This window comes from Vibrio sp. NC2 (assembly GCF_025195005.1).
GTDB lineage: Bacteria > Pseudomonadota > Gammaproteobacteria > Enterobacterales > Vibrionaceae > Vibrio > Vibrio splendidus.
In genome coordinates, this window is record NZ_JANVFC010000009.1 from 1 (window position 1) to 57,671 (window position 57,671).

At 44.2% G+C, this 57,671-nt stretch carries 47 protein-coding genes (1 of these 47 running past the window's edge); 25 read left to right on the plus strand and 22 right to left on the minus strand.

Annotation, left to right across the window (positions count from 1 at the left end):
- Positions 1-137: 137 nt before the first annotated feature.
- The 8 genes from NX845_RS13325 to NX845_RS13360 all read right to left on the minus strand — a co-directional run bounded on the left by NX845_RS13325 (position 138) and on the right by NX845_RS13360 (position 10,739).
- A complete protein-coding gene (locus tag NX845_RS13325; protein WP_065682296.1) occupies positions 138-749 on the minus strand; it encodes a trans-aconitate 2-methyltransferase in 612 nt (203 codons plus the stop codon).
- Positions 749-2,002, minus strand: coding sequence for a HAMP domain-containing sensor histidine kinase (locus NX845_RS13330; protein WP_065682295.1), 1,254 nt, complete (start codon positions 2,000-2,002; stop codon positions 749-751). Before NX845_RS13330 ends, NX845_RS13325 begins: the two co-directional genes overlap by 1 nt.
- On the minus strand, positions 1,999-2,709 hold the full coding sequence (locus tag NX845_RS13335) for a response regulator transcription factor (RefSeq protein WP_054542448.1): 711 nt from the start codon (positions 2,707-2,709) through the stop codon (positions 1,999-2,001). Before NX845_RS13335 ends, NX845_RS13330 begins: the two co-directional genes overlap by 4 nt.
- Before the next feature lie 141 nt (positions 2,710-2,850).
- Positions 2,851-6,057, minus strand: a complete 3,207-nt coding sequence (locus NX845_RS13340) for an efflux RND transporter permease subunit (protein ID WP_065682294.1) — start codon at positions 6,055-6,057, stop codon at positions 2,851-2,853.
- Positions 6,058-6,059: 2 nt separating this feature from the next.
- Positions 6,060-7,346 carry an efflux RND transporter periplasmic adaptor subunit gene (locus tag NX845_RS13345; RefSeq protein WP_065682293.1) on the minus strand — a complete coding sequence of 429 codons (1,287 nt, stop codon included), beginning with the start codon at positions 7,344-7,346 and terminating at the stop codon, positions 6,060-6,062.
- Positions 7,343-8,791, minus strand: a complete 1,449-nt coding sequence (locus NX845_RS13350) for a TolC family protein (protein WP_065682292.1) — start codon at positions 8,789-8,791, stop codon at positions 7,343-7,345. Before NX845_RS13350 ends, NX845_RS13345 begins: the two co-directional genes overlap by 4 nt.
- Before the next feature lie 113 nt (positions 8,792-8,904).
- A complete protein-coding gene (locus NX845_RS13355) occupies positions 8,905-9,174 on the minus strand; it encodes a hypothetical protein (RefSeq protein ID WP_017085400.1) in 270 nt (89 codons plus the stop codon).
- A 356-nt stretch (positions 9,175-9,530) separates the two neighbouring features.
- A complete protein-coding gene (locus NX845_RS13360; RefSeq protein ID WP_004729974.1) occupies positions 9,531-10,739 on the minus strand; it encodes a NupC/NupG family nucleoside CNT transporter in 1,209 nt (402 codons plus the stop codon).
- Positions 10,740-11,351: 612 nt separating this feature from the next.
- On the opposite strand from NX845_RS13360, the gene NX845_RS13365 reads away from it, so the two are divergent.
- The 4 genes from NX845_RS13365 (at position 11,352) to NX845_RS13380 (ending at position 14,096) form a co-directional block, all read left to right on the plus strand.
- Entirely contained in the window at positions 11,352-11,828 is a 477-nt protein-coding gene (locus NX845_RS13365) for a hypothetical protein (protein WP_004729970.1), read from the plus strand.
- A gap of 285 nt (positions 11,829-12,113) precedes the next feature.
- Positions 12,114-12,383, plus strand: a complete 270-nt coding sequence (locus NX845_RS13370; RefSeq protein WP_004729968.1) for a PTS sugar transporter subunit IIB — start codon at positions 12,114-12,116, stop codon at positions 12,381-12,383.
- Positions 12,384-12,393: 10 nt separating this feature from the next.
- The gene (locus NX845_RS13375; RefSeq protein WP_102457944.1) at positions 12,394-13,650 is read left to right on the plus strand and encodes a PTS ascorbate transporter subunit IIC; all 1,257 of its coding nucleotides are present in this window, start codon (positions 12,394-12,396) and stop codon (positions 13,648-13,650) included.
- Positions 13,647-14,096 (plus strand): PTS sugar transporter subunit IIA, encoded by a 450-nt coding sequence (locus NX845_RS13380; protein WP_004729965.1) that lies wholly within the window; start codon positions 13,647-13,649, stop codon positions 14,094-14,096. Before NX845_RS13375 ends, NX845_RS13380 begins: the two co-directional genes overlap by 4 nt.
- A 257-nt stretch (positions 14,097-14,353) precedes the next feature.
- Here the strand turns inward: NX845_RS13380 and NX845_RS13385 are convergent, their stop codons facing one another.
- The gene (locus tag NX845_RS13385) at positions 14,354-15,619 is read right to left on the minus strand and encodes an HD-GYP domain-containing protein (RefSeq protein ID WP_017079603.1); all 1,266 of its coding nucleotides are present in this window, start codon (positions 15,617-15,619) and stop codon (positions 14,354-14,356) included.
- A 225-nt stretch (positions 15,620-15,844) separates the two neighbouring features.
- Between NX845_RS13385 and NX845_RS13390 the strand changes: the two genes are divergently transcribed.
- Entirely contained in the window at positions 15,845-16,381 is a 537-nt protein-coding gene (locus NX845_RS13390; RefSeq protein ID WP_065682290.1) for a GNAT family N-acetyltransferase, read from the plus strand.
- A gap of 164 nt (positions 16,382-16,545) precedes the next feature.
- Here NX845_RS13390 and NX845_RS13395 read toward each other — a convergent pair whose 3' ends face one another.
- Together NX845_RS13395 and NX845_RS13400 are read right to left on the minus strand one after the other, a co-directional pair.
- Positions 16,546-17,895, minus strand: a complete 1,350-nt coding sequence (locus NX845_RS13395) for a HAMP domain-containing sensor histidine kinase (RefSeq protein ID WP_017094705.1) — start codon at positions 17,893-17,895, stop codon at positions 16,546-16,548.
- A complete protein-coding gene (locus tag NX845_RS13400) occupies positions 17,888-18,577 on the minus strand; it encodes a response regulator transcription factor (RefSeq protein WP_029405918.1) in 690 nt (229 codons plus the stop codon). Before NX845_RS13400 ends, NX845_RS13395 begins: the two co-directional genes overlap by 8 nt.
- Positions 18,578-19,390: 813 nt before the next feature.
- Here NX845_RS13400 and NX845_RS13405 point away from each other — a divergent pair.
- The 9 genes from NX845_RS13405 to NX845_RS13445 all read left to right on the plus strand — a co-directional run bounded on the left by NX845_RS13405 (position 19,391) and on the right by NX845_RS13445 (position 29,431).
- Positions 19,391-21,397, plus strand: a complete 2,007-nt coding sequence (locus NX845_RS13405) for a bifunctional diguanylate cyclase/phosphodiesterase (RefSeq protein ID WP_017094707.1) — start codon at positions 19,391-19,393, stop codon at positions 21,395-21,397.
- A gap of 250 nt (positions 21,398-21,647) precedes the next feature.
- Positions 21,648-22,127, plus strand: a complete 480-nt coding sequence (locus NX845_RS13410; RefSeq protein ID WP_017079599.1) for a type II secretion system protein — start codon at positions 21,648-21,650, stop codon at positions 22,125-22,127.
- An 849-nt stretch (positions 22,128-22,976) separates the two neighbouring features.
- A complete protein-coding gene (locus NX845_RS13415; protein ID WP_017094708.1) occupies positions 22,977-24,722 on the plus strand; it encodes an EAL domain-containing protein in 1,746 nt (581 codons plus the stop codon).
- A gap of 223 nt (positions 24,723-24,945) precedes the next feature.
- Positions 24,946-25,317 (plus strand): GntR family transcriptional regulator, encoded by a 372-nt coding sequence (locus tag NX845_RS13420; protein WP_004729948.1) that lies wholly within the window; start codon positions 24,946-24,948, stop codon positions 25,315-25,317.
- On the plus strand, positions 25,314-26,168 hold the full coding sequence (locus NX845_RS13425) for an ABC transporter ATP-binding protein (RefSeq protein ID WP_017079596.1): 855 nt from the start codon (positions 25,314-25,316) through the stop codon (positions 26,166-26,168). Before NX845_RS13420 ends, NX845_RS13425 begins: the two co-directional genes overlap by 4 nt.
- Positions 26,168-27,025 carry a hypothetical protein gene (locus tag NX845_RS13430; RefSeq protein WP_017083226.1) on the plus strand — a complete coding sequence of 286 codons (858 nt, stop codon included), beginning with the start codon at positions 26,168-26,170 and terminating at the stop codon, positions 27,023-27,025. The genes NX845_RS13425 and NX845_RS13430 overlap by 1 nt, the downstream gene beginning before the upstream one ends.
- Positions 27,026-27,988: 963 nt before the next feature.
- A complete protein-coding gene (locus NX845_RS13435; protein WP_102455032.1) occupies positions 27,989-28,276 on the plus strand; it encodes a putative quinol monooxygenase in 288 nt (95 codons plus the stop codon).
- Positions 28,276-28,830 (plus strand): nucleotidyltransferase family protein, encoded by a 555-nt coding sequence (locus NX845_RS13440; RefSeq protein ID WP_065682288.1) that lies wholly within the window; start codon positions 28,276-28,278, stop codon positions 28,828-28,830. The genes NX845_RS13435 and NX845_RS13440 overlap by 1 nt, the downstream gene beginning before the upstream one ends.
- A gap of 163 nt (positions 28,831-28,993) precedes the next feature.
- On the plus strand, positions 28,994-29,431 hold the full coding sequence (locus tag NX845_RS13445) for a bifunctional diaminohydroxyphosphoribosylaminopyrimidine deaminase/5-amino-6-(5-phosphoribosylamino)uracil reductase RibD (protein ID WP_065682287.1): 438 nt from the start codon (positions 28,994-28,996) through the stop codon (positions 29,429-29,431).
- A gap of 16 nt (positions 29,432-29,447) precedes the next feature.
- Here the strand turns inward: NX845_RS13445 and NX845_RS13450 are convergent, their stop codons facing one another.
- A complete protein-coding gene (locus NX845_RS13450) occupies positions 29,448-29,900 on the minus strand; it encodes an NUDIX pyrophosphatase (RefSeq protein WP_065682286.1) in 453 nt (150 codons plus the stop codon).
- A gap of 291 nt (positions 29,901-30,191) precedes the next feature.
- Here NX845_RS13450 and NX845_RS13455 point away from each other — a divergent pair, with 291 nt between their 5' ends.
- From NX845_RS13455 to NX845_RS13470, 4 genes are all read left to right on the plus strand, one after another.
- Complete coding sequence (locus NX845_RS13455) at positions 30,192-31,904, plus strand: RluA family pseudouridine synthase (RefSeq protein WP_260256904.1); 1,713 nt, start codon at positions 30,192-30,194, stop codon at positions 31,902-31,904.
- A gap of 153 nt (positions 31,905-32,057) precedes the next feature.
- On the plus strand, positions 32,058-32,438 hold the full coding sequence (locus tag NX845_RS13460; RefSeq protein WP_004729929.1) for a hypothetical protein: 381 nt from the start codon (positions 32,058-32,060) through the stop codon (positions 32,436-32,438).
- A 310-nt stretch (positions 32,439-32,748) separates the two neighbouring features.
- Positions 32,749-33,909, plus strand: coding sequence for a multidrug effflux MFS transporter (locus NX845_RS13465; protein WP_065677369.1), 1,161 nt, complete (start codon positions 32,749-32,751; stop codon positions 33,907-33,909).
- Positions 33,910-34,033: 124 nt separating this feature from the next.
- Positions 34,034-35,047 (plus strand): alpha/beta fold hydrolase, encoded by a 1,014-nt coding sequence (locus tag NX845_RS13470; RefSeq protein WP_260256905.1) that lies wholly within the window; start codon positions 34,034-34,036, stop codon positions 35,045-35,047.
- A gap of 21 nt (positions 35,048-35,068) precedes the next feature.
- Here NX845_RS13470 and NX845_RS13475 read toward each other — a convergent pair whose 3' ends face one another.
- Positions 35,069-36,136 carry an AraC family transcriptional regulator gene (locus NX845_RS13475; protein ID WP_260256906.1) on the minus strand — a complete coding sequence of 356 codons (1,068 nt, stop codon included), beginning with the start codon at positions 36,134-36,136 and terminating at the stop codon, positions 35,069-35,071.
- Positions 36,137-36,246: 110 nt separating this feature from the next.
- Positions 36,247-37,179, minus strand: a complete 933-nt coding sequence (locus NX845_RS13480; RefSeq protein WP_260256908.1) for a GlxA family transcriptional regulator — start codon at positions 37,177-37,179, stop codon at positions 36,247-36,249.
- Positions 37,180-37,268: 89 nt separating this feature from the next.
- Here NX845_RS13480 and NX845_RS13485 point away from each other — a divergent pair, with 89 nt between their 5' ends.
- On the plus strand, positions 37,269-37,829 hold the full coding sequence (locus NX845_RS13485; protein ID WP_108092463.1) for a cysteine hydrolase family protein: 561 nt from the start codon (positions 37,269-37,271) through the stop codon (positions 37,827-37,829).
- A gap of 143 nt (positions 37,830-37,972) precedes the next feature.
- On the opposite strand, the gene NX845_RS13490 is transcribed toward NX845_RS13485, so the two are convergent.
- From NX845_RS13490 to NX845_RS13500, 3 genes are all read right to left on the minus strand, one after another.
- The gene (locus NX845_RS13490; protein WP_017094718.1) at positions 37,973-39,331 is read right to left on the minus strand and encodes a Na+/H+ antiporter NhaC family protein; all 1,359 of its coding nucleotides are present in this window, start codon (positions 39,329-39,331) and stop codon (positions 37,973-37,975) included.
- A 221-nt stretch (positions 39,332-39,552) separates the two neighbouring features.
- Positions 39,553-41,736: a malate synthase G gene (locus tag NX845_RS13495; RefSeq protein WP_260256909.1), complete on the minus strand. Its 2,184-nt coding sequence runs from the start codon at positions 41,734-41,736 to the stop codon at positions 39,553-39,555.
- A gap of 174 nt (positions 41,737-41,910) precedes the next feature.
- Positions 41,911-42,864: a LysR family transcriptional regulator gene (locus tag NX845_RS13500; protein ID WP_017077357.1), complete on the minus strand. Its 954-nt coding sequence runs from the start codon at positions 42,862-42,864 to the stop codon at positions 41,911-41,913.
- 141 nt (positions 42,865-43,005) lie between these two features.
- On the opposite strand from NX845_RS13500, the gene NX845_RS13505 reads away from it, so the two are divergent.
- Both NX845_RS13505 and NX845_RS13510 read left to right on the plus strand, forming a co-directional pair.
- Positions 43,006-44,604 (plus strand): isocitrate lyase, encoded by a 1,599-nt coding sequence (locus NX845_RS13505; protein WP_004731938.1) that lies wholly within the window; start codon positions 43,006-43,008, stop codon positions 44,602-44,604.
- A gap of 232 nt (positions 44,605-44,836) precedes the next feature.
- Positions 44,837-45,415, plus strand: a complete 579-nt coding sequence (locus NX845_RS13510; protein WP_102444342.1) for a hypothetical protein — start codon at positions 44,837-44,839, stop codon at positions 45,413-45,415.
- A 122-nt stretch (positions 45,416-45,537) separates the two neighbouring features.
- Here the strand turns inward: NX845_RS13510 and NX845_RS13515 are convergent, their stop codons facing one another.
- Both NX845_RS13515 and NX845_RS13520 read right to left on the minus strand, forming a co-directional pair.
- On the minus strand, positions 45,538-45,930 hold the full coding sequence (locus tag NX845_RS13515) for a cystatin domain-containing protein (protein ID WP_061022117.1): 393 nt from the start codon (positions 45,928-45,930) through the stop codon (positions 45,538-45,540).
- 222 nt (positions 45,931-46,152) lie between these two features.
- Positions 46,153-48,600: a M9 family metallopeptidase gene (locus NX845_RS13520; protein ID WP_260256911.1), complete on the minus strand. Its 2,448-nt coding sequence runs from the start codon at positions 48,598-48,600 to the stop codon at positions 46,153-46,155.
- A gap of 447 nt (positions 48,601-49,047) precedes the next feature.
- Here NX845_RS13520 and NX845_RS13525 point away from each other — a divergent pair, with 447 nt between their 5' ends.
- Both NX845_RS13525 and NX845_RS13530 read left to right on the plus strand, forming a co-directional pair.
- Positions 49,048-50,226, plus strand: a complete 1,179-nt coding sequence (locus NX845_RS13525) for an acyl-homoserine-lactone synthase (RefSeq protein WP_260256912.1) — start codon at positions 49,048-49,050, stop codon at positions 50,224-50,226.
- 12 nt (positions 50,227-50,238) lie between these two features.
- Complete coding sequence (locus NX845_RS13530; protein ID WP_260256931.1) at positions 50,239-52,845, plus strand: hybrid sensor histidine kinase/response regulator; 2,607 nt, start codon at positions 50,239-50,241, stop codon at positions 52,843-52,845.
- A 160-nt stretch (positions 52,846-53,005) separates the two neighbouring features.
- On the opposite strand, the gene NX845_RS13535 is transcribed toward NX845_RS13530, so the two are convergent.
- On the minus strand, positions 53,006-53,932 hold the full coding sequence (locus tag NX845_RS13535) for a LysR family transcriptional regulator (protein ID WP_004731949.1): 927 nt from the start codon (positions 53,930-53,932) through the stop codon (positions 53,006-53,008).
- A gap of 99 nt (positions 53,933-54,031) precedes the next feature.
- Here NX845_RS13535 and NX845_RS13540 point away from each other — a divergent pair, with 99 nt between their 5' ends.
- Together NX845_RS13540 and NX845_RS13545 are read left to right on the plus strand one after the other, a co-directional pair.
- The gene (locus tag NX845_RS13540; RefSeq protein WP_004731951.1) at positions 54,032-54,820 is read left to right on the plus strand and encodes a hypothetical protein; all 789 of its coding nucleotides are present in this window, start codon (positions 54,032-54,034) and stop codon (positions 54,818-54,820) included.
- 205 nt (positions 54,821-55,025) lie between these two features.
- On the plus strand, positions 55,026-56,438 hold the full coding sequence (locus NX845_RS13545; RefSeq protein ID WP_260256933.1) for a DUF1214 domain-containing protein: 1,413 nt from the start codon (positions 55,026-55,028) through the stop codon (positions 56,436-56,438).
- Between the two features lie 138 nt (positions 56,439-56,576).
- On the opposite strand, the gene NX845_RS13550 is transcribed toward NX845_RS13545, so the two are convergent.
- Together NX845_RS13550 and kduD are read right to left on the minus strand one after the other, a co-directional pair.
- Positions 56,577-57,215 carry an RpiB/LacA/LacB family sugar-phosphate isomerase gene (locus tag NX845_RS13550; protein ID WP_017077348.1) on the minus strand — a complete coding sequence of 213 codons (639 nt, stop codon included), beginning with the start codon at positions 57,213-57,215 and terminating at the stop codon, positions 56,577-56,579.
- A gap of 63 nt (positions 57,216-57,278) precedes the next feature.
- Positions 57,279-57,671 carry the 3' portion of a 2-dehydro-3-deoxy-D-gluconate 5-dehydrogenase KduD gene (kduD, locus tag NX845_RS13555; protein WP_102459210.1) on the minus strand. 369 nt of this gene lie beyond the right edge of the window, so 393 of the gene's 762 nt are visible here — the last part of the coding sequence; its start codon lies beyond the right edge, outside the window; it ends in the stop codon at positions 57,279-57,281.

Consider the following 57,671-nt stretch of genomic DNA (forward strand, 5'->3'; position numbering starts at 1 on the left):
GTTTTGTCATTGAACACCTCATTTATGGTGGAGACTTTACCACCTAATTTGGTGTCCGGGATCATTAGACCACTACACTTCGCTCTGGCTCAGGTTTAGGTTTAGGTTTAGGTTTAGGTTTAGGTTTAGGTTTAGGTTTAGGAGCAGACCTTGTTCATCACTATCGTGAAATCCCCTTCTGCGTAGCCCTCTATTAAAGAGACGTCATCACAGAGGGTTTTACAGAAACGATAGACACCTTGAGGGTGATAACTCATCAAGGTATTACGTGAAGGATATTGGCTTGAATTGAGAAGATTAAAAATCACCGTCTGATTCGCCAACTCAAACATACGAGTAATCATGTTTGTCAGATAGTCAGGATCACGAGAGATGTAGTTCAGTGAACCACTAGCGATAACAATATCATGCGCCTCAAGGTTCATTTTGCTCATGTCACCCGACAAAAACTGACAACGATCTTCTGTGTAGTTCTGCCTAGCCTTTTTTAGAAAGCCTGCATGTTGGTCAACGCCGGTGTAAGATTGAATTCGATAGATGCTGTCGAGCAGTTCAAACAACTCGCCATAGCCACAACCCAAATCTAAAACACGCTTCTTTTCGAAATCAGCCGAGCGAGCGATCACTTCAAAGCGACACAATTGACTCTCTTCACTAGTCCAACCGAGAGCTTTGGCCTTGTCGCCATTCGAGCGGTTAGTCTGTTTTCGGTGATACCAATACACCTTAAAACGATCACGCCAGTGCATTACGAGAAATCCACCCACACTTCACGGCCACCAGCCAGCTCTTGGTTATGGTACTGCCATTGATATTGCGCAAGCAGCTTTTCGGTGAGCTCTAACCCTAGACCAAAGCCCAAATGATTGTCTTCTACCGTGCCATCAGTGTTGTTGTTAACAATGGTGACTTTTGAACCCACTTGAACGATATCCACGGTACCGCTTCCTGTGTGCTGGAAAGCATTGCGAATCAAATTGGTCAGCACGATTCGGGTTAGTCCAGCTGGTAACTGGCATTGTGTGTCGTCGCTTTCAAGATTCACAACCACCGCTTTACCATTCAATAGATAGCTTAAATCGTGGGTAATCTGTTGCGACAGTTCGCCAAGATGTACGTTTTCCAGAGGCAGGTCTTTGTCTTGTTGTCGGGTGAGCCACAACAAAGTTTCTGTCAGGTCTGTCATGGTGAAACCCGCGCGCTTAATTCGGTCTATCACTTCAAGCTGCTTTTCTGGGCTCTTACCCTTTTGAATCAGCTTCTCTAGCAGTTCACTGTTGGTTCTTGTGACAGCAATAGGGGTACGTAATTCGTGGCTCGCGTAACCCAAAAATTTCTGCTCTCGTTCTAAGCTGTTTTGAACCGAACTCAAACTATCACGAATGATGTGAGCCAAGGTGTTCAGTTCACTGAAGTGAAAATCTGGTGTCGGTTCATTGAGGTTATCTTTATCTAACGATTTGGCCCAGTTCTTTAGCTGCTCAACAGGCGATGCCACCTTACGTAACACCAAAACCAAGATAACGAAAAACAATACAATCGCACCCAATGCGGTCAATAAAATCATCACAAAGTGCGGAAGCCCGTCATCTTTCATAAATTGATCATGCCTTTGCGTAAACACCGCAGAAACATAACGAACCTCATCACCTTTCATTACCTTCATGGCGAAATAGCCTTTCTCGGGAGGTGAGAATATAGATTTGCCAATGATCATTTTGGTCATGCGGTTGAATTGCAGTTCGTTCTGGTTAAGGTTGTTCTGAATACCTTGTGGCAAGTCGCTCCATTGGGTCGCCACCGTAAATTCTTGATTGGTCATAGGCTTGCCCGGCTTCACCGCATCTTGTTGCGCTTGGGCAATCATAGAGCCACGCATAGCGATATCCATCCCAGAGACAAAGTAATTTACGCTCAATGCAGAAAGAACCAGAATCGTCGTCACGCCAGTGACCAGAATCGCCAATAAGACGTAGATCCTTAAACTCGGTCTGATCTTCATTCTTGTCGTAACTCCTTAATCGCAAAACCTTTGCCCGCAATAGTATGCAGTAGCTTATTGTCTTGTTCTGCATCCACTTGTTTACGCAAATTAAAGATGTGTACTTTCAAGCTGTTACTGTCTGGTTGGTCGTCGCCCCACACGCCCTGCATGATCGTCTCTCGTGAAACAGGATTAGGACTAGATCGCATCAAAACTTCTAAAATTTTGAGCGCAGTTGGGGAAAGCTTGAGAGGTGAGTTCGCACGATACGCTTGATGCTGTTTAAGGTCGATCTCGAGATCGCTCACCGATAAGCGGCTAACCTGACCACTGCGCCGCTTTGCCAATACTTGAGCTCGAACAATCAACTCTTCCATCGCAAATGGTTTGATCAAGTAGTCATCGGCCCCTTTTGAAAAGCCTGTCAGTTTATCATCGAGCGTATCACGCGCCGTCAGCATCAAAACGGGTGTATCAATACCCCGCGCTCTGAGATTCTCACAAACCTGCAAGCCATTCATTTTTGGCAAGTTGAGATCGAGAATTACTGCGTCATAGCGATTAGTTTCTATGAGATTGAGTCCAGCTAAACCATTTGCTGCATGATCACACTGGATGTCTTCTAAATCGAGGTAATCAATAACAGCAGTGGCTAAATCAAGGTCGTCTTCAACCAAAAGCAATTGAAGCTTATCTGTGAGTTTATTAGTGACGGATTCTGCCATCGTGACGACCTCTATTTTAGTTGTTGTGTGGCTTGTTATGCCGTGCTCTTTAATATCTTGACCTGTAACGAACCTAGACCGATGCAGCTGATGATATCTCGGTATTCATCAGCCTAGATATCATCATTAGCTTAGCCATTGTTAAGCCGTTTGTTCAACGCCTTTGACTCGATTTGTGACTTTAAGAATCAGAGACTTAATCTCACACTGAATCATTAGTAATGCTGGCGTCAGAATCAGTGTAATAAACGTCGCAAACAAAATGCCGTAACCTAATGCCGCCGCTGCTGGGATCAGGAATTGAGCCTGCAGAGACGTTTCACTTAATAGTGGCGTCAAACCTGCGAACGTGGTGACAGATGTGAGTAACACGGCTCTTAGTCGACCAGAACACGCTTCAACAATCGCATCGTGAACCGACTTGCCCTGCTCTTTGATTAGCTCATTGAAACGAGAAACCAACAACAAGCTGTCATTCACCACCACGCCACTCAACGCAAGGATACCGTTTAACGATAGGATACTGATTGTTAAGTCATTCCACCAGTGCCCTAAGATTGCTCCAACAATACCAAATGGAATCGCCGTCATGATGATCACCGGTTGAATGTAAGACTTCAGCGGGATAGCAAGCAGCGTGTAGATAGCAATCATGGCGAGTACAAACATGCTCATCATTGAACTCGCGGTTTCTTCTTGCTCTTCCGTTTCGCCAGCAAAGTCGACCGTTAGCCCCGGATATTGCGCTTCTAAATCGGGTACTAATGTGTCTTGCAACTGATGAACAAGCTCTGCAGGTGCAACCACCTCTTTGTCTAATACAGCGCTGATGTACACCGCACGTTGGCTATCAATGCGCGTGATCTCTGATACTTGGTAATCAGAATATACTTTAGCGACTGTGCTCAAAGGCACCACGGTACCGTCGTTGGTTCTCACGCTCGATTGCTTGATATCCGCAATGGTTTGACGATCCGACTCTGGGTAACGAACTCGAACTTTCACCTCATCTTTACCACGTTGGAACTGCTGAACAATATCACCACCAAACGCTTGCAGTACTTGTTGCGAAAGGCTTGCAGTATCAAACCCCAACGCGCGACCTTGCTGTGTTAATTCGAAACGATACTGAGGTTCACCCAGATCCAAGTTATGATCAATGCCACTCACACCGTCAATAGCTTGCAGCTTGGTTAAGAACTCATTGCCCGCCGCCGAAACTGATTCTTCATTCCACGCTTTTAGCTCGACTTTGAAGTTGTCGACCATCTCCATTTTAGACAAGATTTTGAGCTTCTTAACCCCTTCCATCGTGCCCACTGTCTCTTGCCACGCATCTGCAAACTCGTTCGATGTGTAGACACTGTCGCTATCTAATTCAATTTTCACTTGGCCAGAATCATCAGCATCGGCGATAACCTGAAGGCTCAGCAGTTCCGATGCTTCATCTTGAGCACCGTATTGCGCTCTCAGAGTTTCATCTGTTTGTGTTGCCGCCGCTTCAAGCACTAATAAGTTTTGCTGGGTTTGACCAAAGCTCGCGTCGTTTTGCATTGACATATCAGCAGTCACGGTGTCGCCCGGCATATCAGGGAAAAACGCCACACGAACCGCGCCTGTCATTGGTAATCCTGCTACTAATATTAGTAGCGACAAGAAAACCATCACCACGGCATAACGCAGTTTCAGCGCCCATTCAATCACAGGGCAATAAATGCGCTTATTAAACCAACCTAGCCCAGTATCGGCAGCATGTTGAACACGAGCCCACAGCCCCTTTTTCTCACTACGCTTGGTATTAATGTGCGCGAGGTGCGATGGAAGAATGAACTTAGACTCAACCAAAGACAGTAACAAACAGATAGTCACGACCGTACCGAACTGAGCGTAAATCTGCCCCATTTTACCTTCAACGTTAGCTAGCGCTAAGAAGGCAACAACCGTCGTCAACACACCAAATATAGTCGGTGATGCCACCTTCATGGTGCCTCGAATAGTACTGCCGATCGAGTCGCCTTCTTCTTTGCGTGTGGAGTAGATACTCTCCCCTACCACCACCGCATCATCGACCACTATCCCGAGCGCCATAATGAAACCAAAGGTGGTCATTTCATTGATGGTTAACCCCATAAAGGTGTCTGTCATGAAGAACATGGTGCCAAAGAATACGAACGGTAAGCCCGCAGCTACCCAGAAAGCGACACGCACGTTGAGAAACACCGCTAACACGATGAATACCAAAGCGATACCGGTGAGCGCGTTCTTCACTAACAGGCTCAAGCGGTCTTTGATCATGGTGCTTTTGTCGTACCAAGTTTCAATCTCGACATCATTAGGCAGCATGTTGCTGTTTTCCCAGCGATCCACCACTTGTTGAGCCTGTTCAACGATGCTGACGACGTCTCCGTATTCATCCATCACGATCTGAATCGCCATCGCATTCTGTTGGTTATAACGAGAAAGCACGAAGGTATCGTCGGCAAACATGTCTTCAACGTTGGCAATGTCACCCAGTGTTATTTGCGTACCATCAGCTGTCGTCATCACCGGAATCGCGTTGAAATCTTGCAGTTCGTACGCCTGTTCAGATACCTTCAAACGAACCGTTTTTTCACCATTGCGAAGGCTGGTCGAGATAGCTGCAGAAGATTCCGCATTGATCGCTTCAGAAACGTCAGTCAGTGTTAATCCATAAGCTTGGAGCTTGTTCTCATCAACCTCAACCGAGATCATAGGATCGGCTTTGGCTTTGATTTCCAAATCACGAATCGCCGATTGGCTCAGTAAGTCCGACTTAAGTTGCTCGGCTAAACTCTGCAACGTTGCTCGGTCTGCGTCACCATAGAGCTGCACCCATAAAGCATGATCTTGCATGCGAGCCTTATCAATCACAGGATTGTCAGCGCCTGCAGGCAGGTTATTGATCGCATCAACCTTAGTTTTAACGTCGGTTAACAGGGTATCAAGGTCATAGGTGCTCGTTTTCTCAATCGAAACGTGACTGCCATTCGCGTCGGAAGTTGACGTAATACGCTTAATGCCCGGTACGGTTTCTAACGCATCTTCAATCTTAATCGCAAGGCCTTCTTCCGCCTGAACAGGGTCACCACTGTCATAAGTCACTGAAACAGTGACAACATCGGGTTCTAGGCTCGGGAATGCTTCTTTACGTAACGTGTTAAGCGACAACACACCAATGATGATCACGCCCACTAACAGTAAGTTCGCTGCCACAGAGTTGTTAGCAAACCACGCGATTACGCCAGTATGTGACTTACTCGACGTCTGGTTACTGTGTACTTGGTGATCACATTGCGCTTGGTTATTAGGTTTCAGCTCGTTAGACATAACTAACCCTCCGCCTTAGCCAGCACAACCACGCCTGATTTAAAGCTGCTTAATGGACGCTTGACCACTTGCACACTGTCACTATTTGATTCTGTAAGGCTATTTAGCTCGGTAGAGTTGCTCAGTTTGGTTGGGTCGATGTAAATCAAACCGCCCTTTTCAAACTCAACATTCGCGTTTGATTTCGAAAGTTGACCGCTATCATCCACAAACCACAGGTCACCTTGCTGAGAAAGAGCTGAGGCTGGAAGCTCCCATAATTGGTTTAATTGCTTACCCGAGATCGTCGCTTGTACGAATGTGCCTGGATAAAGATCTTTCTCTTGCTCCAAAGGGTTATCGACTTTCACGATCAGTGAACGTTGACGTGTGTCTTGTTGTAAATGTTGCTCAACTCGCTCGACATAACCTTGCCACTGGTATTGACCATCAGAACTCGACAGAGTCACTGGCCACGGCTGCTCTTTCAATTGCGAGTTATCGCTGTTTGGTAAGCTCAACCATTGGCTTTCAGACAAAGGAACAGAGACCTCAACCTCATCAACGCTGTATAACGTGGCTATCTGAGCGCCCGTTTGTGCGTAGCTTCCCGGTTGAACATCACGGCTCACGACCAACGAATCAAAAGGGGCAACCAAGGTTGTTTTTTCGAGGTCTTGCTCAGCCTTCACCAATTCAAGCTTGGCGTTCTCTAAGGCAGCGGTTACTTGTGCCAATTGTGGTTCACGCAACACCAAAGGTGAATCCGGCTCGCCAGACAAACCAGAGCGTTGCCACTCAGACTTAGCTTGTTCGCCTTGTCTCTGCTCTTCCAATAAATCCAGTTGAGCTTGGGCAACATTCGCTTTCGCTTGTGTAACCGCTTGTTGATAGTTGGTCGAGTCGATATTGGCGATCACCTCACCTTGGCCAATCACTTGCCCGGTTTCGAACTGCGAGCTGATCGTTTCTACTCGGCCACTAACTTCTGTTGAAAACATCAACTCATAGCGAGACTTCGCTTCTCCGTAGCCCACCACTTCCGCTTGGTAGTCACCGAGAGTGGCAAGTACGACAGACACTTGCTGTTGTTGTGAGGCTGCTAAGGTGGTCGTTTCAACAGACTTAGCTCCAATATACTTAGTCCCAATAGACTTAGTTTCAGCAACCATGACTTGAGACTCTGAAACCGTTAATTCATTCGTCTTTTGAGGAGTAGGCTCTGTTTGTGAACCGTTGTAAGCGAGGGCAGCAAAAATGCTTGAACCAGCAACAAGGGTGATTGCAATTGTGATGGTGTTCAGTTTCATGAAGATACTCCTAAGCCCAGAGCTAGGCCTAAATCAATTCGGTTTACGAGACGGTTATAGATGGTTTGTGTTAGCTGCGCTTCAAGATCATAGGTTTGTTGCTGAACAGTAAGTAAATCAAAAATGTCGACCAAACCCTGACGGTATTTCTCTTCATAACTGGTGAAGCTGCGTTGTGCGCTCACCAAGGCGTTCGTTAGATGTTGCTGTTGAAGCGTTAATGACGACTCTTGACCCATTGCGTTTTCCACTTCATTCACCGCATTCAACAGAGTTTCTTGGTAAGCCCAGTAGCTGGTTTCTGTGGTTAGATCTGCAATCTCAGCCTGTGCTTTCAGCTTGCCACCCTGAAACAGTGGTGCCGACACTTGACCAAGCGCACTCCACAAAGGCCCAGTCAACAAGGCTTCACTCGGAGATTCCGCCATATCGGTTAGGCTTGCAGATAAACTGATCGAAGGCAGCATCGCTTTGTACGCAGCATCAGCACGCAATGTTTCTGCTTCAATATTGAAGAAAGCTGCTTGAAGATCCGGACGCCCTGCCAGATCTTGCGTCGGCATGTTGTCTAGCGGATTGATTATGGTTGGAAATGAACCGAGCTCAACGAGAGACGCCTCATCAGACTCCCCACTCCACTGTCCCGTTAACAAAACTAACGCGCGTCGACTTTGTGCCAGTTGCTCTTGGTAATCGGCCAAAGTTGCTTGAGTCGATGCGCTGCTCGTTTTTGCATTATCTAGATCTTCAAGGCTACCTAGCCCTGCGCGATAACGTTCTAAAACAAGTTCTTCGTTGTTTTCTAGAATCACCAAACGTTGCGATTCGATATCGACAAGCTGTTGCTTCAAACTGATATCAAGCCAACCTCTCATCACACTCGCGACCAAAAGATCTTGAGCGCCCTGAAGGTTAGCCTGAGACGTCGCAATATCTTTCAAAGCGGCGTTGTTTGTGTCTGCTAATTTCTGCCATAAGTCCAACTCCCAACCGACCGTGACATCCGTGGTGTAGGTTTCAGTGGTGCTTGAGCCGTTAGTGCCTTCGTCAGCTTGACCAGAAAAGCTCGCATCGACGGTTGGTAAGCGATCACCTGAAGTTACACCTTGCTGCGCATAAGCTATTTTGAGTGCTGTGATACTTTGTTGAAGGCTTGGACTGTTCTGCAGAGCGCGCTCGATATAGAGATCGAGTTCTGGTGCATTCACTAAATCGGTGAGTTGTAGATTCTCTGTATCTAACTCTTGTTCATTAGAAGCATGCTGGTTCAAAGCCTGTTCTTCAGAGGTTTGTTGGATCAGCTCTGAAAGCAAGCTTTGCTGTGTCTGGCTAGTGCTTTGCTCTGCTAACGAAACAAAGTCAGCCTGACTGGTTGTCGTGCAACCGATCAACCCGATTAGAGCAAGTGAAATAAGGGAATGTTTTAAAGGAAGATTCAATTTCATCTTCTTGTCTCCTGTAAGAATGGAGACAAGATAACGAGCGGGAGGTTAAGAGAGGGTTAAGGCGAACGTTAACCCTAAAGAAAATGCATAGAGCGTACGTTTAAACTTCTAATTTACGCTTCTGATTTGCTTGAGAAGAGCCCACCGATTTTATAACCGACCGCATAGCAAACCACTGCAATGGTCACAAACACCAATGCCGAGAAGAAATGCCCCACCGATGCGGCTACACCAGTGCCCCATACGATGCTGAAGACTAAACCGTGGTAAGCCTCTTGCGGCCACTGAGAGATAGGGAACTGAGTACCACCAGCAATAAGATAAACCATCGCAAACAAGCCGATGAAGGCAGTGATAAGACCGATGAGAACGCGCATGTTCATGGGGAGACCTTTGATTTATTGGACTTGGTTGCCGTATTCTTAGTCGGAACGGAATATTCTTAATCGAAACCGAATATTCTCAATCGAAATCGAATGTGCTTAATCGAAACCGAACGATATTAATCGCAACCTAATGATATTCAAGTATATCGGATAAAAGGAGCTTGCTCTATTACTCTTCCGAGTGAGCCTTATACACGACAGAGTAATGAAAGTGGTGGTTTGAATCTGAATCAACCTAACCAGCAGGCACAAAAAAGCGGATACCCTTCTTACGTAAACTCCGTAAGTAAGATACCCGCTTTTACTAAATTTAAGCGCTTTTATTGAATCTAGCTACTTTAACTGAATCTAGCTTAAAGCAGGATGAAGATACCCGCTAAACATGCACTCATTAGGTTTGCTAACGTACCAGCCGCTACCGCTTTCAAACCTAAGTTTGCCACTTCTGCACGGCGCTCTGGTGCCATAACACCAATCGAACCTAATTGAATCGCGATAGAACCAATGTTGGCAAAACCACACAATGCAAAAGTCACAATGACTTGGCTATGTTCAGATAGCAGAGCTTTGTTCTCAACGAAGTCGATGAAAGCAACAAACTCGTTCATTACGATCTTCTGACCGATGTAAGAACCTGCCATTAATACTTCATCACTCGGGATACCAATTAACCATGCAAGAGGCGAGAATAGGTAACCGAAGATAGCTTGCAGGGTAATGCCCGCAAAACCGAACATTTCGCCTAGACTTTCTAAACCCGTGTTCACCATTGCAATCACACTCACGAATGCAACCAACATAGTACCGACAGCGACCGCCACCTTCATACCGTTCATTGCGCCACTTGCCAATGCATCGATCACGTTGCTTTGGTCAGCTTTATCTAGCTCAATGTGGTCGTAGTCACTCGGAGTACTACGCTCAGGAACAATGATCTTCGCCATCAACAGGCTGCCCGGAGCCGCCATGAAGCTTGCTGCAATAAGGTATTTAAGCTCAACACCTAATCCTGCATAGCCACCCAGCACGCTGCCGGCCACTGACGCCATGCCGCCTGCCATTACAGCAAACAGTTCAGAACGAGTCATAGACTTTAAAAAGGGACGAATAAGAAGAGGAGACTCACCCTGAGAAAGGAAGATATTACCTGTTGCAACTAGAGATTCAGCTTTACTGGTGCCCAGCAGTTTTTGCACCGCTCCACCAAGAACTTGAATCACTTTCTGCATAACGCCTAAATAATAGAGCGCAGAGATCAAAGCACTGAAGAAGATAATGATTGGAAGTACGCGAATCGCGAAAATGAAACCTTCAGTAGCCAGATCACCAAATAGGAAAGCGATACCAACGTCTGCAAAACCAAGCAAGCTCGAAACGCCATTGCTTAGGCTGGTTAACGCCAGTTGTCCCCAAGGGAAATACAACACCAAAGCAGCGAAGCCGATTTGAAGTAATAATGCACGAGAGACCGTTTTCCAGTTAATAGAAGAGCGACTCTCAGATAGCAGACATGCGCAAGCAATCAGTGCAATAACACCGACAAGACCAAATAGAATATTCATAATGTGTCCTAGTAATCCTTAAAGAGTGAACATGAGCCAAACGAATGACATCAAAGGAATAGGACAAAGAACCGCAAGCAAAACGCTACGCGATGAAGGAGCTAACAACGTTAGCGACTGTAACAACGAGTTGTTCATGTAAAAATCACCTTATACAAGCAGTGGAACGTAGCTGGTCCGGTCCGTGGGGTCATTCACATATCCATGTGACGGCTTGTATTGGCTAAGCACCGGCTTAAAACCGGAAAAGAAGTATAAACAGTTAAGTGAGACTTTCATCACATTTTTTGACGCAAACGATCGCGCGGTCAAGGATTAAACAAAACGCTGTGTTTATCGTCATTTGTGTGCATAAAAACTGTAAACAACCTGTATGAAGTTGAATTTGTAATGTTAAGCCTTTAAACGTACGAGCGTAATCACTCGGTTAATTCTGTGTGATTCTTACTACTTTTCTGTGCTCTACCTCATTTCCCGATACTTCAAGATTCATCTTAAGTTTAGATGCGTATATACTTTGTGTGATCTCACCAAATAATTATCTATAAAATACTAATAGAGCTGATTAGATATAACAGCCATCGAGACTAAGAGAGGAAACACTTGAAGAAAATGGAAGCTCCGCACGACATGAACAATGGAGCTAAATTCAAAACAAATAGACATGGCTATGTGACAGTAGTTGAATATTATAATACCTATACTGTTATTGTCGCGTTTGAAAACACCGGAAATATCCGCGCTATCAGTGCGGCGAAATTACGTACAGGTCAGTTAACTGATCGCTCTGTCGCACCTGAATCGATTATGATTGGTGAAAAGGTTGAATCCGTTAAGCATGGAATATTGACCATTACCCAAGTTGAATCTGAAAATATTGTGGTATTAACCAATACTAATAACGAAGAAATTCGAATGTTATTACCAGCCGTACAAAAAATGAAAGATAAGGTCGAAGATGTTGAGAATGATAAAACTGAGGCTCCAAAACCAACCTCTCTCAGTCAATTAACAAAAAGAAATAAAAAGACCAAAGACGTCAATAGTATGCTTAAGAAAATGCTTACCGATTACGGTCGATACGATTAGTTATCTATTTTATTTCACAGATCCTCTAAATATTTGCCTTCCGAAAAATAAATACATTTACTCCTGCCTTTCTCAATAAGATACGTTGCATATTCGAGTGAAAAGTTAAATTTGATCAAAGTCTCACTCTGGATCTTTAACACAAATTAACGAGATCTCCATCACAATCTCATTTTAGCTTTGTGATGGGGATCTTATTGAAATCTGAATATTTCCATTATTATGCTCTCACACAATAAGAGAACGCAGTTTCTCAACCCCTAAAATCCAATTGAGACAAATATTATGAAAAAGATTCTTGTAGTTTGCGGTAACGGCCTTGGTACTTCACTAATGATGGAAATGGCAGTGAAAGAAGTGGCTAAAAAAATCGGTTTCGAAGCAGAGATTGATCACGAAGATCTATCTTCTGCAGCATCAAGCAATGCGGATATTTGGGTCGCGGCAACAGACGTTGCTAACCAACTGAAAGACGGTGGAAAAGAGAACATCATCAGTCTTAAAAATATTTTTGACAAAGCATCAATCGAAGAACAACTAAAAACTTTCATGTAAGGTCAAAATTATGCAAAATTTTTTCGAATTCATGCTCGGCTTATTAAAAGAGCCAGCAATCATGGTCGGTTTAATTGCTTTCATTGGCCTTGTCGCACAAAAAGCAGATATTTCAACCATTTTAAAAGGCACCATTAAAACCGTAATGGGTTTCCTAATTTTAGGTTTTGGTGCTGGTGCTCTTGTTGGCGCACTAAATAACTTCTCAGTGGTATTTACAGAAGCATTCGGCGTAAGTGGTGTTATTCCAAATAACGAAGCAATTGTGGCATTAGCACAAGAAGCATTCGGTTATGAAATGGCTCTAATTATGTTCTTCGCATTCGTTGTGAATATTTTATTGGCTCGTATTACTCCTTTAAAATATATTTTCTTAACGGGTCACCACACAATGTTCATGTCTATGCTCGTTGCTGTGATTTTATCGACAGCGGGTATTACAGGTACTGCTCTGGTCGCTATTGGTGCAATATTAGTGGGCACACTGATGGTTGTGATGCCGGCCCTTGGTCAAAAGTACACAGAAAAAGTAATGGGTACAGACCAACTTGCTATCGGTCACTTCTCTACCCTTTCTTACATCGTATCTGGCTATATTGGTAGCAAGTTCGGTGACACATCGAAAACAACTGAAGACATCCAAGTTCCTAAGAGCTTAATGTTCCTACGTGATACGCCAGTAGCGGTAGCAACAACAATGGCAATCTTCTTCATGCTTGCGTCTATTATTGCGGGCGGCGAGTTTGTAGAAACAGTATCAAGCGGTCAAAACTGGGTTGTGTTTACCTTCATGCAATCTCTAATCTTTGCAGGTGGTGTTTACATCGTATTGCAAGGTGTGAAGATGCTAATTGCTGAAATCGTTCCTGCATTTAAAGGGATTTCTGACAAACTAGTTCCGGGTGCAAAACCTGCTCTAGATTGCCCAATGGTATTCCCTGTAGCGCCAAACGCGGTACTTATCGGTTTCCTTTGTTCTTTCGCTGCTGGTCTACTAGCAATGGCAGTACAAGGTGCACTTGGCTGGACAATCATTGTTGCCGGTGTTGTTCCTCACTTCTTCGTTGGTGGCGCAGCAGGCGTTTACGGTAATGCGACAGGCGGTCTACGCGGTGCAATTCTAGGTTCATTCACGCAAGGTCTGTGTATCTCTTTCCTACCAATGCTACTACTTCCTGTACTGGGTGGCCTTGGTCTTGAAGCGACAACGTTTGCTGACTTCGACTTCGGTGTAGTTGGTCTGATTCTAGGGTGGATTGTTTCATGAGCCTATTCGATTTAATCGGTGACCAAGGCGTTATCATCAACTCTGAAGAAAACCTAACGGTTGATGCTGCGATTGATTTAACCTGTTCAACACTGCTAGCAAGCAACAAAATTGAAGCAAGCTATGTTGAAGCTATCAAACAAAAGCACAAGGACATTGGCGCGTACTATGTTCTAGCACCAAAGATTGCGATGCCTCATGCTCGTCCTGAAGATGGTGTGAACGAAGCATCTCTGCAAGTGACGGTGTTCAAGAAGGGTGTTGATTTAGAGTCGGAAGACAACGGTGACGTTTACCTTTCAATCACTCTGGCAGCGATGGACTCAGATAGCCATATCCATACTATTATGGCGCTATCAGAGTTGTTCCAAAATGATGATGACATTGATGCCATTATCGCAGCGGAAACAGAGCAAGAGATCATCGAGATCTTAAAACGATACTAGCTTCAATTTTTAGGCCTTAACCTTTAGTTCCTACTGATGTTTATCTCCTGAAAGCCCCTATTAAAAAAGCGATAGCCGAGGCTATCGCTTTTCTGTTTCTGGTGCTTAGTCATTGATTTATAGCGTGAATTGAAACGTATGGCTTGCCAATTCATGATTTACAAAAAGGCATGGTTTACAAAAATGTATGGCTTACAAATGCATGACTAACAAGTGCATCACGCCAACGCCTCACAACCAATAAGCATTCACTAGCGTTAAAACGCGTACATTCTTTTATCAGTTGATAACTCGAAACAGTACTGTGCGTGTTTTTCAAGACATTCAAACACTTCTCTATCCAACTTATAGTTTTCAACATGGTCTCTCAAAATAGCCATCGTCTGTTCTAACGTCATACCAGCACGATACGGACGTGACTGAGATAATGCTTGAAATACATCTACCACAGCGACGATCCGACTCGGTTGATCCAGCTCTTCCGCCGTTTTACCCATTGGGTAACCTGATCCATCTAACCTTTCATGATGATTAGATGCCCATTGGCATACCTGAGGAGAACTAAAGAGCTCCTGCAGTGCGAATCGAGTGTCCGTTGCGTGGCGTTTAATACAGCAATACTCCTCTTCGGTCAGCAAATCCGGCTTATGAAGAATGTCATTAGGTGTTTGCAGTTTACCTATGTCATGAACTAGACCCGCTAGGTAGAGTTTACGCTGAGTGGTGTATGAATAACCCAACTGCTTGGCGAGATATTCAGAAAGCTGCCCAACCTTCAACGAGTGCTTAAAGGTAAACGAACTTTTGGTATCAACAACGTTGGCAATAAATTCGGCAAAGGCCACCGTCTCGTCCAGCGACATTTGCTGAGAGAAGAATGGCACAGGCTCAAAGTTATCCCTCATGTTCTCGATGTAAGGGATTTCCATCGAGAACCAAAAATCATCCAGATCGACCAACTCACACATGTGTTGTACAAGGTTGGTTTCGAACATCTCATCCGCTTGTTCAGTCAAACGTTCGATAATGCTCGCTTTTCCATCTGGTGTTAAGTTTCCATAACGATCAGAAGAAGTGATGCCGTATAGATAATCGACTCTGTCGGCAAGCATTACGATGGCAGCCAGCTCTTTTTCTAACTCGCTGATATGAATAGCCTTTAACTCAACCCACGGGGTATGATGATAAAGAACCGGCTTAGCGAATATAGAAAGAACTGGGCACTCTTTTAAGATTTGGTAGCCCTTTTGACAATGGTGATAGCTCGAGTCGGGCACAAACCCAGAAGTTAAGCTGAGCTGCTCATCAATTTGCGATACGCCACAGTCGTGAATTAACCCCAATGAAAACGCAAGTTGCGCCTGCTCTTCTTCCCATCCCACACTCAGTGCACATCGATACGCGATATAACCGACCCTTTGTCCATGGTTTTTGCTTTCGAAACCGACGTTATCAAGCGCCTTAGCAATACCAAATAGAGCCTTTCTCAGGTCTACGGTTACCTCTTGGCAATGTTGAATCATTATTTAAGCCTAGCATTTTTATAGTTTTTATATATTTAGGCTGCTAATACTAATGCATAGCTAATGATTATATACACAACTATTGTAAGGTTTAATGAGTTTCGTGATAGAACTAACGTATCACGAAAAATCCGTGCTACAAGTGGTTGCATATTGAAAATCATGCGACATTATAGTCTGCCGACCAAAAATCACTAAATCATCAGCCAAAAGAAAAGGAAAGACATGTTTAAAACGATTATCGATAACGAACTATCCATCGCATTGGTTGAAGAGAGTTTCGCTTCTCACTATGCGGAAATCTCACAAAGTCAGAATGAGTATCTTAGCCAGTGGTTAGCATGGCCACCGCACTGCAAAACAGAGCAAGATTTTAGGATTTTCATCCAACGCTCATTACACGATTATGCTGAAGGGAAAAGCATGACATGTACCATCGTGTATCAAGGAAAGATCGTCGGTAACTGCAGCTTCAATACCATCGACCACAATACCAAGAAGGTAACGATTGGTTATTGGTTGTCACAGACTCAACAAGGCAAAGGCATCGTCACTCGTGTGGTTCAAAAATTGATTGATATTGCTTTCAATGAGTTAGATATGGAAAAGATTGAAATATCAGCCGCTACTGAGAACATGAGTAGTCGTAAAGTTTGTGAGCGCTTACATTTTACATTGGAAGGCATCATCACTTGTAACGAGAACTTGAATGGTCGCATCATCGACCACGCTATTTATGGCCTGCATCGTTCAAAAAGATAAACGATAAGCGATAAGCGATAAGCGATAAACGATAGCTATTTGAAAATTCCAGAGAGTAGCTAGCACGTTCACGATAAACACCTGTAGATTAAAAGTAACAAAGCCACGGCATTCGACCGTGGCTTTGCTATTTTACGAGCCTAAGTAGATCTTAAAGCACCCAGTTATACGACCTTAGGAATCACGATACTGAATTTAGCGCCACCGTGATTGCTGTCATCGATCTTGATATCCCAAGCAAGCTTCTTAGCCGCCGAAATGGCAATCGCAAGGCCTAAGCCCGAGCCTCCCGTACTCGACGTTCTGCTTGAATCTAGGCGAGAAAACGGAAGGAATACTTCGTCACGCCTATCTTCTGGAATTCCAGAACCATTATCTTCAATGAGAACCAGCCAATTTTCTGAGTTCTCATCCAGAGTCATCCATACTTTGTCTTGCGTGTAATTGCCTGCATTCTTAAGAATGTTATCAAACACCAAACGCGCCATCGAGCAGTCGCATTTAATGGCGCAATCTTGCGTTACATTTGATTCGAAGGTCACGTTATCCAGTTCGGAGTAACGAATCCGGTCTAAACAATATTCAAGTAAGTTCGCTCTTACTTTTACCAGTTCAAAGAAAGAGTTATCCATGACATTCAATTTCGACAGCATGATAATTTCTGAGGTGAGCTCGTTGATATCCTCAATGTAGGTATCAATATCATCGAAAAGAACCTGCTGATTCTCGGGAGCTCCCCTTCTCAAAATATCGGTCGCCAGCTGAATACGACTCAACGGAGTACGTACCTCATGAGGGATAGCTTGCGCAAAGATATGGCTTTGTTTTACTTTGCTCTCTATCTCTTCAGCCATGAAGTTAAAGCTTCTGGCTAAATCAGAAACGGGGTGGATGTCATCCAAGTCAGATCGAGTACTGAGCTTCCCCTTACCAAATTGCTTTTGCTTCTCAACCAATAGCTCTATTCTTTCTTGAAAACGCCTCACAGGTAAGTAAACACTTGCGCCAATCGCTACAATGACGGCCAGTAACAGCCCTAACAAAAAGTGCCTTTCTGAATCCTCATACCATTCAATCTCAGGAGAGAAGAAGTCCCCTACCTCACTGAACGCAAAGCTAGATTCTGAATTTGGTAACTGAAACACCGCCGAATAGAGATTGTTGTCACTGAGGTATATCGGCACACCGTTCAAGGTCGTATATAACTCACATCGTTGGCAAGGTGCCTCTCCCGACCAATTTTTCAACAGGCGTAAATTGAAGATATAAAATTGTTGGTAGCCTGTTCTATCGAGCTCTTTATATAGCGAGTTTTCCTGATGGTGTTGGCGAACATACTGCTCAGCAAAGTAAATGCCATCGTTAAGGAACGTTTCGATCTCATCACGTCGCATGTGCCCTTCACCAAGGTTCAAAAACAAGAATATCGTTGCCGACATCCCAGTCACAATCCCAAGGTATAAACGAGCAAACATCGAAACCGAGCGAAGTTTCGTAGCAATGAACTTACGCAACCAACATGTACCCCTTATTGCGAACCGTACGGATCAACTGCTTGTCTTTTGCGTGAATACGTAACTTCCGGCGTAAACCAGACACTCGCATATCAATCGAGCGGTCGTTAAACGAATAGTCAATTCCTCGAAACAACTGACAGCACTGGTCTCGAGTCACGACCTGACAGATGTTATTCACAAGAAGGTTTAAGATTTCAAACTCGGCAGAAGTAAGCTTAAGATTTTGCCCATATAGAGTGGCACTTTGAGCAATATTGTTGATCACAATATCGCATTGCTTTTCAGCCGTCTTTTCCGGCGCGATAGCAATAGGAGCAGCTCGACGTAATAACGCTTCAATTCGCGCCAACAAGGCATGGCCACGAATAGGCTTTGCAACGTAATCATCCGCGCCAAACTTAAATAAGCTTACCTCACTCATTTCATCGGCAGAGGCGGTCAACACTAAAATTATTCCATTGTAAAACTCACGAGCCTGACGGCAAATTTGAGCGCCACTCATGCCCGGAAGCATCAAGTCCAACAGCACTAAATCAGGTTCAATACTGCGGATCGCTTCAAGTGCTAAATTCCCTTCATGAACAACGCTAACATCGTAGCCTTCAGCTTCTAGATAAAGCGTAGTTAAACGAGCTATCTCTTTGTCATCTTCGACAATGAGCACTTTGGTTTTCGACATTACTATCACCAGTATTTATTAAAAGCGAGGGCAGTATATATACTGCTCATATATCATCAATGTTGTGATTCGAGCCTCATTTTTACCGTACGCAAAACATTGTAATCACTTTTGTACATACACGTTTACAAAACGCAGTGCTTAACTACCAGTACGCCTTGGTTTAAGAAGGTTGGCCATCAATAACTCGATATTCACGGTATTTTAATTGCCTATACAACGCTTACGTTTGCTTTATTTTCTTACTCACACTTACATTTAAGGCATTTACAAAACCCAATCAAATCAACCCTCCAAATAGTAATGACCTGTCGGTTAATATCACTGACAAATGTCACATTTATAGTTTTAACATCCAACTCTAGCGTTCAACAGTCGAAGGAAATCGATTACGTTACCCACCAGCCAGTGTTTTACATTTTCAAGGCCTCGGCAGGCGCTATTAAGCAATATCTTCTTCAAGTAATATTCATGAAATTGATAATTCGATCCAGCATTTGCTAATCACCACTACCTCACAGGGTCCACTTTAAGATGAATAAACCGCTTTCACTGTTACTGACCAGCACCGCTTTATTTTCAACGCAGTTATTAGCTGATAGCAATAAACAAGAAATAGTGAATTCGATTCAAGCGCAGGTCATTTCTTGGATAAACATTCAGGTCGCGCCAAAAATAACATTCGTCAAAAGATGGCCTTCAACTGTGGGTTCTATAGTGCACTCCTTTCTGTAGCACTTTTTTCTTCTTCAACACGGCTTTTTAACGGCTGTTGAAGACCAGAATTCAATTTGATAAGCGCCTACTGAATGCATGATCTCGGTAGGCACTGTTCGACCAACACATCAGTTCACCGAGTTCAATATGATGACCAATTATCAACCTTTCGAGCATCTCAAGTGTCCTATTTGGATATATGACATTGATAATAAAAGAATAACTTGGGCAAATAGTAACGCCCTCCCCCTCTGGGAATCTGAGTCGATGTTTGAGCTGACATCACGTGACTTTAGTGTCGAGATGTCAAAAGCGATAGAAGCAACACTGGAAGAATACCAAAGACAATTTCTACGTAACGAAAGCATCAAAACATGGTGGAACTTCACGCCAAACTACATTTCCAAACGTGCATTATGCCTATTTTCTGGGATCCCATTGCCCGACGGTCGAACTGGAATGTTGGTACAAGTCATTGCCGAAGAAGGCAGCCTAAAGCACGACTTAGCTTGCTCTGATGGCGCAAATCTATCCCTTCTATTTGATAACTCAGGACACGTAGTGAGTGCTAACTCCGCATTCTTTCAAAACTATGGTTCACCGTTTAGTACCCTAGCCGACTTCGTTTCAAGTGAAGAGACAGCAGCGCAATGGTTGTTTGCTGCGCGTAAAGGCCGTGAGATTTTAGAAGAAGTCAGCTGCGAAATAGATAGCAAAACCCATCACTTTGACGTTCAAGGAAAATGGCTATTTGATAAAAGCGAGCTTCTGTTAAACCTCACCTGTACAACTAAACAAAAAGAGAAACTGATCAAAGCCAGATACAACGCTGAGCACGACTGTTTAACTGAGCTTTATAATCGCCGTGGGATCACCAACCTTCTAGAAACCAGTATTGCCTATCGCTCGCCCTTTGAGTTGATGTTTGTCGACCTTGATGGCTTCAAATTGGTCAATGATACTTATGGACACAGTGTCGGTGACCAACTACTTAAGCAGGTTGGCGAACGTCTTAAACACCTCGTCGACGAGACGTGCATGATCGGTCGATTTGGTGGCGACGAATTCATTGTGATTGCCCACGCCTGTCGAAATCACAATATCCCGCTGCTCTGCTCGCGTATTATTGAAGCCTTGAACAAGAGTTTCCACATCAGAGGGATTGGCACCTTGTCTGTTGGTTGCAGCATCGGTACTGCTCATTTCCCTGATAATGCCGTCGATCAAGAGTCACTGCTCAAGCAAGCGGGTATGGCGATGCATATGGCCAAAGCAAATGGACGAAATCGATTTCAAACTTTTACACCTTGCTTAGCACAAACCCTTCACCGCAAGGTAGAGATCCGTCATCGACTCACGCATGCCTTAGAGAACGACGACCTCAACCTTCATTACCAACCGATAATGAACACTAACAGCGACAAGGTGAAAGGATTTGAAGCCTTACTTCGATGGTCGGACGAAGAACTTGGTGACATCGCTCCTGACGAATTTATTGCCTTAGCGGAGGAAAGTGGGCAAATAGTTCCTCTCGGAAAATGGGTTCTCAATTCCGCACTCAAACAGTTATCGATGTGGCAACGAGAGTTTGATCATGAGTTGATGATGAGCATCAATATCTCGAGCATTCAGATGCACGCTACCTTTGCCGAACAGCTATCGGCAATGCTGAACTTCTACAATATCCAGCCTCAAAGCGTTGCCCTTGAAATCACCGAGTCTTCGATGATCTTCAAGCATGGTGAAGTCAGACAAGCATTAAGTGACATATCAAAATTGGGCGTAGAACTTCACCTTGACGACTTTGGTACAGGGTACTCCTCGCTCTCAATGTTGCATGACTTGCCAATTAGCACTGTTAAACTCGATAAAAGTTTTGTCCATGGTTCGCACAAAGGGAGCAAAGCAATAGTCCAAGCCACCCATGCCATCTGCGACAAACTGGGGCTAAAAGTAGTTGCTGAAGGCGTCGAGACCGAAACGCAAAAAGCGTTCTTGATCGATTGTGGATACCAGTATCTTCAAGGGTTCTTGTTTAGTAAGCCCATCCCGTCAAATGAAGTCGAAAGACAATTTTTAACGGGTCGATTAATAGACATTTAAAAACTTATTTATCAATAAGTTAGAGTTTTTGAACACTTCGTAGTCCAGAGAGTGATACCCGCATCAACGCTTACGTATGCTTACATTGCGGCCAACAACGACAAACCGAAGTTAAAGCATTGTTTATTATGTAATTATTGATAAAAATCAACCTGTAAGCCATATAACAGATATACCTACCTTCTGTAATGGCTTTGGTATTTAGATTACCCTCATGCAGCCCCTCAATCAGATCAAATAATCGGTAAATATGAGAAGACAAAACGGCTTCACTCTCTTAGAACTTATCATCGCTGTCTTAATTTTGGCTATCCTGTCTGCCACGGCTATGGTCAAGTTCTTAAACGTTCAAGGAAGCGCCCGTGCGAGTAAAATACACGACGTAGCGGGTAACCTACGTACCGGTATCGATATGATCTACGCCAAGTCTGCGATTGCTGGCGTTGAGGGAGAGTGCAACTATGTAGAAAAAACGGAAATTGAAACCTACTACGTCTGTCATGGTTACCCAATAGCTTATGTGGATTCACTAAGAAGACTGCTCAATATCGACAGAACAGAGCTTCACGTGATCAACAAAGAAGTCGATCCTGGCAGCAATGCCGAAAGAGTAGCTGCTATCTCTTTTGACGCAGATAACTACACCTATTCACCTGAAGGTGACTTTTGTCAGGTACTCTATCAACCAGAAAAAGAACCTCAAATCGTCGTACTTGATGGCGCATGTTAAATACTCAACGATTTTACTCATTCAGAAGTTAGAGCTAAACCATCGAGACAGCTCTTTGAATATCATGTGGTTACGATAAATTTGTTCAAAAATAATACGAATAGGGTTAAGTTGTTGCTACTTACATCTTTAAGTGCTGTTTACATTATAACATGAACTTAATTCATATCTTATTTTTTATAATTGGACTGTAAAGGTCTAAATAGGTGCATGTCTGATATAGATATCAACAGTGTTTTGGTTAAACACCTTTCGTAAATAGATAGGTATAAATATATAAATAAAATAGCATCCTCGTGCTATCTAAAACTTCCCACCTAAAAATTTCATTATTTAATAAGACGTAAGAATACAAATAAAGCAAACTCAAAATACAATATTATCAATGCCATCATCTAGCCATATAATTCAATTACTAAAATCATGTCTCAATTAAATTATATTAACATTACATAAATTGACATAATCTAAGTTTATCCTGAAAAATTCTGATAAATCTCACACATCAATAAACCGAATGAATACCATCAAAAGCTACATTAGAAACCTCTAAATCTAGTAGCTAAAGCTTCCACATAGAAGCGGTGAAATGGATAAATACCAAAACAAATGGATAAATCCCCTTTACCCCTTGTAAATCATTGGCTTTCATTTATAAATTCAACTTTTGGATGAACATCTCCATAACCTTTCATTCAATCCCAAATTCTGCGATTAGTATCAACATCTTAAGAGAAAATGGTGACATTTTGGTTATATTATTTGGAAAGGACTCTTAGGTTGAATGAAAATCCCAGCCAATACACATCAATCACATAAATATAATAACTGTCGCTTAGGAGTTGAGCCATGCACTGTTCTTTCAATATAAACAACAATAATGAGAGCTTGCAACTGATCTACAATGAAGAAAAAATATATATCAAGAACAACAGCAATAAGATATCAGAGGAAAGTCTTAATAGTAAAGAGAGTTTTGTATTCAAATACCTTATTGAGCACTCATCAATATCTAACCCTCAATCTGCACGAGATGTTGAAGAGTCTTTTAAATTACATTTTGATGAAGAGTTTAGTTTGTATGCATTAAAAAACATCATCGCCTCAATAAGAAAGAAGTATCGAAACTTATGTAAAAAAGCAAAGATAGATAATAATAGCGAGCTTATCTCTAACCTTTATAAAGTGGGTTACTTCATCGATCTCGATAAGAGCTCTACAAACTGCGTCGCACCAAAGTACGACATCAATCAATTCAAGCCCAGTCAGATAGAAATGTTGAAAATGATGTTCAACACCTATCATAGAGAACTGATTAAGGCTCTGATAACCGTGTTCACCATCTCTTCATTTTTCCTCTTCGTTGTCTACTTTTTCCAAATCCTTTATACGACGAAGATTGCAGATGAATACAGCGAAAACACCAAACATATTGTTGAAGAAATCATGCTCTATGGTTGCGATAACCAAGGGGCTGTGCACTCATTAAGGCATTCGCTCAACCTGGATTCTGTCATCATGACTACGTCTTATGGTTCATGTTATATCTCCAAAACACGCTCGAAAATGGTAGACCTTGATCAAGTTGATGACTTTTACGATAGTGCCGATTTCGCTTATTCACGTTTCGCAGACACTAAGCATGACATTGACCTTACAGTGCGTATTTCTACACGCTCTATTGAAGCTCGATACAAAAACTCACTATTGCCTCTGTTAGTCGACTCGGTCTCGATCCAGAAGAATGGTTATTACATTCTGAACCTTGGTGAAGAAAGTAAAGCTATCTATCAAACACCACTGCCAACCGGCGCAACCATTACCTTTTACAGTGACGATATTGTCGTACTGTGGACTGCGCTTTCTCTGATTCTCGCCACACTGCTTTATCGCTCCTATATTCTGGGCTTTATGATCTACCTGTTTCGTTGGAAACACATCTCCTTTGAAGAAGAGCCCATCATCAACACCGAAGACAACAGCGTCCTGTATTACGAGTTGTTATCTCGAGTTCGTAACGTTGGCGTTTTAAGCTTCATCAACACAATGAGACGCACCAATTTACTCACCTTTCACACTATCTTGCTCATCGAGACGGTCAGAAAAGCCAAATTACACAACAGCCATGAGATCTATGGTGTCAACGTGTGTCCGAGCGCTTTGGTGGGGTCGAACTTCGCAAGGCTCAGAGAGCATTTGGCCGCGATGGAAGCGAATGAATTTGTCGTCGAGATTACTGAATATTCGAACATTGGCTATGGATGTGAGGTTATCGATAACATTAAGGATATCAAAAAACTTGGTATCACTATCGCTCTGGATGACTTTGGTACAGGCAATAACAACATCGAAATCATCAATGTTATCTCTCCGGCCTATCTAAAACTGGATCGTTGCTTTGTTAAGGATATCGAGTCAGGAGAGCACCATCAGGGTGTATTGCTTAATATCTCTGAGATTGGACGCTTATCAAATATCACGATGATTTATGAAGGTGTCGAGACGCGCAGGCAGCAATATATTTTGTGTCAGCTAGGCTACAACTTACATCAAGGCTATCTGTATAGCCGGCCCAATGACTCAGAGGAGCAATAGGCCCTGCCTAATAGAAATCTTGATGAGCAACCATTTCCTATTCAAATAATCATCGCTCATACAGCTGCTTGAAAGCCCACAAGGATGTAGGCTTCAAGTACCCTCCCCGCCAAACGTGCTTTATCCAAATATAAAAATATCCGATCCATTTTCATAAAACCCTTGCCAATTCGTATAAAAAGGTTAGTGTTATACACATGTATATCACCATGCAGTTTTAATTATGACCGAATGGAAAGACGACCAACCGATCTTTAGGCAACTTGCCGCAAAGATCAGTGACCAAATTCTTCAAGGTGTTTGGTTAGAGCAACAAGCATTACCCTCTGTGCGTGCGGTTGCTGCCGATCTTAAGATCAACCACCTTACTGTCATGAAAAGCTATCAGTTACTGGTGGATGAAGACTTGGTAGAGAAAAAACGCGGCCAAGGCATGTATGTGGCCGAAGGGGCACTTCAAAAATTGAAAGAGTCTGCACACCAATCATTCATCAACACACAGATCCCAGCCATCGCTGAGACGCTAGGCATCATTGATATGAGTGTCGAAGAACTCGTGAAACAGCTAGCACAACATATAAAGGACAAGTCATGAGTACGTTACTTTCCGTGAAAAACGTAACCAAAACCTATTCAAATCAAGTGGGTGTCGAAAACATCAGCTTTGAGTTAAAGCCAGGACAAGTACTTGGTCTGCTGGGCCACAATGGCGCGGGTAAATCGACTCTGATCAAATCACTGCTTGGTGGACACAACTATCAAGGTGAGATTGAAGTAAACGGCTACCACCCTATCCACCAGCACGCAGAGCTCATGCAGCACTTGTCGTACATCTCAGATGTTAACGTGTTACCAGAGTGGATGACGGTTAAACAACTGCTTCGATACACACAAGGTGTGCACCCTAGCTTCAACAAGCAAAAAGCAGAACAGACGTTAAGCAGCACCAACATTAAGTTGTCTTCTACTATCAAGCAGCTTTCTAAAGGGATGAAAGTACAACTTCACCTTGCGATCATCATCGCGACTGACACTCAAGTGTTGATCTTAGATGAGCCTACACTGGGCTTAGATTTGCTGTACCGCGATACTTTTTATCGCCACCTACTAGAATGGTTCCACGACGGCGAACGCGCCATGATCATTGCAAGCCATGAGGTTTCAGAAATTGAACACCTATTAACGGATGTACTGATTTTGAAGCAAGGTCATTGTGTCCTGCAAAAAAGCATGGAAGACATCGAGAGCGACTATTTCATTATTGAAGTCGCAAACAACCATTCAAGCGAGATTCAGAAACTCAACCCACTGACCTCACAATCAGGGCTAGGCACTACTAAGTGGTTATTGGAAGGTCAATACAAAGCGCAGGTTGAATCACTGGGTAACATCTATAACGTTGGTCTCGCAGATCTATTCCTTGCAACACAGATGGAGAAGGCATAATGCATCCAAGTTTTTACATGCTAGAAAAAGAACTCATCGAGCACAAAGTTAACACTCGATTGCCTCTGTTTGTCGCGTTATGTGGTTTCTTACTGTTCGTTGGTCTGTTCTTTAATGGCGCAGCACAACATGAGTTTTTCTTTGAAATGCAAGTGAACGGTGACGTGAGCGACATCCACAGAGAGTTCGCACAAGATCTCAACTCAGTGATCTACTTTGGCGCGGGCCTTATTTCACTGATCCTGTCGACGCTATATATCCCTAAAACGCTGCGTAAAGAACGCCAAGAAGGCAGTTCGATGTTTTGGAGAAGTATGCCGGTATCTAACGCCATGACTCACGGCGTGAAGCTAGGATTCGGTTTAGTGGTTATTCCGGCTATCTGTGCATTGTTAGTGCTGTTCGCAGATTTTCTATTCTGGATATTGAACGTCTCAAGCGAACAACAATTGGCGCTATTGGTTGAGCAGCAATCTCTGTTTTATGTGCTGAGCAACTGGGTCGTGTTTTTTGGACGAATGATGTTAGTTGCACTGGTTTTATTGCCACTGGCAACCGTCACTCTAGCGATTTCGCAGCTGGTAAACTCTCCATTGCTTGTCATTTTCATCTCAAGCTATGCGATTAAGTTCCTCTCTGTCGCCGTGTTTGGGTTCTATGGCATCAATGACTTCCTATCTCTCATCGCGTCATTGCCAATGAATGTGCTCATAGCAAGCAACCCATTAAGTGCGATTGCAGAAGCGCCGATTTTATCTCTAGGTATTTACGCACTGATCGGTGTTGGTGGCTATCTTCTGAGCCTAAAGCTGAACCGAACCGATGATGTCAGTTTGAAGACGCTCTTCCAACGTTAACGCATTCGCTCCTGACGTTGGTGTTGTCGCTCCCGAGCAGTTAACCACATCAGATATCAAAATCTAAATCAAAGCTTCTGAGAAATCGGGAGCTTTTTTTGATCACGACTTTGCCAATACAGAGATGGGTAACAAGAACAAAGGGACAAAGGGACAAAAGGGTTTTAGTTAGGAGTAATAGAGTGAAGCAACAAGAGAATCTAAGAGGAGGTATTAATGAGCTGACATTGAATGCATTGTTGTTAATGCCTGTCAGCTCTTTGGAGGATGATTTCTTTAGTCGCCGACCAGATGAAGGTCCTTGAGAGTGCTAATGAAATCGATTTGTTGCGTTTTACATTTGATTAAGCTTTTCAGCTTTTTTTTATCTTAAAGCTTTACGATTTAAAGCTTATTTCTTTGAAGCTTCTTTCGCTGTGTCTTTCCAGTATTGGATGCGAACGCGATGAAGCTGTGCTCTTCTCATTTTTTTCATAAGGGATATTTCCTTTTCTTTAACTGCTCTTCATGAGCTATTTTTATTGCCAACCATTCGAATCTAACGGTGTTTGATGTCCAGATCAATGATACAAATCACAAAATTTATAGAGTTTTGAGTACCATTTACATCAAAGTATGACCTAGATATCAACTATGGCTCAATTCAATCCTATGAGCCGCTCTTCAAAATTAAGGTTAGTTCTCTCAGATGACAAATTCATTTCAGTATCAATACAGTTCAATGATACTAATTTAATAGACCGGACCAACGCGGATTTAGTTCCAACGTCTTATTTTTTATTGCTCACATCGCCTCTAAAGTTACACTGTAACCAACGATGCATTCAATGTGAACAATTAATCGCCACATTAGCCTATACGTCACAACATCAAAATGGGATTATGTTTGTAACGGGTAAAGCTTTTTATAGAAAAAAGCCGTAGTGGACAAAATTAAATAGACGTAATTAAATGGACGTAATTATGAGTAAAGTAATTCTGCAAGGGCATATTCTAGTGCCAGACAACGACCTCAAAGCCGTCACACAAGCCTTGGTTGTACACAAAGAACTGACACTGGAAGAACCTGGTTGTATCGTATTTCGAGTCAGTCAGAGCACGCTTCAACCTAATCGCTTTGAAGTGTATGAAGAATTCACTAGCCGAGAAGCATTTGAAGCGCACCAACAGCGAGTAAAAACGTCTGAATGGGGTGAAATCTCCAAGAATGTGACTCGTCATTATCAAGTCACCGATGTTCCGACATCATAATGATACATCCGCTAGCCAACAGTATCGTCACGTTGATCAAACAAGATCCCTTACGAATGCAGGTTTTAGACTGTGTCGCTCAGCTGGATTTGCCGCAGTGCTATGTTGCTGCGGGCTTTGTGAGAAACCTCGTTTGGGATCACCTACATTGTTATGCCTCCCCGACTCCACTCAATGATATTGATGTGATCTACTTTGATCCCATTGATACCTCTTACGAATCGGAGCTTAGATACGAGGCTCAGCTTAAACAACGGTTACCCGAACTGAATTGGCAAGTTCGCAATCAAGCCTGCATGCACACCAGAAATGGGGATGAACCTTACCAAGGCTCATTGGATGCGATGAGTTACTGGCCAGAGAAAGAAACCGCCGTCGCCGTAAAGCAAAGCCTCAATGGAGACATCGAATGTATTTCGTCTTTTGGTTTAGATAGTTTGTTTGATTTGCAAATCACACCCAACCCAAAGCGTAACCGAGATATCTTTGATCAAAGAGTACAATCCAAGAACTGGCTGACCCAGTGGTCCAAGTTAACGATTAGTCACAGTTAACTAGCTTTCGAATTCAAAGCTAAAACCATTGACTAAAAGCCCAATCAGATCGAACATGCCCCCACTTGTTAGCTTATTAATTTATTAGCTTAGTAACTAATCAACTCATCAACCGCGCGCGACCACTAACTGCTGCGCTCTCTCGTCATACTGAGTAACGACCATGAACCAACAATACATGCAGCAAGCTCTTGAAGCTTCGCGCCAAGCCCTACCCGATTGCCAACCAAACCCGCCAGTAGGTTGCGTTTTGGTGAAAAACGATAAGGTGGTGTCTGTTGGATACACGCAAAAAGTCGGCGGAAACCACGCCGAGGTTGAAGCACTGAATAGCTATGACAGCGAAACGGACGGAGAAATGGAAGGCGTTACCGCTTACGTAACTTTAGAGCCATGTTCATTTGTTGGCAGAACACCCGCTTGCGCCAATACATTGGTTAAAGCCGGTGTAAAACACGTAGTGGTGGCGATGCTAGACCCTGACCCTCGCAATAATGGCCGTGGTGTTGCGATCCTTAAATCGCACGGCGTGAAGGTGGATGTGGGGTTATGCCAAGCGCAAGTAAGCGCCTTTTTAACCCCTTACCTTGGTAAGTCCTAGATCTAAACAGCCAGTATTAGTTCAATTTCACTCGGTAAAGCGGATTGACTGGCTTATCGACAAAATACGACCAGATATGATCGTAGACGGCATGTTGGTTAGGGAATGGCGCCAACGCTTTTGCCTCTTCTAAATTGCACCAACGATACTCGGTATGCTCGTCATTCAGTTCAATCGCTTGGTTGGCCGGGCATAGCACCGCAAACACAGGGATTAGCTGAATTACATTCACGTGCGCCTCGTAAAACTGCTCCAGAAACTGCGCGTTATACAAAGCTTCCACTTTAATTTGGGTCTCTTCTTCAAATTCGCGCACGATAGCCTGCCAACCTGTTTCGCCCGCTTCAATCGAGCCTGCGACATGGCACCAAAATTCGCCTTTCACACGCTTCATTAATAGCATTTTCATTTGTCCGTCGATCTCTGAAAGAGCGACACCAGCTACGATGGAAGTATTGAGTGGAATCATCACGTTACCTTAGGTTGAATAAGAGGGCGGTAAGGCTACCACCCTTCACTTGTTAAGTTACCTTCTCTGATTAGAAACGAGAAGTCACTCATCAATTCATGAAGTTCAAGCCATAACTCATGGGTTCAGTGTTAACCATCTCGCTTAGCTATCCTGTAATAGAACCATTTCTTATTTGAGGCGCTTTTCGATAAAGAGTAGAATCGCCGCCTCGTACTGTGTTTAAAGCCTCTAAACATACACAGTAGACTCACAACCATTTATCACCACGATATAAGTATTAATACGACTATGCACTCATCAAAATCATCGCACGACTCAGAAAGCAGCCACACACCTGAGCATTGCTTCACTCGTTTTCAACAGCCGATCGAGTCATATTCGTTGCCAGAGCGTTTTACCTTCCCGTTCTATTATGAACCACACTCACTGTGTGAAATCGCTTCTCATCAGCTTCAACAATATCTAGAAACTCAAACCGACTGGCAGCATGACTTCGGACTGGATTCTGACGCTGGTCGCGGCAAAATGTTTGGTGTGTTACTGGTGAAAAGTCCTGAAGGTGAATTGGGTTACTTCTCTGCTTTTTCAGGGAAAATCGCCGACCAAAACCTATTGCCTCACTTTGTACCGCCCGTGTTCGACATGCTGAGCAGCGACAGCTTTTTCCATCAAGACACAGCCGACATGATGGCTGTAAACGCTGAGTTTAAAGCGCTGCAAGCAAACGCTGAATACCTTGAGTTATGCGAGCAACTGGCGCAGCAAAAAGCGCAAGCTGAGCAAGAGATTGAAGCTCAACGTCTATTGATTATTGAAGGCCGAAAAACGCGTAAAGAACAACGTGAACAAGGCAAAGAAAACCTTGATGAGCAAGCCTTCGAACAGCTAAATAATGAGCTAAACAAAGCCAGTGTTGCCGACAAGAACCAGCAGAAGTACCTAAAACTCAACTGGGAACAGACTCTGCAAGTATTGCAGGCTAAAGTTGATGTGTTCACCACTCAACTGGCTGAGCTAAAAGAGCAAAGAGCACACATTTCTCATCAGCTTCAACACAAGTTGTTTTCACAATACGCTTTCCAAAATGCGGAAGGAAACGTTGAAGACCTTAACCAGATCTTTGAAAACACGCCAAACAAGATACCACCAGCGGGTTCTGGCGAATGTGCCGCTCCCAAGCTGCTGCAATACGCGTATTTGAACGGTTACACACCGCTGGCATTGGCTGAATTTTGGTGGGGTCGTTCACCGAAATCGGAAATCCGTAAGCACAAGAAATACTACGCGTCTTGCCAAAGTAAGTGTGTACCGATTTTAGGTCACATGATGAAAGGCTTAGAAGTCGATCCCAACCCATTGCTAGAAAACCCAGCTGAAGGCAAAGACCTCGATATCCTGTTCCAAGACGATCACATCGTTGTGGTACACAAACCAGCAGGTTTTCTATCCGTACCGGGTAAAAACATTAAAGACTCGGCCTACACACGCGTTCAAGAAATGCACCAAGATGTTGAAGGGCCATTTGTTATCCACCGTTTGGATATGGCGACCTCTGGCATTCTGATATTTGCTTTAACACGACGTGCGAACAAAAGCTTACAGAAGCAGTTCATTACTCGTGAAGTTGAGAAGCGATATGTCGCAATGATTGAAGGTGAGCTAGACCATGATGAAGGCTATATTCGACTGCCATTGCGTGGCGACTTGTATGACCGCCCTCGTCAGATTGTTTGCTTCGAACACGGCAAGCCTGCAGAAACCAAATGGGAAGTGATTGAGCGAAACGAGCAAACCACTAAGGTTTACCTGCACCCTAAAACAGGCCGTACACACCAGTTACGTGTTCACTGTTCACATGAAGAAGGGCTTAACATGCCTATCGTGGGTGACGGCTTATACGGCAACAAAGCCGACCGACTGCACCTACACGCTGAAAGACTTGCACTGCACCACCCAGTCACCAAAGAGTGGATGGAATTCCAGTTCGACGCTGAATTCTAAAATCTCTCATTAGTACCGAGCTTTAAAAGGAGTCACACCGCTTGTGGCTCCTACCTCTTTTGGGTATATCTCCACGCTTATTGCACTACATCAAGATTCACTTTGTTGTGAAGAGTAGCATGCCCTCCTTCTTCTCTCCTTGAGGCCTTTGATATGTCATCAGCTGCTTTGAATTTACACCACAACACACAAACTTCTTCTTTGATAACTGCGCAAGCACCAAGCTTGAAACCACTAGCAACCAAAAAGCCTAATCTAAATTTGGCAATGCTAAGCTTAATTGAAGAAGTTAAAAACGAACTCCCACTTTACGAATCGGAGACGTTTATCTGTGGGCCAAAAGGAAACTGCTCGGGTTGCTCTAAAAAGCTACTAGAGATGGTCGACAGTGAGTTGATGTACTGGGAGCACAGTATTTCAATTGGCCAAGGCCCCAACTTCGAAGAACTGCGCCGTTTTGGTAAGCTATGCAGTAGCGTTAGACGCGGTTTAGAGCGTAATGGTTTAGTCGAAAAACGCCCAAAGAAAAGATAACAAGCCAAGCCGATAACCAATACAATGTGTCGTTGGCGATTACAAGCTACCCTGCTACTAACTGATTGAACTCGTTAGCTATAAAAGTAATAATGTTTTGTAATACAATTCAGTGCGCAGACCGACTTCGTAGATTCGAACTCATAGAGATAAGTTCATCGATACTTTCACTATATTCTCGAACGACTCTATCCTTCTTGTCTGACGTGCCTTAGCCTTCTGTATATCAATATCACATCAATTAGAAACCTATCTTGGACAACGGAGAGCGACCTTGAAGAGACCACAACCAGTACTGGGAAAGACCGGTATGCTATTTTTTCTCGTCATAATAAGTGCTTTCCCTCCATTGACCATCGACCTTTACTTACCTGCGCTTCCGCAGATGGTCGAGGTGTTTAATACTGACCGATCAATGGTCAACCTAACCCTGAGCAGCTACTTCGTTACTTACGCCATCGGTCTTTTGTTCTGGGGGCCGCTCAGCGAAAAATTTGGTCGTAAGCCGATCCTATTAATTGGATTAGCGGGTTATATGGTCGCGAGCATATTGTGTGCGATGACCAATAGCATCGAACAGTTAATTGGCGCTCGTGTATTCCAAGCCTTTGCTGGCAGTGCTATCACCGTTATCGCTACCGCCATTGTCAAAGATCTTTATGACGGCCGAGAACGTGAAAAGATCATGGCGACTATCATGTCACTGGTGATCATCGCACCAATGGTTGCGCCTGTGTTTGGCGCCTTTTTACTGAAAATTGCTTCTTGGCGAATGATGTTTGTCACGCTCGCCATTTTTGGTGCATTTGCGTCAGTATTAGCTTGCTGCTACCGAGAAACACTCGAAAACAAATACCAAGGTTCTATATTCCGCTCATGGGGAAGAATGGGCGTGGTCATGAAAAACCGCTCGTTCGTCAAGCTGCTGGTCATTTTCTCTATCATACCGATGGCGTTGATGGGCTTTCTTGCGGCGGGTTCTTATATCTACATCGATCACTTTGGATTGACCGAACAACAGTTTAGTTACGCGTTCGCATTCAATGCACTGTGCGCCTCATTTGGTCCAACAATTTACATGAAGTTGTCCTACCGAATGCCGGTTCAAAAGGTCATCTCAGGATGTTTTGCTTTATTAGCGCTTGCGGGAATCTTCACCCTAACCATTGGCGACCTGTCCCCTTGGTTCTTCATGTTCATCGCTGCACCAGCGACATTAATGGCGATCATCATGCGAGTACCGGGCACCAACTTGATGTTGAACCAACAAGATCATGACACGGGCTCTGCCGTCGCACTGATTCAGTTCTTCAGCATGATTTGTGGTTCGCTTGGCATGGTATTAGTTTCAATCCGCCCAGAGTCACTGATTGAAAACCTAGGCTTTATCCAATTATCCATCGGTACGCTAGGCGGCCTGATGTGGCTAATGGTCAGAAACAAAGAGTTCGTGACTAATAAGCTGAATTAGGCACATCCAAAATAGCTAAATTTGTACTCAAACACGATTTAAGGCGTCCTCGATCGTGTTTGAGGTCTCGCCCTCACTGGCTTTAGCGCATATTGGCTCCAATCACCTCAATTGGAGTTAAACCATGAAATGGATACATTTACTGTTCACATCCCTACTTTTCCTTTGTGCTCCATCCATCGCTTCCGGTGTCGGATTCACTCAAGTAACCTTAACTGACAATCCTAATCGCCCGCTAAACACTGCCATTTGGTATCCCACACAAGATGTATCAGACACAACCTTGATTGGCGATAACCCAGCGTTCGTCGGTACGCAAGTCATCAAAGATGCTGAGATTCAATCAGGCACTTTTCCAGTAGTACTTCTATCACACGGCTACCGAGGAAACTGGCGAAACCAAAACTGGTTGGCGACCGAACTTGCGAGTCGTGGCTACATCGTAGCGGCCACTGACCATCCGGGAACCACCTCTTTCGACCAATCTCCAGAGCAAGCCGCCAAGTGGTGGGAAAGGCCGCGAGATATCACTCGAACCATCGATTACCTGTTAAGCGAAGTTCAATGGAAGCAAACTGTTAACGCCAACAATATCGCTGCAATCGGACACTCGTTAGGAGGCTGGACAGTGATGCAATTGGCAGGAGCGAAAATAGATAGAGCGACCTTTGAAGCCGAGTGTCTTATATACCCTAACCCGCGTACCTGTGGGCTGTCTGATGAATTAGGGCTATCACAAGCCCAACCCTCAGAACCAAGCAATAAAAACCTTTCAGACCCTCGAATTCAACGTGTAGTTAGCCTTGATCTGGGGTTTGCTCGCAGTTTCTCAGTCGGCAACTTAAATGACATTACAGTGCCAACCTTAATATTGGCGGCTGGGATTGATATTGGGGACCTACCTCAAGCATTAGAGTCTGGCTACATTGCTGAGCACATGCCTCTTAATTTAAGACGTTATAAGGTCTATGAAAGCGCTACCCATTTCAGCTTCATTCAAACCTGCAAACCTGGGGCAGTACCGATGCTTGAAGAAGAAGTGCCAGGCGATGGCATTATTTGTAAAGATGGCGTTGGTACATCACGCGACCAGCTACATCAATTGATCTTAAACGACATCATTAGCTTTCTGAATTGATAAACTGAAAAGTAAACACACTCAATCTAACACTTTTGGCGAACTTCGATACTCACTCGGAGTTTGCCCAGTTATCCTTGAAAACTCGCGATTGAAATTGGACTTGGTCTGAAAGCCTGAACTAAGGAAGATGTCAGTTATCGCTTCATCACTCTGCATCAGGAGAGTCTTAGCGTGCTCAATTCGATAGGCGTTAATCACCTTTGAAATGTTCTGGTGGTGAGTTTGATTAACCGCAGACGATATTTTTCGAGCTGGGATACCTAGCTTTCTCGCCACTCGATTCAGGGACAAATCTGGATCTTTGAACACCTGATGATCCTTCATTAACGCATCAAACTTAGCGACGATCTGCGTGACTTCTTCATCCACTTTTAAGCTTGTCGACGATGCCGAAGATACATCAATTGCTTCAGGATAATGGTTTGACGTTGTCAGTTCACTCTGCTGTTGGTTTTGTTCCTGAATTGGTGCCGTGCTAGTACTCACAACGACTACAGCCCCAACAATTGCGGGAATAAGAACTAGGTAACCAATAGACAGAATTAAGTTGGTGTGTTGTGCGTTAAGCAGCAAAATATCATACGAAATAATGCTATCCACGAGAGCCGAAAACAGTAAGGCTATACCTGCCGTACGCTCAGCATACAAAACATTCGATACATCACTCAGCCTGACGTGCTCTGGGAAGTTAAACGATGATTTCAACAACAAGCAGCCATAGCTGAGATATAGCGAGATCAACAATAGATCAATCGTTCCACCCCAAATATACGAATAAGAAAAGGAGCCAACCAGAACAACGACTGGGCCTAAGCAATGCAAAAGAGACAAAGGTTTACTTCGATGAGCTCCCGCAAAGCAGAGCCATGCAGCCACCGGTACACTTGCCCCTAGAACCGGTTGTAAGAAACGGAACAGTGCAATATCAAACGTCCAACGTAGCCCAACGACAGTAATCATCAATGCACACAACATAATAAACCAAAACGGTTTTTGGCTTGTTTGTGGATAGCGATATCGAAGCAAAACAGCTGTGATAAATAACAACAGAGCAGCAACAAATGGCAAGGGAATGGCAAGCATCAAAATTCCATTTATGTTCGAGAAAAGATCATTTCAATATCACGTCACATATTCCGTAAGTAAACCATTGAATCAGTGCGAGTAATAAAGGTTGAATATCAATCTATGGTAAATCATTCCTCAGAGAGAAATCTAGAACGAAATCTTGATGGTGTTAAGCCAATGATTTTCATGAAGACCTTACGAAAGCTATTTACGTCCTCATAGCCAACTAGGTAGCTGATCTGCTCAACCGGCTTATGGGAGCTTTCCAATAACTCGCATGCACTTTGAACACGCACATGTTGGATATAGTTAATCGGCGTAAAACTGGTCGCCTTGGTAAATTGACGAATAAAGGTTCTCCGAGTCATGAAGGCTTCTTCTGCCAATTGATCGAGCGACAAAGGGAGATGATGATACTTCTGAATAAAACGCTGCACCGACACAATCTTGTCATTGCCGTGAGCATAGTTCGGCACAAAACTCTGATAGTAGCGCTGCTCTCTCAAGCCCGTATCGAGTACTAGGTATTTACCTAGATTACGAGTGTTAGTCGGTGTCGTGTATTTAGTCAGGATAAACAAAGCCAGATCCATCCACGACATCAAACCACCAGCTGTGATGATGTCAGCGTCATCAATCAAGATTTTGTCGATATCGACATCGATGTCCGAATAGAGATCCGAGAACTTTTGTTGTGCTTGCCAATGGGTTGTCACGGTTCGACCTTCTAACAAACCTGTTTTTGCCAAAATGAACACACCCGCACAAGCTGAGCAAAGTATCGCCCCCCTTTGGTGAGACTCAATCAGATACTCAAGCAAGGTGTCACTCGGCTCTAGATAGTAACAACCATCTAAATTCGGTGGGAGTATGATGATATCGGCGTTCGATACGCTAACACTGTCATGCGCTTGGATCTGAACGTTGAATTGAGTCTTCTCAGCCGAAGGTTCAAGAGAATTTGCCATCTGCAGAAACTCTTTCACGCCAAACACGGCACTTTGCAGAGAGCCTGGATAGTCGATGATTTCGACCATTACTGATTTTGTCACTATTGCCATAGAGTCTGTCATTTTTGACGTGCTATAAAAACTACAGAGTATTCATAATATCCCTACACCGCAACACACCAAATACAAAGGTATAGAATATGAAGAACACTGCACTACTACTTATCGACTTTCAAAATGACTATTTCCCTTCATACGAAGGTGCAAAATGGTCGCTGTCTGAAACAGAGAAAGCAGCCGAAAAAGGTGCACAGTTATTATCCGCTTTCAGAGACAAGCAACTTCCTGTGGTTCATGTACGTCATGAGTTTCCGACGGTTGATGCTCCGTTCTTCTTACCAGAATCAGACGGTGCTCAAATCCACAGCAGCGTGACTCCGCTAGACGGTGAACCAGTCATAGTAAAGCATCAAATCAATAGCTTTAGAGACACCAAACTGAACAAAGTGCTAAAAGAGCAAGGCGTTGAAAAGCTGATCATCGTTGGCGCAATGAGCCACATGTGTATCGATGCTGTGACTCGTGCAGCTACCGATTTAGGCTACGAATGCCACGTAGCGCATGATGCTTGCACAACCTTAGACATGGAGTTCAATGGCGTTAAGGTTCCAGCAGCGCATGTTCATGCCGCATTCATGGCTGCACTGAGCTTTGGTTACTGCAATGTCGCGACAGCCAGCGAACTTGAAAGCCAACTTTAGTCAGACTCAAAACCGTCTACATGGGCGGTTTTGTCTATATTCAAATCAGAATTAGCTTCCAAACAATTCTTTCAGGCGCAAAAAAGGCCCCTTTCGGAGCCTTCTTATTAGAGTCTGAGATCACTCAACTTGGACAATTGCTACTAAGCTTGAGCCACTTGACGCGCTGGGTGTTTGATAAACACAGCGACTACAGCCACGATTGCAAGAGCAAAACAGTAGTACGAGTTGGCTACAATATCCAAAGGCGATAGGTTAAATACCGAACCTAATAGCAATACCTGCGCACCGTAAGGCAATACGCCTTGAATCACACAAGAGAAGATATCCAACAAGCTTGCAGAACGACGTGGAGACACATTGTTCTCTTCCGCCAATTGGCGAGCCACACTACCAGACACAATAATCGCGACCGTGTTGTTTGCCGTACATAGGTTCACCATAGACACCAAGCCAGCAATACCTAGCTCACTTGCACGACCATTCGCTTGCTTAGAGTGTGAAGAGCCAAATGCACGAATTACACCACTTACTAAGTTAGTCAGGAATGCCAATCCACCTTGACGACGCATCAGCTCACTCAAACCGCCAATCAGCATCGACAATAAGAAAATCTCCTGCATGTTGCCGAAGCCTGCGTAGATGTCTTGAGCGTAATCAGTCATACCGTAGTTCTCAACAGAACCTAGGCTCACGCCACCCGCCAGTAAGATACCAATCGTCAACACAACGAACACGTTCATGCCCGATACAGCAAGAATCAAAATAGTGATGTATGGCAGTACTTTGAGCCACTCGATTGGGCCTGTTTCAGGAACTTGAGTTGCCGTGCTGTTGAAAGCAAAGATAACGATCGCGATAAGTGCAGCCGGCAGTGCAATGCGGATGTTCTCTTTAAACTTGTCTCTCATCTCACAGCCTTGCGAGCGTGTCGCGGCAATGGTGGTGTCAGAGATAATAGAAAGGTTGTCACCAAACATAGCGCCACTCAAAACAACACCAGCTGTCAGTGGAATGCTCATGCCAGCTGAGTCAGCAATACCTAGCGCAACAGGGGCAACCGCAGCGATAGTACCCATCGACGTACCCATTGCTGTCGCGATGAAAGCTGAAATTAGGAAGATACCCGGTAGAATCATACTTGTCGGAATCGCCGATAGACCAAGGTTTACCGTCGCGTCCACGCCACCAGACGCTTTAGCCACAGCAGCAAAAGCACCCGCCAATAGGTAGATCATACACATTGCGATAATGTCTTTGTGACCCACTCCACCTAAGAATTGTTCGATAGCGCGGTTCAATTTATCTTTGCTTAGCAACAACGCCAACATCACAGCAGGCAAAGCTGCAATTGGAGCTGGAAGCTGATAGAAAGCAAAATCGACGCCTTGCAGTGACAAGTACGTACCTACGCCAATAAACAACGATAGGAACACGATCAGAGGGATAAGCGCAACTGCCGAAGGGGCAATTACCGCATTAGAATTTTTTGAATTGGACATGGAATATCAACGCAATAGAACAGGAAGGTGAGCAGACTAATGTCACACTTAGGGCTTGTCAACGTCTAGACGTCTAAACACCCAAATTAATGCAAAGTAATAGGCACGCCATTGAACATAAAAAAAGCCGCGCTATAAAAGCGCGGCACCTTGGGCTCGGTTAAAGGGGGTTTCTTTTTTTAGTATTTTACATTCTCTGTTTTTGTTATTGGGTTGCTTCTCTATCCCTGCGCTTTCAGTTTTAGACGCATAGCATGCAGTACTGGCTCAGTGTAACCACTAGGCTGAGCACAGCCTTCGAATACCAACTGACACGCTGCTGAAAATGCAATGCTGTTTTCAAAGTCAGGTGCCATATTACGGTAGCTCGGGTCGCTAGCGTTTTGCTCGTCCACCACAGCGGCCATGCGCTTCATGGTTTTCATTACTTGGGCTTCATTACAAATCCCATGACGTAACCAGTTTGCAATGTGTTGGCTCGAAATACGCAGCGTAGCGCGGTCTTCCATCAAACCTACATCGTTAATATCTGGCACCTTAGAACACCCAACACCTTGGTCAATCCAACGCACTACATAACCAAGAATACCTTGCGTATTGTTGTCCAATTCGTTTTGGATATCTTGAGCTGTCAGCTTTTGATTACCTAATAGCGGAATAGTCAGAATATCATCAACGTTCGCTCTCACTCGCTCACGAAGCTCTTTCTGACGACTTGGTACACTCACCTTGTGATAGTGCAGAGCATGCAAAGTCGCGGCAGTTGGAGAAGGAACCCAAGCAGTATTTGCGCCCGCTTGAGGATGTCCGATTTTCGCGTCCATCATCTTCGCCATATTGTCTGGCTCTGGCCACATACCTTTACCAATCTGGGCTTTACCTTGCAGGCCACAAGCTAAGCCAAGATCAACGTTCTGATCTTCGTATGCGCCAATCCAAGTCATGGTTTTCAGCTGTGTTTTAGGAGCAAATGGTCCCGCTTCCATACTGGTGTGAATCTCATCACCCGTTCGGTCTAAGAAACCTGTGTTGATAAACACAACACGATCTTTAGCCGCTCGAATACATTCTTTAAGGTTAACCGAAGTACGACGCTCTTCGTCCATGATGCCGACTTTGATCGTGAATCGATCTAGCCCTAATGCATCTTCAATGCGGCCAAACAGCTCATTGGTGAACGCGACTTCTTCAGGACCATGCATCTTAGGTTTTACAATATTGATACTGTTCGCGGTCGAGTTTTGGTAAGCACTGTTCCCTTTTAAATCGTGCATTGCGATTAACGAGGTGACCATGCCATCCATAATGCCTTCAGGGACTTCATTGCCTTGAGCATCAATAATGGCAGGGTTGGTCATTAGGTGGCCCACATTGCGTATGAACAACATACTGCGACCTTTCAGAGAGATCTCGCCGCCCGTCACGCTGGTGTATTGGCGATCTGGATTAAGGTTACGAACGATGGTTTTGCCGTTTTTCTCTAGCGACTCTTGTAAGTCACCTTTCATCAAACCTAACCAGTTGCGGTAAGCCAATGCTTTGTCTTCACCATCAACCGCAGCGACCGAGTCTTCGCAATCCATAATGGTGGTCAGTGCCGATTCCACCAGCACATCTTTAATACCAGCCACATCAACGCTGCCAATTGGCGCACTCGGGTCAATTTGAATTTCGATATGGAGATTATTGTGCTTAAGCAGAATGCTTGAAGGTGCACTTGCATCACCTTGGTAACCAATGAACTGGTTGCGATCGATTAGAGTGACTTCTTCGCCGTTGTCTAAGGTCGCTGTCAGTGTATTACCAATGCTGACGTTGCTGATGCTGTATTTAGTCACGTCTTTATGGGAAACACCGTTTAACGGTGCAGCGTCATCAAGGAAACCTCGAGCGTAGCTCACCACTTTAGCACCGCGTACCGGGTTAAAGCTTCCTCCCTTTTCCGCACCGTCACTTTCACTGATGACATCGGTTCCGTAGAGCGCATCGTATAAACTGCCCCAACGTGCGTTGGCCGCGTTAAGTGCAAAACGTGCATTCATAATAGGTACAACAAGCTGCGGACCCGCTTGTGTTGCAATTTCAGGCTCAACGCTGGCGGTCGTTACTTGAAAGTCATCGCCCTCAGGAACTAGGTAGCCAATCTGCTGTAAGAACTGTTTGTACTCGGCCGCATCTAGCGTTTGTCCCGCACGCTCTTGGTGCCAAACGTCAATTTGATGTTGAAGATCGTCACGCTTGATAAGCAGTGCGCGGTTCTTGGGAGCTAAGTCTTCAAGGATAGTTGCAAATGATTGCCAAAAGTCTTCAGCGACAATGCCTGTTCCAGGAATGACCTGCTCATTAATTAATTGGTAGAGGGTGCTATCAATGTTCAAGCTTCCCTGTTGAATACGACTGCTCATAAAATCTCTCTCAAACTAACTGATGACTACTCATTAAATCTACGTAACTGGCTTAAATTCACGTTACTAGCTCAAATTTACGTTACTAGATTAAACTTACGCAACGGACATAAATTTAGCTAATTTATGCCAGTTATACTGGATATTCACAAAAGAAATACCCTACAAACTGTGTTATTCCGTAACGCCACTCTCGATTTCATTAGCGACACTTTTAATCAAGCGACGCATCCACTGATGGTCGGGATTGGTTTGTAACAATGGACTCCACGCCATCTTCACCTCAAAGGGTTCAATCGCAAATGGCGCAGGCTTGATCAACAATCTAGGGTTATTGCGCTGCAGTTGAGCCGCTTTGGTTGGAATGGTCAGGATCAGATTCTTTTGTTGTGCGAAGAGAATCGCCGACAAATAGTGTCGAGTAAACACCGTGATATTGCGCGTTTTACCAATGCGCATTAATGCTTCATCTATCCAACCGAGCTTTTGCGCTTCGCTTGGGTTGATCCCAACTCCGGTTCCCATTCCGGTCTTACTTACCCAGATATGTTGCGCCTTTAGATAAGACAAAATATCGAAGTTGTCGGCTATTGGGTTATCACAACTAAATAGGCAAGAAAACCCGTCGTGCCAAAGGCTCATCTGGTGGAACGACTGTGGAATATCGTCAAATCGATTGATAATTATATCAACGGTACCTTGCTCTACATCCTGATAACTCACGTCACTTGGCGTCATGATATCCAGTCGTATTTTCGGCGCGATCTCGCTTAACCTTTTCAGAAGAGGTTGAATAATAGTCGACTCAGCATAGTCACTTGCCATGATACGAAACACGCGTTCACTGTCTTCTGCATTAAATTCCGTGGTCGGCTGCAGTGTCTTCTCTACATTAACCAAGATGTTTCGAATCAGTGGCTGCAACTTATGTGCTCGTTCGGTCGGTATCATCCCTTCACTGGTTCTCACCAATAGCGGATCTTCAAACAGATCACGCAATCGGCGTAGGCCATTACTCATGGCTGGCTGAGTAATACCCAGCTGATTTGCTGCACGCGTTACGTTTCTTTCACGTAGTAACATGTCTAAATACACAAGTAAATTAAGGTCTACACGAGCAATATTCATAAGAAAAATACCGAATATAATAACTATAAATTAACAAAATTATCACATACATGGTTATTCTTTGTCCATGGTTAGATTTAATCCAAATCAAATGACCTCGCCAAATTGGCCAACATGTCCACGTGAAACTAAGGAATAGTTATGTCGCAAATTACACAAGATATCGAAAAGATTGAAGTTGCAAAAAGCGCTGCTGGTGCTCCATGGGATGCAATTAACCCTGAATCTGCAGCCCGTATGCGAGCTCAAAACAAATTCAAAACAGGTCTGGATATTGCGCAATACACGGCAGATATTATGCGTGCAGACATGGCGGCTTACGACGAAGATAGCTCTCAATACACTCAGTCTCTGGGTTGCTGGCATGGTTTCATCGGCCAACAAAAGCTGATTTCGATTAAAAAGCACTTTGATGGCAAGACAGACCGTCGTTACCTATACCTTTCAGGTTGGATGGTCGCGGCACTTCGCTCTGACTTCGGTCCACTTCCAGACCAATCAATGCATGAGAAAACCTCGGTTGCTGGCCTAGTAGAAGAGCTATACACCTTCCTACGCCAAGCAGATGCTCGTGAACTAGGTGGCTTATTCCGTCAACTAGATGCGGCACGTGAAGCTGGCGATGTGAATCTACAAGACCGAATCCAAGACAAAATCGACAACCACGTAACACACGTAGTGCCAATCATTGCCGATATCGATGCTGGTTTCGGTAACGCAGAAGCGACTTACCTAATGGCTAAGCAGATGATTGAAGCGGGCGCATGTTGTCTACAAATCGAAAACCAAGTAGCCGATGAGAAGCAATGTGGTCACCAAGACGGCAAAGTAACGGTTCCTCATGCTGACTTCCACGCAAAACTTCGCGCACTTCGTTACGCTTTCCTTGAACTAGGCATCGACAATGGCGTTATTGTTGCTCGTACCGATTCACAAGGTGCTGGTCTAACAAAAGAAATCGCAGTAGTGAAAGAACCGGGCGACCAAGGTGATATCTACAACTCATACCTAGATGTTGAAGAGATCGATGTTGCTGATATGGCTGAAGGCGATGTTTGCTTCAACCGCGACGGCAAGCTAGTTAGACCTAAGCGTCTGCCTTCAGGCTTATACCAATTCCGCGAAGGTACAGGTGAAGACCGCTGTGTATTCGACTGTATTGAAGCAATCAACGCGGGTGCTGACCTTCTTTGGATTGAGACTGAGAAACCACACATCGGTCAAATCAAAGAGATGATGGATGGCGTACGTGAAGTTCACCCTAACGCTAAACTGGTATACAACAACTCTCCATCATTCAACTGGACGCTAAACTTCCGTCAGCAAGCATACGATACACTGGCAGCAGAAGGTAAAGACGTATCAGCATACGACCGTGCAAGCCTAATGAGTGCGGAATACGACGAAACGGAGCTGTCTGCAAGCGCTGACGAGAAGATTCGCACATTCCAAGCCGATGCATCACGTGAAGCGGGTATTTTCCACCACTTGATTACACTACCTACATACCACACTGCAGCGCTGTCTACTGACAACCTTGCGAAAGAGTACTTCGGTGACCAAGGCATGTTGGGTTACGTTGCGAATGTTCAACGTAAAGAAATCCGCCAAGGCATTGCATGTGTTAAACACCAAAACATGTCTGGTTCAGACATGGGTGATGACCACAAAGAGTACTTTGCTGGTGAGAATGCACTAAAAGCAGCAGGTGAAGCGAATACATCGAATCAATTTGATTAATCGCTAGCACTTTTGATTAGTCGCTAAGACTAAAGCCTCCCCCGCCCTTCTCTCTTACTTAGGTAAGATCCGGGGGAAGGCTTTGAGATAAAGCTACTACTGCCAGCTTTATCTCAAAGCCTCAGATTTGTGTTCCACACCACGGTTAACCGAACAACTTCTGTTTAAGCTAACTGTATCCATATTTGTTCAGATTCCTATTTGTTGAGATTCTTATTTTTTGAGAGTGCCTATGACTTCAATACCGACACACCTACAAGATGCAAAAACACTGTTATCAGAAAATGGTTTCGCAACGGGTGATACTTGGTATCACGGCACATCTTCAGCTTTACTCGCGTCTATTCAAGGGCAAGGGCTTAAGCGCTCTGGAGACAAAGCGCTCAACGAGGCCGCTTCAAAAACCATGGCAACGATTGGCAATAACTACACAGAATCCGTTGAACCCGTCTTCTTAACTCAGAGTAAAGAACTGGCGTATTACTGGGCTCAGCAAACCATTCGCGAGCGCAGCACTCGTTTTGAGGGTGAAGAACAACCTATCGTGTTAGCCGTCAATCTATCTGACAAACAACAAGCAAAAGTCAGACCGGATGTAGGCGCAATGAGCCTGTTGATGATGAGTGTTGGCGAGCAATTCATGACTTACTTGACTGAGATCTATCAAGAGAACAACATCGCAGGCCCCGACATCGAGCTTCGCTCAGCCGATCGTATGGACTATCTGAATAAACTTGGGATGGCCTACATTGATGAAGACATCAGCCGAGCTTGTGTTCAAGAGTTATCGGAACCCGCATTGGCAAACTAGTAACGTTTAAAAACGCCTCTAAGTAGAATAAAAATGGCTCCTAATTAGGAGCCATTTTTTATGTGCGAAGTTATTTACATGCTAGTTAATCAATAGACCAGTTAATTTATGGACCAGTTGATCTATGGACACAGACGACCTTGCTGTGCAGGTTGCGTCATTTCAATGTCACCTTGTAGCGAGCGATACACAACGGTATTCCACACTTCACCATTATCCATTTCAAACTCGATAGCATAGTTCAAACCCGCGACAACCTGAGTTCGAACACTCAAGATCTGTTTGAGCTTAGCAGAGGTGTTCATTTGGCCAAGAACGACGTCTAACGCTTGCTTAGCTTGTGGTGTGATATCACTTTGCGACCAACCACCCGTCAGATTTTTAGTGCTACAAATCGGATTCGCATTCTCTTGTGATTGAACTGGAACCTCAGATTTCTGACTGCATCCTGCTAACACAGCGACACTAAACAAGGTTGCTACTCCAAGTAATGATGTTAATCGTACTTTCTTCATAAACTCTCTTTACCTCTGTCATTCACGAGGCGTTACCCGCAATGATGTTTCATATGCAGACAAGCTTAAACCTCGAATGTCATCACTTCATCAGAAATTATGCTGTAACGATCCCCTAAACACAGAACACTGTCAGAAAAACAAAGCCGAGCACTCATGCTCGGCTTTTTATCTCAATGGCTTAAATATCATTGATGATAAAAAGCCATTGAGGTTAGTGTCTTAATGAAAGTACACCAACATCTCGACATCATCTCCTTGTTGTTCAGCACTAAGTAAGAAGTGCACATAGCCTTCTTCTGTTACAGGGATTTGTAGGTACTCATTGCTACCGCGGTAATCAGACGCATAATCATGTTGTCCTGCCGTTGGCCAATATGAGTGACTGGCGAACAGATCGACGTTGCCTCGATTTGGTTGCTCAGTATTCTTATCGTTCAACCACACTCGAACCTCTTGAACGCCCTGTGGTACATAGACTGCTGCATAACGTCGTTGGTGCACAGTCAATACTTGAGCTTGACCGGATTCCAATACTACAGGCGTTAAATCATCTTGTTCTTGTGTTGGTGGTGTTGGCGTTTCTGTTTCTAGCGAAGCCAACAGTGTCACATCATTGAAATCGGTACGCCCCGCAATACTCATGTAGTAGCGTCCCGGTTTGATATAACCTGATGCCTCTGGTTCAAACGTCACATGCTCATTGCTGCCATTATCATATTGGCTGAATTCAAAATCATAGTAATGCGCCTGTTTGTTGTAACTCACGTAGAGGTCAGCATCACCTTGGCTTTGTCCTAGAGCATGACCTTCAATAGAAACCGAGAAATGCTTGGTGTTTTCTGGCACATCAACATAAAACAACTGCTCGCTATACGCCTCTCCGCTCAGCACCACGCTTTGGTTCGCGACAAGCACCGTGAACTTCTCGGTGGGATCAGTTGGCTCTCCTGGGTTCGGATCCGGGTTTGGTATTTCAGGCTCGGTTGAGACAGATTCTAACCAACGCTCAAACTCACCATTGTATTGTTGCCCAAACACTTTCACTTGCTGTGCCCATTCGGCAAACTGACCAGATCGAGACAATGCCAATAAGCTTTCCACGTCTTGCGGGTGTTCTTCCATCATAAAGCGCACCGCTAAGTAACCCCATCGGTAGATACGATTAGAATCGTGGGAGTAAGTGGTCGCAAACACATCCGACAGACTCATTTTTCCACTAGCAATCAAATTAATCGCGGCATCGTAGCCTTGCTGGTAATGCATGAACTCGGCAAAACCTTCTAGCCACCACACCACATAACCATGAGCCAAATTGTCACTAAAGGAACCATACTGGTTAAAGCGCGCATCGAGATAGTGAGTATACTCATGCTCTAAATTGAGAATAGAAAGGTCATCGCCATTGGCGTAACGGTAAGCCACGAAACGTGCCACGTTACCCACTTCAGCAGGGTTTCCTTCTAAATACTGACCGCCGTTATCGGTGGTGTTTCCAAACAAGAATGCAGAGTAATCGGTGTAGCTGCCTTTACTGCCAAATACCGCTACTTCAACGCGGTTGTTGTTATCGTCGGCTACAGGTTGTTGGCCCGTATTCGCCACTTGATGAAACTGTGCTTCTTTGGCCGCCAACACATCACACGCTTCAATGGCTTGTGACGCACTCAAGTCTTGAGATCGGATAATGGCAGGCCCTTGGCATTCATGACGATTAGGTAGAACGCGCATCGCTAAATCACGTTTGGCTTGTTCAAGATCTAATCCGTTTAAACCTTCAGGAGCGTAATACCCCATCATCTCAACCGCAGCTAACCAAAGTTTGTCGTGCTCACTGCTAAGCGGGTTTTGTGCCATCACTTGCTGCATAACTCGCAACGCTTTGTCTTTAGTTTCTTTGTTTGGGCTTGCAAGCAAGCGACCTGTTTCACGGACTGCGTTATAAACAAGAAAGCCGGCATCAGTATCCAGTGCCCATGAGTTATCACGAGCGAACGCTGCAAGTGTATCGATATGCTGAGTATGACTCGCCATATAATCGTAAAAATCATCTCTAGCCGCGTGACCAGCCATTGCTCGAAACAGATTGTTTAGCCCGTCGACCCATTGTGAGTCTTGCGCGGTCTCTCTATTGAAGTGACTCAGTGCCGCAAGTTGTGCATCCATTGTGAGTGGCAATTGCTTTACGTTATCAACCATTAGCGTCAGGCTTTTCATTGCTCCAACTTGTTCACGACCTTGGCCTAGCGCATTAGGATTAGTAAGGAAGGCAATGGTTGACTGAGCAAACCGCTGGCTCAACGCTTCACTGAAGTCTTGTGCTTGCGCGTTATAGCGAACGTAATAAGCCGCGCGAACAAACTCACCAAGGTTTTCTAGCCTGCGAGCTTGTTCAGGTTCGCCTCGATAACGGGCAATTTCTAGGTTCAGCGTAAATTGAATGCGACTTAAGCTCGCTTCGCTGTAGATATTGTTCAATGAACTTTCATCTGCCGAGAACCAAGCACTATAACAAGCGTTGTCTGCTGCTGAAACTGAAGAAGCAAGATCAGATGCCTGTTGAAGATCAGCAACATCACATTGATTTTCGGCAAAAGAAAAACTAGAAACACTGGCGATCATGCAAGCAAGCGCCAAACGATGACGTGGGAATAAACGGGGATGAGACATACGACACTCATTAGTTAATTGTATATTTAAGCGCGCTGTTATATTCCTTACAACTAACAAGGTGAATTTACTTGCATATGATTTATGAGATTGGTTCAAAAAATAGATATTTCACGTTATTTTATAAATTCAAAAGTTTATGCTCGACTTAACTACACTTGGATCAAATACAGGAATAACCAACACAAACTGTTGATAGTAATGTATTTTATTCTTACATGATTTAGTCAATATATGACAAGCCTATGTTGTTAAGGGGCCGTGCAAGTAGTAGAATCTCGCCCGATTATGCAACTTATCCCTCAAGTAATAGGCTCAAGTAAAGTTACGGCAGACTCGCTCCAAGTTACATGACTCAAAAAAAATACTAAAAAAATTTGTGTCCTGTAGACAGTGCAGATCGAATAAAAATAATTATATAAACCTAGGCTAGGTTCGGTTAATCAAATGAAAATAACGTCGTCTTTAGGCTCACTGTTGGCTAGCAGTCTGTCTATCGAAATAAAACAGCGAGCGCTGATAGAGCTCGTCATCAATACTTATCAGCCACAAGAGCGCACTGCTCTTTTCCAAAGCGTGACTGAATATCGTAGAAGCCAATTAGAATTGCTTTTCCCTGAGCATCAAAACAAAAGCTATTCGGTATTGTTTGAGGTGATAGACTACCGCGATCTGATTCTGCGCTATCCAACTACACTATCTACAGAGATTGCTCTTCTAGAGCAGGCCGTAGGCCAGTGCTACATGCATTGGTTAGATTTTTGGTGCGAATGTGAAATTGCCGCAATCAAAGCAAAATCACCATTGAACACCAAGTCCCCTTCTTCTGTTGATCTGCCCATTAAAGATAGTGCCTACTACGGTGCAATCGTTGAACACATCGAAGATGCTCAACTTGTAGTGCAAACACCCTGTCACCCACAAGGAATGTCAATCAGCGATGCCATTGCTTTAAGCAATCTTGAGGTGTTCATCAAGGGCGAGAAATGGTTTGAGATGCTGCCTTTATTACACCTTTCCCAGGCAGGTAAGCATTTTATTCTACTCAAACATCCAGTTGATGAAGCCTTTCCGACACTGGTTTCCTCTGCGCTGATTCAAGACTGGTCTAAGAATGGTACTTGGCTAAGTTACGCACCCCCGTTCAGCAATGAACAATGGCACTACTGTTTATCCAATCACGGTTACGACGAACTGGCGAAGCTACAACTGTTCACACCGCCTACACTGTCAAAGTGTTACTCTCTGCCAGAATTTGACCAGCAATTCCAGTTACAATTGTCGGCTAAACACGCCCTATGTGAAGTACTGCGTCTGACAGTCAGTGGCAAGACTCAACAAAAGCTCTATTTCCTCTATCTTGCTCAAAAAAAGATGCTTAGTTTACTGTATCAAACAGGCTATAAAATGGGCTTCACCATTATAGACCAACCTTTGATACTCAATTTTTACAAAGCAATCGGACCAAAAGCATATTTACAACTAGGGTCTTGTGACCTGAACGGAAATAACTTACAGACTTACCGCGGTCTATGGAATATTGAACTGATGCTTTTAGCATTCGGTCGCGTCAACTTTCATGACTATAGACGCTGTCTTCGTGAAAATAAAAACACAGCATGGTAGAACATAATGAACATGTTTGATTTCGGACTAGAGGCAATAGTCTATGCGAAAGCAATAACACTGCTTGCAACTGTAGCCATCGTCGTGATGTGGTTACTCTACTACTGCTATCGCCTTAGACAAAAGAACAAAGTTATTATTGGAACACACCATGCCCCTTACATCGCGTATTCGATCTGTATTGTTGCGTGGATCTGCAGTAACGCCTACTTCCATACCGACTTATTACCAGAACTTGGGGCCTCAGCCGCCGTATACGCAGCAAAATTGGCCAACCTAGCCTCTTTCTGTGCGTTTGCCTTTGCCTATTACTTCTCGTGTAAACTCGCAGCCGAACAACGTAATAGTAAGGTTCACCCGTGGCAACAAGCCATTTTTGTCACACTGACTGTCTATTCCTTCTTTATCAATTTAAGTCCGGGATTAACCGTTGAACATGTCACGATTGCTGGCCCAAGCGAGTTCGTTATTGAGTTTGGCCCGTACACGCCGTACTTTTTTACAGGAGTAATAAGCTTAATTATCCTGACGCTACTCAACCTCGTGGCCATGCGCGCCAACAGTAGCAAGTTAATATTAGCCAAAACCAACTACATGATTACAGGCATTTTGGTTTTCATGCTGTCTACTGCAACAGTTCATATTGGTATTGCCTATTTCATCCGCGACTTCTCACTCACTTGGCTGCCACCAGCCTTGTCGATCAGTGAGATGTTGTTCGTTGGCTATGCTCTACTGACCTCTCGTTTCTATAGCGTGAAATACCTTGCGTATATGAGCTTAAATACGTTGTTGGTGTGTGCAATTTTGGTGATACCTTTTGGCGCAATATTTATCCCATTGACAGACGATAACCAATGGCTCATTGCTATCCCGATCTGCGCGGTTATCGGCATCACTTGGCATATACTCTACAAACGCATGGGCGACTACGCCTCCTTCTTTATCTACGGAAACAAGAAAACGCCAGTACAACAGATCCTCGCGCTAGAAGAGGATTTCAAGCTTTCAATTGATGATGCAATGCGTCGTTTGGGTAGCCTACTGCAAATTCCAGAAGATAAGCTACGTCTAGTTAACAGCAACTACAACGAAACCTTCTACGAAGATTATCTGTCTACTAACAAGTCCGTTTTAGTGTTCGATGAGTTGTCTCAGGAGCTTGATTACACCGCACCAGCCAAGCGCTCAATCAAAGCCCTATATGACAAAATGAGCTCCAACGATACCGCTTTGGTGATGCCTCTATTCGGCCAGGGTAAATCGGTCACGCACTTGTTAGTATCGTCACACAAGAGCAACGATCAGATGTTCTCTAACGAAGAGATCTCTGCCCTGCAAACCTTGTTAACTCGAGTACAAAGCACTATCGAAGCCGATAGACGCATCCGCCAAAGTCGTGCCCTTGCTAACTCAATCGCTCATGAAATGCGTAATCCACTGGCTCAAGTGCAATTGCAATTTGAACTACTAAAACAGCACATTGATAATCAAGCACCAGCGAAACAGATCTTACTTGATATTGAGAACGGCCAAGCTGCGATTCAACGTGGTCGACAGCTGATTGATATCATCTTGCGAGAAGTCAGTGACAGCTCACCCGAGCATGGACCAATCACCATGACCTCTATCCACAAGGCCGTGGATCAAGCCGTCAGCCATTATGGCTTTGAGAACGAGAAGATCATTGAGCGAATTCGTTTACCACAACATGCTGATTTTGTGGCAAAACTGAATGAAACCCTATTCAACTTCGTTATTTTCAACCTGATACGTAACGCGATCTACTACTTTGATTCTTATCCAGACAGCCAAATTGAGATCAGCACCAAAACTGGGGCTTACGAGAACGTCCTCACATTCCGTGATACTGGCCCCGGCATTGACGAAGCCATCGTTCATAAGATCTTTGATGACTTCTTCTCTTACCAAAAAAGCGGTGGTAGTGGATTAGGTTTAGGCTACTGCCAACGTGTGATGCGTTCATTTGGTGGCAAAGTTGAATGCCATTCCAAACTTGGCGAGTTTACTGAGTTCCATCTGTACTTCCCTGTTGTGCCCAATGCACCCAAAGCAGACGCACTTCGTACACCTTACTTCAATGATTGGAAAAGTAACCAAGCCGCAACTGAAAACAAAACCAACGTAGACGCTAAGCCAGACAACCAAGCGGCAACGCAAAATTCAGAACCAACAAGCACGCTAACCCTAGGGAATCATTTGGCTCCAACCGTGCTTATCGTCGACGACAAAGAGGTACAACGCACGCTTGTTCAGATGTACCTGAGCCGACTTGGCGTAAATAGCTTACAAGCCAAAAACGGTGAGAATGCCGTCGAACTGTTCAAAACACACAAGGTCGATTTGATCTTAATGGACGTACAAATGCCGATAATGAATGGTTTTGACGCAAGCCAAATTATCAAGGCATGCTCTCCTCAAACGCCAATCATTGCTTTATCTGGGGAATCGGGACAACACGAGTTAGATATGATCAGCAAACTGATGGATGGTCGCCTAGAGAAGCCAACCTCTTTGAAGGCACTGCAACACGTTCTGGACAACTGGCTAGAGAAAGGCTGGGCGTCAAACGCTTCTAAAGAAACAGAAAGTGAATAACTGGCTACGGTAAAGCGGATCAATGGTTAAACAAATCAATAGTTAAATAGTTAAATAGTTAAATAGTTAAATAGTTAATAAAAAATGCCCTCAAGAGATGTATTGAGGGCATTTTTTTGGTCAACTCATTGAATCAATTAAAAACAATCACAGTTAAGGCTTACTGATGGTTGGCTTCAACCATCGCCGTTTCGATCAAATCCAGTAACCATTTGTATTTGGCAGAGTGTTGGTTTTTCTTATGAAGATAGGCAAATACCTCCATTTTCTCTGCATCTTCTTCTAATCCTTCAATCACAATCGAGCGCAATACTCCCTTGTGTTGTTCGATCACCGGAGGCATACAGGGTGCGATCATATTGGAATGCTTAATCGTTTCTATTAACCCAACAACTGACGTCGTTCGAAGCGCCATATTAATCGATTTACCTTGGCTTAAAACTTCTTCTTCCAATCGCGAGTGTTTGTTTTGATCGAAGTAAGCAAGGTCAACATGCGCAAATGGAAAGGACAACAAATCATCGATCTGTGCTACATCCTCTTTAAAAGGATGGTCGACTCTTACTGCCAATACAAATTTTAGGGTCACGAGAGGCACAGCAATGATCTCGGCGGGCAGGTTTTCAGCTTCAAAGTGAATAACAAAATCAATCTCGTCACTCTTCAGTCTTTCCAGTGAATCTTGGGAGCTAGTATGACTAATCAACCTCGAAAGTGGACTTTCATCTGAGAGTTGATGAAACAGAGAGGGTGTTAACCAAGGCAAAAGATGCGGGTTCGCCTCTATCTTAAAGTCTTCGCTTAGTTCGGCAGGAGTAAACTGTTTACCCTCTTCTATCGCCGTGACCAACCCGTCCAATAATGGAAAAACACGTCGATACAGTTCATCAGAATAAGGCGTCGGGAGAAACTGCTTATTGGACAAAACAAATAGTTCTTCACCTAACGATTCCTTAAGCTTTTTGACACTTTGGCTTACCGCTGGTGTCGAGACAAACAGCTTTTCAGCTGCTTTGCGCAAGCTTTTTTCCTGATATACCACCACAAACACTTTCAATAAGTTCAAATCGACATTATTCAGTTTCATACCCAAACCATAAACCAATACTTAACGATGTCCACTTTGTATAGTTACCTCACCTTCACGCAGTACACGGATGTAGTGAGATAAATTTATGAGGCATCTATGTTATTACAACGTTCAATCCTTTCTCTAACTCCTTTGTTTCTGGCAAGTGTCGCGTTCGCGGAAGAAGCCGAAATTCAAGATATGTCAGATCCGTTAGCCGTCTATACACAAGGTGGCTTCGGTTACACAGACAAAGGCTTAAATCTGAAAATCGGGCAAACCTATGACACTGGTAGCGATACGACCATGGGTATGAATGTCTTCGAAGTCAAAGGCATCGCTGGTGAAGCCATTGGTTGGAATAACCGAGGCGCAGATGACAGTATCGATTCGATTCGTTTCAGAAACTTCGGCGTAGACTTAACCAATGGCCGAGGTACACAAGTCGATATGTCTTGGGATTTCGATAGTAATCAAGGTAGTGCGTCATACAGCTTTATACAGGCTCTTCCACAAATGGGCATGTTTAATTTCTATCCGCTTGCGGGTGTCGGTGTTGCTGCAGGTGAAGAGTTGGTAGAAGGCTCTGGAGGTAACCTCGACGCAGATCAACTTCGCGACCGCTACAACATGCACGGTACCTTTTACGTGGCGGGTATGTACGCAAAAATGCAACTTACCGACAAGATTTGGTTGAACTATAACCCTATGTATTTAGGCACAATGTCTGGTTCATCAACGTTCAAAGATTATGGATTCGAGGGCAGTGATTCTGTACTCGCACATGAGTTTGCTGCGAGCTACCAGATTAACCCAAGGGCGAACGTTCGTTATTTTGCAAACTGGACAGAAAACACCAGTATCGAAGACGGTGATCACCGCATCGAATTTAACTATCAGTTTTAAGCAGTCACTTTCTGCTTGGATGAGCTCTTTCAGTTTGAACCAATGATTTCGGTTCGACGAGCCATTCCCGTTTTGACGAATAATTTTGAGTTTTTGAGGACACATTATGAATATGATATCTAAAGCCTTTGTCGGTAGTTTCACTTGCCCATTACGCTCAGCTGCCATGCTAGTTTCTGTAACAGCCTTGTTTTAAGCCACAGCGATAGCAGGCAACGGTGATGCGACAGAAACGATCCAAACGCGTGCAGGTGACTTTACTTTCGAAACCGACTTTCTTCATGGCATTCCAACACAAGAAAGCTCAGCAAAACTGTTTGAACTGATGGACTATCAACGCGCGTCACAAGCTTACATTTGGTCCGTGCCTTTGGTGTCAAACTACGCATGGAAACAAGCCTATGCCGACATGGGTGCAGAGGATGGTCAAATTACTTATGTTGAGTCTCATGAATCTAAGCTAGGAGGTTTAACTTACAATACCTCTACTCCTTACGCGATTACTTGGTTTAACGTAGGGAAAGAGCCCGTTGTTATAGAAATTCCCACAAATGAACTGCGTGGCGCGGTACACACCATGTGGCAAATCGGTATTTCACAGATGACCGAACCGGGTGTCTACGTGGTAAAAGCGAGAGGTTCTGAAACGCCGAGCAACTTGCCAAAAGGCGCGAAAGTATTTGAGTCTGATACCAATAATGTTTTCTTGGGTGTTCGCTTAATGGCTAAGTCAGATCAGCAACGTATGAAAGACTTAGAAGCATTAAAAATTACTGACCTTAACGGCAAGCCGCTCAGTAGCAAAGGCGTGAACTTCCCTGAACGTGGTGACGATGCTAAGCACCCACGTGGTATGGCATTTTGGGAGACGTTGAATGAAGCGATCCAAGCCGAACCTGTGGCAGAGCGCGATCGCATAATGCACGACATGTTACGCCCACTAGGTATTGAAAAAGGCAAAGCATTTACCCCATCAGCTCAGCAGCGTGACATCTTAGAACAAGCTGTAATCATGGGGGAAGCTATGGTTAAGAATATCGATTTCAACAAAACAGAACGTCTACCACATGCGGCTTACGGTAAAGAAGGGAATTCGTGGGAAATAGCTACGGCTTCAACACCAAATCAAGACCGTCACTATGGTATGGACCTCGATGGACGCGCAGCTTGGTTCTATGAAGCTGTCACTAACGACATCGCAATGCACGGTTTTGAAAATGGCGGCTGGGGTCAGATCTACCTAGACAACTACCGTGACGACAATGGCAAAGGGCTAAATGGCAGTAACCACTATACTTTGACGCTAGACGGGGATGTAAATTTCGCCGATTTGTTCTGGACAATTACAGTCTACAACGTAGAGAACCGCGCCATCATCGACAACGATATTGAGCGTGCCGACGTGGGTTCTAACATTGAAGGGACAGTTAAAGATGCACAAGGCAATTACACCTTCCACTTCTCGCCAACTAAGCCAGCAGGTGTGAATGAAGCGAATTGGGTGCAAACTCGAGAAGACGAAAACTGGTTTGTTTACTTCCGAGCCTACTCACCAAGTAAAGCATTTGTAGAGCAGCAGCCTGAAACCTTGTTGCCTAACTTTAAGCGTGTGGACTGATCATCTAGAGCGAATCACAGATCATTTATCTATGCGTCTAAAAACTAACAGGCTCATAGAGCAAAAGAAAAGAGGAGCCTCAGAGCTCCTCTTTTTCTTTTCTATCTTCACTAATAACCGGGTAAGACCTTGATAGGTTTAATCTAAAAGTGAACGAACGTAGTCTGCAATGTCTGGGTTTTGGCAATGATCAAACAAGCATTGTTGGAAACGCTCACTGCCAACCGCTGTTTTCACGAGCTCTTGGTCGATTGCTCTTAGAGAATCAATAAAGTTATCTTTTACCACCGCCGCTTTCACTTCATTCAAAATTGCTGCGTTACGTTGCTGTGGTTCTGCACGTTCTAGTGGATACCCATTACCACGCTCGCCTGTGAACGCTTTTTCAAAGATATAACGAATGTTGAGTTCACCTGCCCAGCCAAAGCCTTTAGCAAAAGCGAGAGCGAGAGCATTACCGTTATTGATTTGGTTAAACAAGAAAGCATCTGATGGCTCTAGGCAGTAACCACAAACCACACCCGGATGCAGGTTCAATGACATCAAAGCACCTTGCCCCGTGCCGCAACCCGTCACAACAAAGTCCACAGCCTTTGAGTTGATGAGAATACTAGCCATGATACCTAAGTGGATATACGTTAAGTGGTGATCATTCTCGTCGGTCATACCTAGATTAAAAACATCATGACCAATGCCACCCGCCACTGACTCTAGCTCAGCTGCAACCATGGCATTTTTACCTGCCTGACTGTTTTCCATCATTAGTGCGATTTTCATTTATGTTCTCCTGCAAGAATGCTGCAAATTTAAAATTCTTAACCGTGTTTGTTACAAGGTCAGTTAACGAGCTAACCAACCACCGTCAACAGCAATGGTATAGCCGTTAATGTAATCCGATGCTGATGAGGCTAAGAACACACAAGGACCTGCGATATCTTGCGGTTTACCCCAGCGTTCAGCCGGAATACGCTCAAGAATCGCTTGATTGCGCACAGCATCTTCACGCAGAGCTTGAGTATTGTTCGTTTCCATATAACCGGGTGCTATCGCATTCACATTGATATTGTCGCGCGCCCATTCGTTCGCCATCGCACGTGTCACTCCCATCACAGCGCTTTTTGAAGCCGTATAGGAAGGAACTCGAATGCCACCTTGGAATGAGAGCATCGATGCAATATTAATGATCTTTCCGCCAGTTCCTTGAGCCTTAAACTGCTTTGCAACAGCCTGAGA

Excerpts from the sequence above, each read along its gene's own strand:
- NX845_RS13325 (WP_065682296.1), bottom strand. The coding sequence starts at position 749 with ATGCACTGGCGTGATCGTTTTAAGGTGTATTGGTATCACCGAAAACAG.
- NX845_RS13330 (WP_065682295.1), bottom strand. The coding sequence starts at position 2,002 with ATGAAGATCAGACCGAGTTTAAGGATCTACGTCTTATTGGCGATTCTG.
- NX845_RS13335 (WP_054542448.1), bottom strand. The coding sequence starts at position 2,709 with ATGGCAGAATCCGTCACTAATAAACTCACAGATAAGCTTCAATTGCTT.
- NX845_RS13340 (WP_065682294.1), bottom strand. The coding sequence starts at position 6,057 with ATGTCTAACGAGCTGAAACCTAATAACCAAGCGCAATGTGATCACCAA.
- NX845_RS13345 (WP_065682293.1), bottom strand. The coding sequence starts at position 7,346 with ATGAAACTGAACACCATCACAATTGCAATCACCCTTGTTGCTGGTTCA.
- NX845_RS13350 (WP_065682292.1), bottom strand. The coding sequence starts at position 8,791 with ATGAAATTGAATCTTCCTTTAAAACATTCCCTTATTTCACTTGCTCTA.
- NX845_RS13355 (WP_017085400.1), bottom strand. The coding sequence starts at position 9,174 with ATGAACATGCGCGTTCTCATCGGTCTTATCACTGCCTTCATCGGCTTG.
- NX845_RS13360 (WP_004729974.1), bottom strand. The coding sequence starts at position 10,739 with ATGAATATTCTATTTGGTCTTGTCGGTGTTATTGCACTGATTGCTTGC.
- NX845_RS13365 (WP_004729970.1), top strand. The coding sequence starts at position 11,352 with ATGGAAGCTCCGCACGACATGAACAATGGAGCTAAATTCAAAACAAAT.
- NX845_RS13370 (WP_004729968.1), top strand. The coding sequence starts at position 12,114 with ATGAAAAAGATTCTTGTAGTTTGCGGTAACGGCCTTGGTACTTCACTA.
- NX845_RS13375 (WP_102457944.1), top strand. The coding sequence starts at position 12,394 with ATGCAAAATTTTTTCGAATTCATGCTCGGCTTATTAAAAGAGCCAGCA.
- NX845_RS13380 (WP_004729965.1), top strand. The coding sequence starts at position 13,647 with ATGAGCCTATTCGATTTAATCGGTGACCAAGGCGTTATCATCAACTCT.
- NX845_RS13385 (WP_017079603.1), bottom strand. The coding sequence starts at position 15,619 with ATGATTCAACATTGCCAAGAGGTAACCGTAGACCTGAGAAAGGCTCTA.
- NX845_RS13390 (WP_065682290.1), top strand. The coding sequence starts at position 15,845 with ATGTTTAAAACGATTATCGATAACGAACTATCCATCGCATTGGTTGAA.
- NX845_RS13400 (WP_029405918.1), bottom strand. The coding sequence starts at position 18,577 with ATGTCGAAAACCAAAGTGCTCATTGTCGAAGATGACAAAGAGATAGCT.
- NX845_RS13405 (WP_017094707.1), top strand. The coding sequence starts at position 19,391 with ATGATCTCGGTAGGCACTGTTCGACCAACACATCAGTTCACCGAGTTC.
- NX845_RS13410 (WP_017079599.1), top strand. The coding sequence starts at position 21,648 with ATGAGAAGACAAAACGGCTTCACTCTCTTAGAACTTATCATCGCTGTC.
- NX845_RS13415 (WP_017094708.1), top strand. The coding sequence starts at position 22,977 with ATGCACTGTTCTTTCAATATAAACAACAATAATGAGAGCTTGCAACTG.
- NX845_RS13420 (WP_004729948.1), top strand. The coding sequence starts at position 24,946 with ATGACCGAATGGAAAGACGACCAACCGATCTTTAGGCAACTTGCCGCA.
- NX845_RS13425 (WP_017079596.1), top strand. The coding sequence starts at position 25,314 with ATGAGTACGTTACTTTCCGTGAAAAACGTAACCAAAACCTATTCAAAT.
- NX845_RS13430 (WP_017083226.1), top strand. The coding sequence starts at position 26,168 with ATGCATCCAAGTTTTTACATGCTAGAAAAAGAACTCATCGAGCACAAA.
- NX845_RS13435 (WP_102455032.1), top strand. The coding sequence starts at position 27,989 with ATGAGTAAAGTAATTCTGCAAGGGCATATTCTAGTGCCAGACAACGAC.
- NX845_RS13440 (WP_065682288.1), top strand. The coding sequence starts at position 28,276 with ATGATACATCCGCTAGCCAACAGTATCGTCACGTTGATCAAACAAGAT.
- NX845_RS13445 (WP_065682287.1), top strand. The coding sequence starts at position 28,994 with ATGAACCAACAATACATGCAGCAAGCTCTTGAAGCTTCGCGCCAAGCC.
- NX845_RS13450 (WP_065682286.1), bottom strand. The coding sequence starts at position 29,900 with ATGATTCCACTCAATACTTCCATCGTAGCTGGTGTCGCTCTTTCAGAG.
- NX845_RS13455 (WP_260256904.1), top strand. The coding sequence starts at position 30,192 with ATGCACTCATCAAAATCATCGCACGACTCAGAAAGCAGCCACACACCT.
- NX845_RS13460 (WP_004729929.1), top strand. The coding sequence starts at position 32,058 with ATGTCATCAGCTGCTTTGAATTTACACCACAACACACAAACTTCTTCT.
- NX845_RS13465 (WP_065677369.1), top strand. The coding sequence starts at position 32,749 with ATGCTATTTTTTCTCGTCATAATAAGTGCTTTCCCTCCATTGACCATC.
- NX845_RS13470 (WP_260256905.1), top strand. The coding sequence starts at position 34,034 with ATGAAATGGATACATTTACTGTTCACATCCCTACTTTTCCTTTGTGCT.
- NX845_RS13480 (WP_260256908.1), bottom strand. The coding sequence starts at position 37,179 with ATGGCAATAGTGACAAAATCAGTAATGGTCGAAATCATCGACTATCCA.
- NX845_RS13485 (WP_108092463.1), top strand. The coding sequence starts at position 37,269 with ATGAAGAACACTGCACTACTACTTATCGACTTTCAAAATGACTATTTC.
- NX845_RS13490 (WP_017094718.1), bottom strand. The coding sequence starts at position 39,331 with ATGTCCAATTCAAAAAATTCTAATGCGGTAATTGCCCCTTCGGCAGTT.
- NX845_RS13495 (WP_260256909.1), bottom strand. The coding sequence starts at position 41,736 with ATGAGCAGTCGTATTCAACAGGGAAGCTTGAACATTGATAGCACCCTC.
- NX845_RS13500 (WP_017077357.1), bottom strand. The coding sequence starts at position 42,864 with ATGAATATTGCTCGTGTAGACCTTAATTTACTTGTGTATTTAGACATG.
- NX845_RS13505 (WP_004731938.1), top strand. The coding sequence starts at position 43,006 with ATGTCGCAAATTACACAAGATATCGAAAAGATTGAAGTTGCAAAAAGC.
- NX845_RS13510 (WP_102444342.1), top strand. The coding sequence starts at position 44,837 with ATGACTTCAATACCGACACACCTACAAGATGCAAAAACACTGTTATCA.
- NX845_RS13515 (WP_061022117.1), bottom strand. The coding sequence starts at position 45,930 with ATGAAGAAAGTACGATTAACATCATTACTTGGAGTAGCAACCTTGTTT.
- NX845_RS13520 (WP_260256911.1), bottom strand. The coding sequence starts at position 48,600 with ATGTCTCATCCCCGTTTATTCCCACGTCATCGTTTGGCGCTTGCTTGC.
- NX845_RS13525 (WP_260256912.1), top strand. The coding sequence starts at position 49,048 with ATGAAAATAACGTCGTCTTTAGGCTCACTGTTGGCTAGCAGTCTGTCT.
- NX845_RS13530 (WP_260256931.1), top strand. The coding sequence starts at position 50,239 with ATGTTTGATTTCGGACTAGAGGCAATAGTCTATGCGAAAGCAATAACA.
- NX845_RS13535 (WP_004731949.1), bottom strand. The coding sequence starts at position 53,932 with ATGAAACTGAATAATGTCGATTTGAACTTATTGAAAGTGTTTGTGGTG.
- NX845_RS13540 (WP_004731951.1), top strand. The coding sequence starts at position 54,032 with ATGTTATTACAACGTTCAATCCTTTCTCTAACTCCTTTGTTTCTGGCA.
- NX845_RS13550 (WP_017077348.1), bottom strand. The coding sequence starts at position 57,215 with ATGAAAATCGCACTAATGATGGAAAACAGTCAGGCAGGTAAAAATGCC.